At 60.2% G+C, this 56,772-nt stretch carries 50 protein-coding genes, 2 tRNA genes and 3 pseudogenes (1 of these 55 only partly in view); 34 read left to right on the top strand and 21 right to left on the bottom strand.

The features are described from left to right. The 9 genes in view from ACM6IO_RS16180 to ACM6IO_RS16140 are tightly spaced (at most 53 nt apart) and all read left to right on the top strand, a layout consistent with a single transcriptional unit that may run on beyond the window. On the top strand, positions 1-381 hold the 3' end of the coding sequence (locus tag ACM6IO_RS16180; RefSeq protein WP_414911836.1) for a MerR family transcriptional regulator. It extends 561 nt beyond the left edge of the window; only the last 381 of its 942 coding nucleotides appear in the window; its start codon lies off the left edge, out of view; the stop codon is at positions 379-381. 21 nt (positions 382-402) lie between these two features. Continuing rightward, positions 403-1,848, top strand: a complete 1,446-nt coding sequence (gene phrB, locus ACM6IO_RS16175) for a deoxyribodipyrimidine photo-lyase (protein WP_414911839.1) — start codon at positions 403-405, stop codon at positions 1,846-1,848. Further along, entirely contained in the window at positions 1,841-2,263 is a 423-nt protein-coding gene (locus ACM6IO_RS16170) for a nuclear transport factor 2 family protein (RefSeq protein ID WP_223436752.1), read from the top strand. Before phrB ends, ACM6IO_RS16170 begins: the two co-directional genes overlap by 8 nt. Next, positions 2,260-3,042, top strand: coding sequence for an SDR family NAD(P)-dependent oxidoreductase (locus ACM6IO_RS16165; RefSeq protein WP_008037218.1), 783 nt, complete (start codon positions 2,260-2,262; stop codon positions 3,040-3,042). The genes ACM6IO_RS16170 and ACM6IO_RS16165 overlap by 4 nt, the downstream gene beginning before the upstream one ends. Then, positions 3,039-4,286, top strand: a complete 1,248-nt coding sequence (locus ACM6IO_RS16160) for an NAD(P)/FAD-dependent oxidoreductase (protein WP_414911835.1) — start codon at positions 3,039-3,041, stop codon at positions 4,284-4,286. The genes ACM6IO_RS16165 and ACM6IO_RS16160 overlap by 4 nt, the downstream gene beginning before the upstream one ends. Beyond that, the gene (locus ACM6IO_RS16155) at positions 4,283-5,098 is read left to right on the top strand and encodes a DUF1365 domain-containing protein (protein ID WP_414911834.1); all 816 of its coding nucleotides are present in this window, start codon (positions 4,283-4,285) and stop codon (positions 5,096-5,098) included. The genes ACM6IO_RS16160 and ACM6IO_RS16155 overlap by 4 nt, the downstream gene beginning before the upstream one ends. Continuing rightward, complete coding sequence (locus tag ACM6IO_RS16150; protein ID WP_414911833.1) at positions 5,085-6,356, top strand: class I SAM-dependent methyltransferase; 1,272 nt, start codon at positions 5,085-5,087, stop codon at positions 6,354-6,356. The genes ACM6IO_RS16155 and ACM6IO_RS16150 overlap by 14 nt, the downstream gene beginning before the upstream one ends. Next, positions 6,349-6,855 (top strand): DUF2878 domain-containing protein, encoded by a 507-nt coding sequence (locus ACM6IO_RS16145; RefSeq protein WP_192228944.1) that lies wholly within the window; start codon positions 6,349-6,351, stop codon positions 6,853-6,855. Before ACM6IO_RS16150 ends, ACM6IO_RS16145 begins: the two co-directional genes overlap by 8 nt. A gap of 53 nt (positions 6,856-6,908) precedes the next feature. After that, the gene (locus ACM6IO_RS16140; protein WP_414911832.1) at positions 6,909-7,217 is read left to right on the top strand and encodes a YkgJ family cysteine cluster protein; all 309 of its coding nucleotides are present in this window, start codon (positions 6,909-6,911) and stop codon (positions 7,215-7,217) included. A gap of 140 nt (positions 7,218-7,357) precedes the next feature. Here the strand turns inward: ACM6IO_RS16140 and ACM6IO_RS16135 are convergent, their stop codons facing one another. The 6 genes from ACM6IO_RS16135 to hemA form a co-directional block, all read right to left on the bottom strand. Next, positions 7,358-7,876 carry an acyloxyacyl hydrolase gene (locus ACM6IO_RS16135; RefSeq protein ID WP_192228943.1) on the bottom strand — a complete coding sequence of 173 codons (519 nt, stop codon included), beginning with the start codon at positions 7,874-7,876 and terminating at the stop codon, positions 7,358-7,360. Between the two features lie 104 nt (positions 7,877-7,980). Beyond that, a complete protein-coding gene (gene murI, locus ACM6IO_RS16130; RefSeq protein WP_008037212.1) occupies positions 7,981-8,772 on the bottom strand; it encodes a glutamate racemase in 792 nt (263 codons plus the stop codon). Continuing rightward, complete coding sequence (locus ACM6IO_RS16125; protein ID WP_008025859.1) at positions 8,765-9,520, bottom strand: molybdopterin-synthase adenylyltransferase MoeB; 756 nt, start codon at positions 9,518-9,520, stop codon at positions 8,765-8,767. The genes murI and ACM6IO_RS16125 overlap by 8 nt, the downstream gene beginning before the upstream one ends. Beyond that, the gene (prmC, locus tag ACM6IO_RS16120; protein ID WP_008037210.1) at positions 9,514-10,344 is read right to left on the bottom strand and encodes a peptide chain release factor N(5)-glutamine methyltransferase; all 831 of its coding nucleotides are present in this window, start codon (positions 10,342-10,344) and stop codon (positions 9,514-9,516) included. The genes ACM6IO_RS16125 and prmC overlap by 7 nt, the downstream gene beginning before the upstream one ends. Next, positions 10,345-11,427 carry a peptide chain release factor 1 gene (gene prfA / locus ACM6IO_RS16115; protein WP_008025856.1) on the bottom strand — a complete coding sequence of 361 codons (1,083 nt, stop codon included), beginning with the start codon at positions 11,425-11,427 and terminating at the stop codon, positions 10,345-10,347. Continuing rightward, entirely contained in the window at positions 11,424-12,713 is a 1,290-nt protein-coding gene (gene hemA, locus ACM6IO_RS16110; RefSeq protein ID WP_008025854.1) for a glutamyl-tRNA reductase, read from the bottom strand. Before hemA ends, prfA begins: the two co-directional genes overlap by 4 nt. A gap of 342 nt (positions 12,714-13,055) precedes the next feature. Between hemA and ACM6IO_RS16105 the strand changes: the two genes are divergently transcribed. The 8 genes from ACM6IO_RS16105 to ychF all read left to right on the top strand — a co-directional run bounded on the left by ACM6IO_RS16105 (position 13,056) and on the right by ychF (position 19,974). Then, the gene (locus ACM6IO_RS16105) at positions 13,056-14,780 is read left to right on the top strand and encodes a tetratricopeptide repeat protein (protein ID WP_008025853.1); all 1,725 of its coding nucleotides are present in this window, start codon (positions 13,056-13,058) and stop codon (positions 14,778-14,780) included. A 4-nt stretch (positions 14,781-14,784) separates the two neighbouring features. Further along, positions 14,785-15,402 carry a lipoprotein insertase outer membrane protein LolB gene (lolB, locus tag ACM6IO_RS16100; protein WP_192228942.1) on the top strand — a complete coding sequence of 206 codons (618 nt, stop codon included), beginning with the start codon at positions 14,785-14,787 and terminating at the stop codon, positions 15,400-15,402. A 2-nt stretch (positions 15,403-15,404) separates the two neighbouring features. After that, complete coding sequence (ispE, locus tag ACM6IO_RS16095; RefSeq protein ID WP_032828609.1) at positions 15,405-16,256, top strand: 4-(cytidine 5'-diphospho)-2-C-methyl-D-erythritol kinase; 852 nt, start codon at positions 15,405-15,407, stop codon at positions 16,254-16,256. Positions 16,257-16,292: 36 nt separating this feature from the next. After that, positions 16,293-16,367: transfer RNA gene (locus ACM6IO_RS16090), tRNA-Gln, on the top strand. Between the two features lie 45 nt (positions 16,368-16,412). After that, positions 16,413-17,354, top strand: coding sequence for a ribose-phosphate pyrophosphokinase (locus ACM6IO_RS16085; protein WP_003208392.1), 942 nt, complete (start codon positions 16,413-16,415; stop codon positions 17,352-17,354). A 141-nt stretch (positions 17,355-17,495) separates the two neighbouring features. Beyond that, positions 17,496-18,095 carry a 50S ribosomal protein L25/general stress protein Ctc gene (locus ACM6IO_RS16080; RefSeq protein ID WP_008025849.1) on the top strand — a complete coding sequence of 200 codons (600 nt, stop codon included), beginning with the start codon at positions 17,496-17,498 and terminating at the stop codon, positions 18,093-18,095. Between the two features lie 170 nt (positions 18,096-18,265). Next, positions 18,266-18,850, top strand: a complete 585-nt coding sequence (gene pth, locus ACM6IO_RS16075; RefSeq protein WP_008037207.1) for an aminoacyl-tRNA hydrolase — start codon at positions 18,266-18,268, stop codon at positions 18,848-18,850. Between the two features lie 23 nt (positions 18,851-18,873). Beyond that, on the top strand, positions 18,874-19,974 hold the full coding sequence (gene ychF, locus ACM6IO_RS16070; protein ID WP_207286086.1) for a redox-regulated ATPase YchF: 1,101 nt from the start codon (positions 18,874-18,876) through the stop codon (positions 19,972-19,974). A 204-nt stretch (positions 19,975-20,178) separates the two neighbouring features. Here the strand turns inward: ychF and ACM6IO_RS16065 are convergent, their stop codons facing one another. After that, positions 20,179-21,396 (bottom strand): MFS transporter, encoded by a 1,218-nt coding sequence (locus ACM6IO_RS16065; protein ID WP_008037203.1) that lies wholly within the window; start codon positions 21,394-21,396, stop codon positions 20,179-20,181. Positions 21,397-21,581: 185 nt separating this feature from the next. Here ACM6IO_RS16065 and ACM6IO_RS16060 point away from each other — a divergent pair, with 185 nt between their 5' ends. Further along, positions 21,582-23,777 carry a methyl-accepting chemotaxis protein gene (locus ACM6IO_RS16060; protein WP_414911831.1) on the top strand — a complete coding sequence of 732 codons (2,196 nt, stop codon included), beginning with the start codon at positions 21,582-21,584 and terminating at the stop codon, positions 23,775-23,777. Between the two features lie 1,066 nt (positions 23,778-24,843). Here the strand turns inward: ACM6IO_RS16060 and ACM6IO_RS16055 are convergent. Further along, positions 24,844-25,752, bottom strand: coding sequence for a LysR substrate-binding domain-containing protein (locus ACM6IO_RS16055; RefSeq protein WP_414911830.1), 909 nt, complete (start codon positions 25,750-25,752; stop codon positions 24,844-24,846). A 226-nt stretch (positions 25,753-25,978) separates the two neighbouring features. On the opposite strand from ACM6IO_RS16055, the pseudogene ACM6IO_RS16050 reads away from it, so the two are divergent. The 6 genes and pseudogenes from ACM6IO_RS16050 (at position 25,979) to ACM6IO_RS16025 (ending at position 31,580) form a co-directional block, all read left to right on the top strand. Beyond that, positions 25,979-27,098 (top strand): annotated as a pseudogene (locus tag ACM6IO_RS16050) (ABC transporter ATP-binding protein). A gap of 15 nt (positions 27,099-27,113) precedes the next feature. Continuing rightward, positions 27,114-28,034, top strand: coding sequence for an ABC transporter permease (locus ACM6IO_RS16045; protein WP_414911829.1), 921 nt, complete (start codon positions 27,114-27,116; stop codon positions 28,032-28,034). Beyond that, positions 28,031-28,840 (top strand): ABC transporter permease, encoded by an 810-nt coding sequence (locus ACM6IO_RS16040; protein ID WP_414911828.1) that lies wholly within the window; start codon positions 28,031-28,033, stop codon positions 28,838-28,840. The genes ACM6IO_RS16045 and ACM6IO_RS16040 overlap by 4 nt, the downstream gene beginning before the upstream one ends. Before the next feature lie 27 nt (positions 28,841-28,867). Then, a complete protein-coding gene (locus tag ACM6IO_RS16035; RefSeq protein ID WP_414911827.1) occupies positions 28,868-29,902 on the top strand; it encodes an extracellular solute-binding protein in 1,035 nt (344 codons plus the stop codon). A gap of 60 nt (positions 29,903-29,962) precedes the next feature. Beyond that, positions 29,963-31,423 (top strand): amidase, encoded by a 1,461-nt coding sequence (locus ACM6IO_RS16030; RefSeq protein ID WP_414911826.1) that lies wholly within the window; start codon positions 29,963-29,965, stop codon positions 31,421-31,423. Between the two features lie 80 nt (positions 31,424-31,503). Beyond that, positions 31,504-31,580: transfer RNA gene (locus ACM6IO_RS16025), tRNA-Met, on the top strand. Between the two features lie 196 nt (positions 31,581-31,776). Here the strand turns inward: ACM6IO_RS16025 and ACM6IO_RS16020 are convergent. After that, the gene (locus ACM6IO_RS16020) at positions 31,777-32,886 is read right to left on the bottom strand and encodes a DUF2817 domain-containing protein (RefSeq protein ID WP_414911825.1); all 1,110 of its coding nucleotides are present in this window, start codon (positions 32,884-32,886) and stop codon (positions 31,777-31,779) included. 152 nt (positions 32,887-33,038) lie between these two features. On the opposite strand from ACM6IO_RS16020, the gene ggt reads away from it, so the two are divergent. Then, the gene (gene ggt / locus ACM6IO_RS16015) at positions 33,039-34,871 is read left to right on the top strand and encodes a gamma-glutamyltransferase (RefSeq protein ID WP_414911824.1); all 1,833 of its coding nucleotides are present in this window, start codon (positions 33,039-33,041) and stop codon (positions 34,869-34,871) included. A gap of 187 nt (positions 34,872-35,058) precedes the next feature. Here the strand turns inward: ggt and ddlA are convergent, their stop codons facing one another. Both ddlA and ACM6IO_RS16005 read right to left on the bottom strand, forming a co-directional pair. Then, positions 35,059-36,153, bottom strand: a complete 1,095-nt coding sequence (ddlA, locus tag ACM6IO_RS16010) for a D-alanine--D-alanine ligase (protein ID WP_192228939.1) — start codon at positions 36,151-36,153, stop codon at positions 35,059-35,061. Between the two features lie 10 nt (positions 36,154-36,163). Further along, on the bottom strand, positions 36,164-36,805 hold the full coding sequence (locus ACM6IO_RS16005) for a LysE family translocator (protein WP_414911823.1): 642 nt from the start codon (positions 36,803-36,805) through the stop codon (positions 36,164-36,166). Positions 36,806-36,959: 154 nt separating this feature from the next. Between ACM6IO_RS16005 and ACM6IO_RS16000 the strand changes: the two genes are divergently transcribed. Beyond that, on the top strand, positions 36,960-37,769 hold the full coding sequence (locus ACM6IO_RS16000; RefSeq protein ID WP_223555199.1) for an AraC family transcriptional regulator: 810 nt from the start codon (positions 36,960-36,962) through the stop codon (positions 37,767-37,769). Between the two features lie 76 nt (positions 37,770-37,845). Beyond that, a complete protein-coding gene (locus ACM6IO_RS15995) occupies positions 37,846-38,214 on the top strand; it encodes a cupin domain-containing protein (RefSeq protein WP_008025835.1) in 369 nt (122 codons plus the stop codon). 4 nt (positions 38,215-38,218) lie between these two features. Here ACM6IO_RS15995 and ACM6IO_RS15990 read toward each other — a convergent pair whose 3' ends face one another. The 4 genes and pseudogenes from ACM6IO_RS15990 to ACM6IO_RS15975 form a co-directional block, all read right to left on the bottom strand. After that, a complete protein-coding gene (locus tag ACM6IO_RS15990; RefSeq protein WP_008025833.1) occupies positions 38,219-38,818 on the bottom strand; it encodes a flavin reductase family protein in 600 nt (199 codons plus the stop codon). 57 nt (positions 38,819-38,875) lie between these two features. Continuing rightward, positions 38,876-39,310: pseudogene (locus tag ACM6IO_RS15985) on the bottom strand (methyl-accepting chemotaxis protein); the annotation flags it as partial. Between the two features lie 159 nt (positions 39,311-39,469). Then, a pseudogene (locus ACM6IO_RS15980) lies at positions 39,470-40,102 on the bottom strand (PAS domain-containing protein); the annotation flags it as partial. Between the two features lie 219 nt (positions 40,103-40,321). Next, positions 40,322-41,635, bottom strand: a complete 1,314-nt coding sequence (locus ACM6IO_RS15975; protein WP_192228936.1) for an MFS transporter — start codon at positions 41,633-41,635, stop codon at positions 40,322-40,324. Between the two features lie 344 nt (positions 41,636-41,979). On the opposite strand from ACM6IO_RS15975, the gene ACM6IO_RS15970 reads away from it, so the two are divergent. The 3 genes from ACM6IO_RS15970 to ACM6IO_RS15960 all read left to right on the top strand — a co-directional run bounded on the left by ACM6IO_RS15970 (position 41,980) and on the right by ACM6IO_RS15960 (position 45,375). Beyond that, positions 41,980-43,398, top strand: coding sequence for a short-chain fatty acid transporter (locus ACM6IO_RS15970; protein ID WP_008037184.1), 1,419 nt, complete (start codon positions 41,980-41,982; stop codon positions 43,396-43,398). A gap of 110 nt (positions 43,399-43,508) precedes the next feature. Further along, on the top strand, positions 43,509-44,681 hold the full coding sequence (locus ACM6IO_RS15965; RefSeq protein WP_223436723.1) for a hypothetical protein: 1,173 nt from the start codon (positions 43,509-43,511) through the stop codon (positions 44,679-44,681). A 181-nt stretch (positions 44,682-44,862) separates the two neighbouring features. Beyond that, complete coding sequence (locus ACM6IO_RS15960; protein WP_032832343.1) at positions 44,863-45,375, top strand: SET domain-containing protein-lysine N-methyltransferase; 513 nt, start codon at positions 44,863-44,865, stop codon at positions 45,373-45,375. A 12-nt stretch (positions 45,376-45,387) separates the two neighbouring features. On the opposite strand, the gene can is transcribed toward ACM6IO_RS15960, so the two are convergent. Then, positions 45,388-46,032 carry a carbonate dehydratase gene (gene can, locus ACM6IO_RS15955; RefSeq protein ID WP_008025819.1) on the bottom strand — a complete coding sequence of 215 codons (645 nt, stop codon included), beginning with the start codon at positions 46,030-46,032 and terminating at the stop codon, positions 45,388-45,390. 168 nt (positions 46,033-46,200) lie between these two features. Between can and ACM6IO_RS15950 the strand changes: the two genes are divergently transcribed. After that, positions 46,201-46,605 (top strand): serine kinase/phosphatase, encoded by a 405-nt coding sequence (locus ACM6IO_RS15950; RefSeq protein ID WP_192228933.1) that lies wholly within the window; start codon positions 46,201-46,203, stop codon positions 46,603-46,605. A 122-nt stretch (positions 46,606-46,727) separates the two neighbouring features. Here the strand turns inward: ACM6IO_RS15950 and rimI are convergent, their stop codons facing one another. Both rimI and ACM6IO_RS15940 read right to left on the bottom strand, forming a co-directional pair. Beyond that, positions 46,728-47,180, bottom strand: coding sequence for a ribosomal protein S18-alanine N-acetyltransferase (gene rimI, locus ACM6IO_RS15945; RefSeq protein ID WP_008025817.1), 453 nt, complete (start codon positions 47,178-47,180; stop codon positions 46,728-46,730). After that, the gene (locus ACM6IO_RS15940) at positions 47,173-47,913 is read right to left on the bottom strand and encodes an energy transducer TonB (protein WP_414911838.1); all 741 of its coding nucleotides are present in this window, start codon (positions 47,911-47,913) and stop codon (positions 47,173-47,175) included. Before ACM6IO_RS15940 ends, rimI begins: the two co-directional genes overlap by 8 nt. Before the next feature lie 219 nt (positions 47,914-48,132). Between ACM6IO_RS15940 and mksB the strand changes: the two genes are divergently transcribed. Genes mksB through mksF form a run of 3 tightly spaced genes read left to right on the top strand, consistent with a single transcriptional unit; the run spans position 48,133 to position 52,938 of the window. Beyond that, positions 48,133-49,410, top strand: a complete 1,278-nt coding sequence (gene mksB, locus ACM6IO_RS15935) for an Mks condensin complex protein MksB (RefSeq protein ID WP_192419130.1) — start codon at positions 48,133-48,135, stop codon at positions 49,408-49,410. After that, on the top strand, positions 49,400-50,101 hold the full coding sequence (mksE, locus tag ACM6IO_RS15930) for an Mks condensin complex protein MksE (protein WP_008025812.1): 702 nt from the start codon (positions 49,400-49,402) through the stop codon (positions 50,099-50,101). The genes mksB and mksE overlap by 11 nt, the downstream gene beginning before the upstream one ends. Further along, a complete protein-coding gene (gene mksF / locus ACM6IO_RS15925) occupies positions 50,098-52,938 on the top strand; it encodes an Mks condensin complex protein MksF (RefSeq protein ID WP_008037179.1) in 2,841 nt (946 codons plus the stop codon). The genes mksE and mksF overlap by 4 nt, the downstream gene beginning before the upstream one ends. A 176-nt stretch (positions 52,939-53,114) precedes the next feature. Here mksF and ACM6IO_RS15920 read toward each other — a convergent pair whose 3' ends face one another. Genes ACM6IO_RS15920 through ACM6IO_RS15910 form a run of 3 tightly spaced genes read right to left on the bottom strand, consistent with a single transcriptional unit; the run spans position 53,115 to position 56,680 of the window. Then, positions 53,115-55,418 (bottom strand): intermembrane transport protein PqiB, encoded by a 2,304-nt coding sequence (locus ACM6IO_RS15920; RefSeq protein WP_414911822.1) that lies wholly within the window; start codon positions 55,416-55,418, stop codon positions 53,115-53,117. Then, positions 55,411-56,034, bottom strand: coding sequence for a paraquat-inducible protein A (locus ACM6IO_RS15915; protein WP_192228931.1), 624 nt, complete (start codon positions 56,032-56,034; stop codon positions 55,411-55,413). The genes ACM6IO_RS15920 and ACM6IO_RS15915 overlap by 8 nt, the downstream gene beginning before the upstream one ends. Beyond that, positions 56,021-56,680: a paraquat-inducible protein A gene (locus ACM6IO_RS15910; protein ID WP_223480879.1), complete on the bottom strand. Its 660-nt coding sequence runs from the start codon at positions 56,678-56,680 to the stop codon at positions 56,021-56,023. The genes ACM6IO_RS15915 and ACM6IO_RS15910 overlap by 14 nt, the downstream gene beginning before the upstream one ends. Positions 56,681-56,772 lie beyond the last annotated feature (92 nt).

Genomic DNA, 56,772 nt, shown 5'->3' with positions numbered 1-56,772 from the left:
CAACTGCGCACCGCACCGCTGCTGTTGATCAATCACTCCGACCTGCCGCTGGAACCGCATCTGTGGCTCACCGCGTGGTTGATCAGCAGCGCCGATTGCCCGGTGGAAGTGTTCGACTGGCCGTTGCCGGCGGGTGAGCTCGCACTGGCGGTCGATCACCTGCAAGCCCGCGGCGTACTGCTGTATTCCAGCAAAGCCATGAACCTTGCGCAGCTGCCGAAACTTTTCAACGGTGTCAGTTGCCCAAAAATGATTGCCGGACCAACGGTATGCATCCACCACGCCGAGTTGTCCGTAAAAACCACAGAGATTGCTGAATTGTTCCTGGCCGAAGATCCGTTATCGGCGCATCAGGACCTGGTACAGCGCGGGCTTATTTAAATGAATCGTACGGACACCACCATGCAATTGATCTGGCTGCGCAGCGACTTGCGTCTACATGACAACACCGCCCTCTCGGCCGCCGCTTCCCGGGGGCCGAGCGTGGCGGTGTACCTGTTGAGCCCGGAACAATGGCGCGAGCATGACGACGCGCCGTGCAAAGTGGATTTCTGGCTGCGCAACCTCCGTGAACTGAGCCACGCACTCGGCGAGTTGAACATCCCGTTGCTGATTCGCACGGCCTCTCGCTGGGATGAAGCGCCGAAGGTTCTGCTCGACCTGTGCCAGCAGTTGAAGATCGACGCGGTGCACGTCAACGAGGAATACGGCATTCACGAAAGCCGTCGTGATGCGGCGGTGGCCGAAGCACTGAAAACCATAGGCGTCGACTTTTATAGCTACCTCGATCAGTTGCTGTTCAGCCCCGGCACCGTGCTGACCAAGACCGGCACCTATTTCCAGGTCTTCAGTCAGTTCCGCAAAGTCTGCTACGACCGTCTGCACCGTTCATTGCCGAGTCTCGTCAGGGCGCCAGCGGTGCAATCGAAGCTGAACATCGACAGCGATGAAATCCCTTCAAGCGTTGCAGGCTTCGACACGCCCAGCGACACCTTGCGCAATCTCTGGCCCGCCGGTGAAGCCGAAGCCCGACGCCGTCTGGACACCTTCGCCGATGCGCAGATCGACTACTACAAAAGTGAACGTGACTTCCCGGCCAAACCCGGCACCAGTCAGCTCTCGGCTTACCTGGCGGCCGGCGTCATTTCCCCGCGCCAGTGCTTGCATGCTGCCCTGCAAAGCAATCAGGGCGAGTTCGAAAGCGGCAAAGTCGGCGCCGTCACCTGGATCAACGAATTGCTGTGGCGCGAGTTCTACAAACACATTCTGGTGGGCTACCCGCGCGTCTCCCGTCACCGCGCCTTCCGCCCGGAAACCGAAGCCCTGGCCTGGCGCGATGCCCCCGACGAACTGGCAGCCTGGCAAGAAGCGCGCACCGGTCTGCCGATCATTGACGCAGCGATGCGCCAACTGCTTGAAACCGGCTGGATGCACAACCGCTTGCGCATGGTGGTGGCGATGTTCCTCACCAAAAACCTGCTGATCGACTGGCGTGAAGGCGAACGTTTTTTCATGCGGCACCTGATCGATGGCGATCTCGCGGCGAATAACGGCGGCTGGCAATGGAGCTCATCCACCGGCACCGATTCGGCGCCCTACTTCCGGATTTTCAACCCGCTCAGCCAATCGGAAAAATTCGACAGCGAAGGCCTGTTCATCAAGCACTGGTTGCCGGAGCTGGCCGGGCTGAACAAGAAAGACGTGCACAACCCGGCGAACCTCGGCGGGTTGTTTGGCGTGGCAGGTTATCCGTCGCCGATCGTCAATCTAAGTACATCCCGTACACGCGCACTGGCGGCGTTCAAAAACCTGCCGTCGCGACAGAACGCGGGAGGCGGTTATGAGTGATTTCCTGCGCCGCTTCGCCTGGCAGTTTGCCGAGCTGAACAAAGACAACCTGCAGCGCCTGAATGAGCTGTACGCCGACGACGTGCACTTCACCGATCCGCTGCACGAAGTACAGGGCCTCGCGCATTTGCGCAGCTATTTCAGCGAACTCTATGCCAACGTCAGCGAACTGCGCTTCGATTTTCACGGCTTCGACCAGATCGGCGAAGGCGAAGGTTATCTGCGCTGGGTCATGAGCTACCGCCATCCACACCTGGCCGGCGGGCGCTTGATTCGGGTGGACGGCTGCTCGCACCTGCTCTGGCGTGACAAGGTTTATCGCCACCGGGATTACTTCGATGCCGGGGCGCTGCTTTACGAACACGTACCCGTATTGGGCCGGGCTATCGCCTGGTTGAAAAGGAGAATGGGATGAGCCTTACACCTCCACGACGATATTGGCTGACTGGCGCCAGCAGTGGCATTGGCGCCGCGCTGGCCGAGGAGATTCTGAAAACCGGCGCCCATCTGGCGGTCAGTTCACGTTCGCTGGCGCCGATGAAAGTCTTGTCGCAACGCTATCCCGGGCAAGTGCTGGTGGTGGCGGGAGACCTGACCAACAGCCAGACCGTACGCGAAATCGGCGAGCAGATCGCGCATGACTGGGGCTCGCTGGATACGGTGATTCTCAATGCTGGCACCTGCGAATACGTCGACGTTCAGCAGTTCGATTCGTCGCTCGTCGAGCACGTGGTGCGCACCAATCTGCTGGCCAGCAGTTACTGCATCGAAGCCGCCCTGCCGCTGTTGCGCAAAGGCCTCGCGCCACATCTGGTGGGCGTCGCCAGTTCGGTGACTTACCTGCCGCTGCCACGGGCGGAGGCGTATGGCGCGTCGAAGGCCGGGCTGCGTTATCTGTTCGAATCGTTGCGCATTGACCTGGCGCCCGAAGGCATCGAAGTCACTGTAGTCAGCCCGGGGTTCGTCGAGACTCCGCTGACGGCGAAGAACGATTTCCCGATGCCGCTCAGTTGGCCGGTGGGCAAAGCGGCGCGGCACATCTTCGAAAAACTGAAGCATCGGCCACTGGAGATCGCGTTCCCGGCGCTGTTCATGGCGGCGCTCTGGCCGCTGTCGAAAATGCCCAACCGGGTGAAGCTCGCCATCGGCAAACGCATGGTCCGCAGCAGTCCGCCGATCAAGGACGTGCCGTGAACATCGCCATCATCGGCAGCGGCATCTCGGGGCTGACCAGTGCTTACCTGCTGAATCGCCGCCACGAGATCACCCTGTTCGAGGCCGATGACCGGGTCGGTGGCCATACCCACACCGTGGACGTGAAAGTCGATGGCGAGCTTCACGCCGTGGACACCGGTTTCATCGTGTTCAACGACTGGACCTACCCGAACTTCATTCGCTTGCTGGGTCAGATCGGCGTGGGTTTCAAAGCAACCGAGATGAGTTTTTCGGTCACCGATCCGGACAGCGGCCTGGAGTACAACGGCAACAACCTCAACAGCCTGTTCGCCCAGCGCCGCAACCTGCTGTCACCGGGGTTCTGGGGCATGCTGCGCGACATTGTGCGCTTCAACAAACGCGCCCGGCTCGACCTGTCCGAGGGCCGGATCGCGGCGCACACCACGCTCGACGAATACCTCAAGGCCGGCCGTTACGGCGAGCGGTTCATCCTGCATTACATCGTGCCGATGGGCGCGGCGATCTGGTCGATGCCGATGGCCGACATGCTGAATTTTCCGCTGCAATTCTTTGTGCGGTTTTTCAAGAATCACGGTTTGCTGTCGGTCAACAATCGCCCGCAATGGCGTGTGATCGAGGGCGGCTCGAGTGCTTACATCGCACCCTTGACCGCAACCTTTAACCGGAAAATCCGCCTCAACTGCCCCGTGATGCAGGTCGAGCGCGATGCCGATGGCGTCGTGATCCACAGCAGCGCCGGCAGCGAACGCTTCGACAAAGTGGTGTTCGCCTGCCACAGCGATCAGGCGCTGAAACTGCTGGCCAAACCGAGCGATGCCGAACAGTCGATCCTCGGTGCCCTGCCCTACGCCGACAACGAAGTGGTGCTGCACACCGACACGCGCCTGCTGCCTTCGCGCACCCTCGCCCGGGCCAGCTGGAATTACCGCCTCGGTGGCGCCGGCCATACGCTGGCGGCGGTCACCTACGACATGAACATCCTGCAAGGCATCCAGAGCGACACCACGTTTTGCGTCAGCCTCAACCAGAGCGCCGGCATCAGCCCGGCCATGGTGCTCGGCCGATTCACCTACGCCCATCCTCAATACAGCCTGGCGGCGGTGGCGGCGCAGGAGCGCTGGGAAGAATTGAACGGCGCGCAACACAGCTTTTATTGCGGCGCCTACTGGGCCAACGGTTTCCATGAAGATGGCGTGGTCAGCGCGTTGCGCGTGGCCCGCTCGTTCGGGGAAGTGCTGTGAACAGCGCGTTCTACAGCGGCTGGATCGCCCATCGGCGGTTTGCCCCAAGGCGCCATGAATTCCGTTACCGGATCGGCCTGCTGTACCTCGATCTCGATGAACAGGACGCCGTACTCGGGTTATCGCCGCTGTCGGGCAACCGCCGCTTCTCGCCGTTTTCGTTTCGCGAAAGCGACTACCTCAAAGCCTTCACCGGCAATGGCATGCGCCTGATCGATGCGGTGCGCGAACAGGTCCGCCAGGCCATTGGTCATGCGCCACAAGGTTCGGTCTGCCTGCTGACCCAGCCTCGCAGTTGGGGCCTGGCGTTCAACCCGGTGAGCTTTTTTTATTGTTACGAAGCCGACGGCCAACTGGCGGCAATCGTTGCCGAAGTCACCAATACCCCGTGGCGCGAGCGTTATCACTACGTGTTGCCGGCCAGGACGCCGGATGACCTGCGCGATTTCCATCAGCATTTCGCCGTGGCCAAGGCCTTTCATGTGTCGCCGTTTCTGCCACGCGATCTCGAACACCGTATGAGCTTCAGCCCTGTCGCGAAAAAACTCGGCGTGCACATGGCCGACTGGCAGGGCGAACTGAAGCTGTTCGACGCCACGCTCAACCTGAAACGCGAAGCCCTGAGTCGCGCCAGCCTGCACCGATACCTGCGGCGCTTTCCGTGGATGACCGCAAAAACCTGCCTGGCGATTTATTGGCAAGCCCTGCGCCTGCTGCTCAAACGCGCGCCGATATTTGCTCATCAAGCTGCCGACGGCAGCTTTCAAACCGCCACCGTTCCGCCCAAGGATCGCCGCCATGAAATCCTCTAGCGTCTCGGCCAAAGCCACTCTACTCAGCACTAACGGCTTGACCGGGACGTTGCTGCGTCGCGGTGTGCTGCGGCAACTGGCGCACCTCAAGCACGGGCAACTGCTGGTGATCGAGGATGGCGAGCGGCAGGTCTTCGGCACCGCTGGCAGTCATTTGCAGGGGGAAATCCACATCCTCGACGCAGCGGCTTGGGGGTTGGTGGCGAGTAACGGTTCGATCGGCGCGGGCGAGGCATTTATCCACGGTTACTGGAGCTCGCCGGACCTGACGGCGGTGGTTCGCGTGTTCGTCAGTAACCTTGAAGTACTTGATTCGCTGGAAGGTGGCCTGGCGAAACTCGGCCGGCCCTTCGTTCAAGGCCTGCATTGGCTCAACCGCAATACACGCAAGGGTTCGCAGAAAAACATCGCCGCTCACTACGATCTGGGCAACGACCTGTTCGAACAGTTTCTCGACCCGACCATGATGTATTCGGCCGCACAATTTCTAAGTCCCGAGGACAGTCTGGAACAGGCGCAGCTGAACAAACTGGAGCGGATCTGCCAGAAACTCGACCTCAAACCCAGCGATCATCTGCTGGAAATCGGCACCGGCTGGGGCAGCATGGCGCTGTACGCGGCGCAGAATTATGGCTGCAAAGTCACCACCACCACGCTGTCCAGGGAGCAGTACGCGTTTACCGCGCAACGGATCGAAACCCTCGGGTTGCAAGACCAGGTCACGTTGTTGCTCAAGGATTACCGCGACCTCACCGGGCAGTACGACAAACTGGTGTCGATCGAAATGATCGAAGCCGTGGGCCATCGCTTTCTGCCGACCTACTTCAAGCAGTGTGCGCACTTGCTCAAGAGCAATGGTTTGATGCTGTTGCAGGCGATCACCATCCGCGAACAGCGCTACGAGCAGGCCAAGGGCAGTGTCGACTTCATTCAGCGCTACATCTTCCCCGGCGGCGCCCTGCCCTGTGTGCAGAAAATGCTCGAGATCGTCAGCCGCGACACCGACATGAATTTGCTGCACATGGAGGATTTCGGCCTGCACTACGCGCGAACCTTGCGCCTGTGGCATGAGAATTTTCGCCGCGCCCAAGGCCGCTTGAGCGAATTGGGCTACGACGATTATTTCCTGCGGCTGTGGGAGTTTTACCTGTGCTACTGCGAAGGTGGTTTCCTGGAGCGCACCATCGGCACCGCACAGTTGCTGCTGGCCAAACCTTCGGCGATCACCGCGCCGCTGCTCGGCCGTTTCGATGCTTGAACGCCAGGCCAACGCCGTGCTGTTCCAGCTCGGCTGGCTTGCCTGCGTGATCGGCGGCAACAGTCTGTGGTTATTGGTGGCGCTGGGCGCTTTGGTGATTCATCTGCTGTGGATAAGTCGTTGGGCGGACGAAGGCCGGCTGATTCTCAGCGTTGTGCTGCTGGGCACGACCGTCGACAGCTCATTGCGCTGGCTGGGGGTGTTCGAGTTCAACGATGTCGCGCCGCTGATTCCGCTATGGCTGATGCTGTTGTGGGCGTTGCTGGCCACGACGTTGCGCCATTGCCTGCAATGGAGCGCAACGCCCTGGTGGCTGGGCTGCTTGCTGGGCGCCGTGGGTGGGCCGTTGTCGTATTACGCGGGAGGACAACTGGCCGGGGTGCAATTCCCTTACGGCCAATTACCGACGCTGATCGGCATCGGATTACTCTGGGCGCTGCTGTTTCCCACGCTGCATTTCATGGCCCGGCGCCTGGCGTCGTCCGACACCCACGACTGAGCGTCCGTCCGGCCTTTCACACAGCACCGACCGACTGACTTACACTGCGTGCCATGAAAACCATTCCCCACACGCAAATTGCCGAGCCTGCGGTCACGTGCTCGACCTGCGCGGCCTGCTGCTGCCAGCTCGAAGTGATGCTGATCACCGACACGGGCGTGCCCGAACGTTTTATCGATACCGATGATTGGGGCGGGGAAGTCATGCTGCGCCTGGACGACGGCTGGTGCGCCGCGCTGGATCGCAACACGATGATGTGCACGATCTACGAAAAACGCCCGCTGATCTGCCGGGAGTTCGAGATGGGCGCACCGGAGTGCGTCGAAGAACGCCAGGGGATTAGCACGGCGTATCGATGTTAGAAATGTGTTGCCTGATCTGACGCCTTCGCGGGCAAGCCTCGCTCCTACAGGTTTTGCGATATGTCGTAACGGTGAATACGACATGAAACCTGTAGGAGCGAGCGGTGCGGCGATCCGACTTGCCCGCGAAGCTTTTGACCTTACAACGGCATCGTGTAGTGCAGCGCGTAACTTTCTACACCATCGTTCGGGCTGCTGAGCCCCGCATTGGAATAGTGCGTCGCACGAATCCCGACTTCATGCCCGCCCGCAAAACGCAGACCGAAGCCGAAACGGTCTTCGAACTGAAAGGCACTGCCCAGTTCGTTGCCTTCAAGTTCGGTATTCGAGAACGCCGCCACGCCAACCCCGAGCTCTAGATAAGGTTTGACGTTCTGACCGGCAAACTCATAAACAAGCACCGGCGAGAAAGACAGGCTGTGGTTGCTGGAAGTCTTGTCGCCTTCCCAATAGGTGTAGGCACCACTCCAGTAACCGGTCAAACGACCGACGTCACTTTGCAACCAGCTCTTGTCCCAATCGAATTGCATGCCCAAACGATAGGTCATGGTCGAATCGCTGGTCTGGCCGACCCCGAACTCCACGCCTGCCGCCTGTGCGGTATAACTTTGCCCCATCAATGCGGCCGCAATCGCGGCCAAGCAGAATAGTCGCTTCATAGAAACATCCTTTTCCGTACGATTTCGTATGGTTTTTTTGTTGCTTACCGCAATAGAAGCCGACGCTTAATCAGAAGTTCACCCCAATTACCCGTTTCCCCAAACTACCTATTGAAGCTTTGCACAACGCCAGCGGTATTCCACAGTATCGGCAAGATATTTCTGAAATGTTCCGGATCGGCACTCGTCCAGAATTGCGCTGCACGAACTGGACCCTCAGCCAGCAATTCACGCTCGGCCAACAGCCGCTGAAGTTGTCGCGCGACGGCGGCGCCGGTATCGATCAGGCTGATGTCCTCGGGGATCATCTGCTTAAGCAACGGCTTTAGGAAGGGGTAATGCGTGCAGCCGAGAATTATCGTGTCGCAGCCCGCGGCGAGCAGCGGCCCGACATAGCGGGCCAGCAACTCACGCAGGGCGGGACTGTGCAGATCGCCGTTTTCAATCAGCTCCACCAGCCCCGGGCACGGTTGGGTGATCACCTGCACATCGGTGGCGAAACGGTCGAGCAACGCAGCGAACTTGGCGCTCTGCAAGGTGCCCGTGGTGGCGAGGACACCGACCACGCCGCTGCGGGTCGCGGCGGCGGCCGGTTTGACCGCAGGCTCCATGCCGACGATGGGCCACTCGGGGAAGTCGCGCCGCAAATCGGCAACACCGGCCACCGTCGCCGTGTTGCAGGCCAGCACCAGGGCCTTGGCGCCTTGCTGCTGAAAAAATTCGGCCATCACGCTGCAACGATGGCGAATGAATTCCGGGGTTTTCTCGCCGTAGGGAATATTGCCGCAATCGGCGACGTACAGCAGAGACTCGTTGGGCAGCAAACGCTGGACCTCGGCCAGCACCGACAGCCCACCGACCCCGGAGTCGAACACGCCAATGGGCGCTTCACGCATGTTTCGGCCCACAGACGCTGCAGCCCGGATCACGCTTGACGCGCAATTCACGGAAGCGCGAACCCAAGGCATCGATCAACAACAGGCGCCCTACCAGCGGTTCGCCGAAACCGGCCAACAGTTTCATGGCTTCCAGCGCCTGAAGGCTGCCGACCAGTCCCACCAAAGGACCGACGACGCCCGCTTCACTGCACGTCAATTCAGCTTCGCTGCCGTGCCCGTATAAACAGTGGTAGCACGGACTGTCCGGACGGCGCGGGTCGAACACCGACAATTGCCCTTCAAGACGAATCGCTGCGCCGCTGACCAACGGCTTGCCGGCCGCCACGCACGCAGCGTTGACCGCTTCGCGGGTGGAAAAATTGTCGGAACAGTCGAGGACCAGGTCCACAGTGGCCACCACAGCGGCCAGGGAATCTTCGTCCAGCGCGGCACGATGGGCGACCAGCTTGATCTCGGGGTTGATCGCGCTCAGGCGGCGGATCGCCGAATCGACCTTGGTCTGGCCGACGCTGTCGGTGTCGTGAATGATCTGGCGTTGCAGGTTGGTCAGGTCGACGGTGTCGAAGTCCGCCAGATGCAGCTCACCGACGCCCGCGGCGGCGAGATACAGCGCAACCGGCGAACCGAGGCCGCCGAGACCGATGATCAACACGCGGCTTTCTTTCAATCGCAACTGGCCGTCGATGTCGACGTGCTGCAACAGAATCTGCCGACTGTAACGCAACAATTCCTGATCATTCAGCACGGCAGGCGCCCCAGGCTGATCCGTTGGTGACCGCCCAGATCGGTGCGGCTGTGGACTTCTTCAAAGCCGCGTGTCTGCAACAAATCGCGCACGGCTTCGGCTTGATCATAACCGTGTTCGAGCATCAGCCAGCCGCCCGCTTCCAGATAATCCGGGGCCTGGGCGACGATCAAACGCAGATCGTCGAGCCCGTCGACTCCAGCCACCAAGGCACTGGCCGGTTCGAAGCGCACATCGCCTTCCACCAGATGCGGATCGGCGGATGCAATGTACGGCGGGTTGCTGATGATCAGTTGAAAACGCTGACCTTCCAGGGCGCTGAACCAATGACTGCTCAGCACGGTGGCGTTGTTCAGGTGCAAACGCTGACGATTGCGCTCGGCCAAAGCCACGGCTTCGAGTACACGATCCACAGCGGTGACGCTCCACGCCGGACGCTCGCTGGCCAGGGCCAACGCAATGGCGCCGCTGCCGGTGCCGAGATCGAGTACCTTCGCGGGCGTGGCGGGCAACAATTCCAGCGCGGCCTCCACCAGCAATTCGGTGTCCGGGCGCGGGATCAAGGTGTGTGGCGCAACTTCCAGATCCAGCTTCCAGAAACCTTGCTGGCCCAGAATGTAAGCCACCGGCTCACCGCCACGACGGCGTTGCAGGTACTCGGCAAACTTCAGCGCGGCGTCGCTTGGAACGATGCGCTCCGGCCAGGTGTGCAGAAAACTGCGGGACTTGCCCAACGCCGCCGCCAGCAGCAATTCGGCATCCAGACGCGCCGTCGGCGAGTCGGGTAAATCAGCGGCGCGCAACAAACTGGCAATGATCGTCATTTAGTCACCTATCGCTGCCAATTGGTCGGCCTGGTACTCGGCCAGCAACGGTTCGATCACCGCATCGACACCGCCCGCGAGAATTTCGTCGAGGGAATACAGCGTCAGGTTGACCCGGTGGTCGGTGACCCGGCCCTGGGCAAAGTTGTAGGTGCGGATGCGCTCGGAGCGATCACCCGAACCGACCAGCAACTTACGCTCGCTGGCGATGGCATTCGCCGCAGCGCTGGTCTGCTGGTCATTGAGCTTGGCCGACAGCCAGGACATCGCCCGGGCGCGGTTCTTGTGCTGGGAACGTTCTTCCTGGCACTCGACGACGATACCGGACGGCAAGTGCGTGATGCGGATCGCCGAGTCCGTCTTGTTGACGTGCTGGCCACCGGCACCGGAAGAACGGTAGGTATCGATCCGCAGGTCCGCCGGATTGATCTCGATCGCTTCCTGCTCATCCGGCTCGGGCAATACCGCCACGGTGCACGCCGAAGTGTGGATACGCCCTTGGGATTCAGTGGCCGGAACCCGTTGCACGCGGTGCGCGCCGGATTCGAATTTCAGCTTGCCGTAGACGTTGTCGCCTTCGACGCGGGCGATGACTTCTTTATAGCCGCCATGCTCGCCCTCGTTTTCCGAGAGGATTTCCACACGCCAGCCGCGACGCTCGGCGTAACGCGAATACATGCGGAACAGGTCGCCGGAGAAGATCGCCGCCTCGTCACCGCCAGTGCCGGCGCGGATTTCAAGGAACACGTTGCGCCCGTCGTTCGGGTCTTTGGGCAGCAGCATGCGTTGCAGGCTGGCTTCGATCTCGATCAATTGCTCTTTGGCTTCGCGGACTTCTTCCACGGCCATTTCACGCATGTCCGGGTCGTTGTCCTTGAGCAGTGCCTGGGCGCCTTCGAGGTCGCTCTGTACTTTGAGCAACTGTTTATAGGCGTCGACAATCGGCTCGACTTCCGCGTATTCCTTGGAATAGGCGCGGAATTTGGTCTGGTCGGAAATGACCTCGCCGTCGCCAAGCAAGGCGGTCAATTCCTCGAAACGGTCCTGGAGGATGTCCAGCTTATTGAGCAGTGACGCTTTCATTGCGGTTTTTTATCCGAAAAGCTATCCGATGAGCCCTCACCGAGGGCAAAGAGTTCCTGGGCCATGGCCAGTGCGTCGAGGCGACCTTCGGCTGAGAGCTTTTTCAACTGCACGCTCGGGGCGTGCAAGAGTTTGTTGGTCAAGCCACGCGCCAGTTGCACCAGCACGTCTTCGGCGCTGCTGCCGTTGGCCAGCATGCGTTGGGCCTTCTGCAATTCTTCGTCACGCAGGCGTTCGCTTTGTTGGCGATAGGCCTTGAGAACATCCACCGCTGCCAGTTCGCGCAGACGGATCATGAAATCTTCGGCGCCGACCGAAACCATCTCTTCCGCCGCTTGCGCAGCGCCTTGACGGCTCTTGAGGTTTTCGGCGACCACTTCGTGGAGATCGTCGACGCTATAAAGGTAAACGTCGTCCAACTCGCCGACTTCAGGCTCGATATCGCGCGGTACGGCGATGTCCACCATGAAGATCGGTTTGTGCTTGCGCAGTTTCAAGGCACTTTCCACCGCGCCTTTACCGAGGATCGGCAACTGGCTGGCGGTGGAACTGATGACGATGTCGCTGCGCACCAGTTCGGCCGGAATGTCCGAGAGCAACACGGCATGGGCGCCAAACTGCTCGGCCAGAATGCTTGCGCGTTCCAGGGTGCGGTTGGCGACGACGATGCGTTTTACCCCCAGCTCGTGCAGATGGCGGGCGACCAGGGTGATGGTCTCGCCGGCGCCGATCAGCAAGGCCTGGCTGCGTTGCAGGTCGCTGAAAATCTGTTTCGCCAGGCTGACTGCGGCAAACGCCACGGACACCGGGTTCTCGCCGATGGCGGTGTCGGTGCGCACTTGTTTGGCCGCATTGAACGTGGCCTGGAACAAACGCCCGAGCAGCGGACCGATGGTGCCGGCCTCGCGGGCCACGGCGTAGCAGGATTTCATCTGGCCGAGGATCTGCGGCTCGCCCAGCACCAGCGAATCGAGCCCGGAGGCGACCCGCATCATGTGACGAACTGCCGCATCATCTTCGTGCACATAAGCGCTCGCGCGCAGCTCGTCGAGGCTCAGATGGTGATAATCGGCCAGCCAGCGCAGCACGATGTCCGCCGAAAGGTGATCCTGTTCTATATAGAGTTCACTGCGATTGCAGGTGGAGAGGATCGCAGCTTCGCGGCTGTCGGTGAGTCGGCAGAGCTGCTGCAAGGCCTCCACCAGCTGCTCAGGGGTAAAGGCCACGCGCTCGCGGACGTCTACTGAAGCAGTCTTGTGGTTAATACCGAGTGCAAGGAAGGCCATTCAAGGTCGCTGATGGTGACGTGAAGCCGGCAATTGTCCTACTTCGACAGATTCAGAACAACTACTCGATCTCTATTGACCTGGTAGCCGATGCCCGAATTTGCGAGCGGTTCTCGTTTACCCGACTTCCACGCAACCTTTGTAGGAGCCGGCTTGCTGGCGATGGACTTGCAGGCGCCGCATTCTTTCCAGAATAAATGCGCCATCGTTCACGACCATCGCCAGCAAGCCGGCTCCTACAAGGGTTTGTCGCGTGCTTCAGGGAAAATGCCCGGCCGGTTATGTTTGGCCGAAGGCTTGTGTCATGATGATCTGACCGCAGGTTAGTCGTCCTCTTCCTATATGAATAGATCTTCCGCGTTGCTCCTCGCTTTTGTCTTCCTCAGCGGCTGCCAGGCCTTGGCACCCGTTTCGTCGGACGGTACGTCGCCGGTCGAAGACAGCACTCCGGCCCCTGAAAAGCCCAAGGTCTACAGCTCGTTCAGCGAAGAAACCATCTTCAGCCTGTTGAGCGCCGAACTGGCTGGCCAACGCAATCGTTTCGACATTGCGCTGGACAACTACGTGACCCAGGCCATCAACACCCAGGATCCGGGCATCTCCGAACGGGCGTTTCGCATCGCCGAGTACCTGGGCGCCGATCAGGCCGCCCTGGACACTGCACTGATCTGGGCGAAAAACGCCCCGGACGACCTCGAGGCGCAACGGGCCGCGGCCGTGCAACTGGCGCGCGCCGGGCGTTATGACGACTCCATGGCCTATATGGAGAAAGTCCTGCAAGGCAAGGGCGACACGCATTTCGATTTCCTAGCCCTGTCTGCGGCCGATACCGATCAGGAAACCCGCAACGGCCTGATGAAAAGTTTTGACCGTTTGTTGCAGCGTCATCCCAACAACAGCCAGCTGATTTTCGGCAAGGCCTTGTTGATGCAACAGGACGGCGACAGCAAAGGCGCACTGACGCTGCTGGAAGACAACCCGCCGGATGACGGCGAAATAGCCCCGATTCTGCTGCGCGCACGCCTGCTGCAAACGCTCAATCGTGGTGATGAAGCGTTGCCGCTGCTGCAAAAAAGCATCAAGAAATACCCGGACGACAAACGCCTGCGCCTGACGTATGCCCGCATGCTGGTCGAACAGGACCGGATGGACGACGCCAAAGTCGAGTTTTCGAGCCTGGTTCAACAGTACCCCGAAGACGACGAATTGCGTTACTCCCTGGCGCTGGTGTGCCTGGAAGCCAAGGCCTGGGACGAGGCCAAGGGCTACCTGGAAGACCTGATCGCCCGTGAAAGCCACGTTGACTCGGCACACCTGAACCTCGGCCGTATCGCTGAAGAGCGCAACGATCCCCAGGGCGCCCTGATCGAATACGCCAAGGTCGGCCCGGGCAACGACTACCTGCCGGCACAGTTGCGTCAGGCCGATATCCTGATGAACAACGGCAAGACCGCCGAAGCGCAAAGCCGCCTGGCGGCCGAGCGTGACGAACAACCCGATTACGCGATTCAGCTGTATCTGATCGAAGCCGAAACCCTGTCCGCCAATAAACAGGGGGACAAGGCCTGGAATGTTCTGCATAAAGCCTTGCAGCAATACCCGGACGATCTGAATCTGCTGTACACCCGCGCCATGCAGGCGGAAAAACGCAATGACCTGGCGCAGATGGAAAAAGACCTGCGGCTGATCATCAAGCGCGATCCGGACAACGCCATGGCGCTGAACGCCCTCGGCTACACCTTGTCCGACCGCACGACGCGTTATGCCGAAGCCAAGGCCCTGATCGAACAGGCACACCAGATCAATCCGGAAGACCCGGCGGTACTCGACAGCCTCGGCTGGGTGAATTTCCGCATGGGCAATCTCGACGAAGCGGAAAAACTGCTGCGCAAGGCACTGGATCGTTTTCCCGACCAGGAAGTGGCCGCTCACCTCGGTGAAGTCCTGTGGGCCAATGGCAAGCAGCGCGAAGCCAAACAAATCTGGGGCAAGTTCCTCAAGGAACAACCCGACAGCCCAATCCTGCGCGGCACCATCAAGCGCCTGACCGGATCAGAGACTCTTTAAGCTTATGTTTTTGCGCCACTTCATCGTTTTCAGTTTCATCGCCCTGCTCGCCGGTTGCGCGGGCTTCGGTGCCCGCGAATCGGTACAGGGCCAGGGCGACGCCGGCCTGTGGCGTGTTCACAAAGAACAACTGACCGGCCTCGACGGCTGGCAGATCAACGGCAAGATCGGCATTCGCGCACCAAAAGACTCGGGCAGCGGCACGCTGTTCTGGTTGCAGCGCCAGTCCTATTACGACATTCGCCTTTCGGGCCCCCTGGGTCGCGGCGCCGCACGCCTGACCGGACACCCCGGAAAGGTTTCGCTGGAAGTCGCCAATCAGGGGCGCTATGAAGCGCCGACGCCGGAAGTGCTGCTCGAAGAACAGCTCGGCTGGAAGTTGCCGGTGTCCCATCTGGCGTGGTGGGTCCGCGGGCTCCCGGCGCCGGACAGCAAGAGCCGCCTGACCCTGGACACCGATAGCCGCCTGGCCAATCTGGAACAGGATGGCTGGCAAGTCGAATACCTGAGTTACGCCGAGCAAAACGGCTTTTGGCTGCCCGAGCGGATCAAACTGCATGGCACCAACCTTGATGTCACGCTGGTGATCAAGGAATGGCAACCGCGCAAACTGGGGCAATGAACATGACGACCCCACGCTTGACGCTGCCCTCCCCGGCCAAACTCAATCTGATGCTGCACATCCTCGGTCGCCGTGAAGACGGTTACCACGAGTTGCAGACGATTTTTCAGTTTCTCGACTACGGCGATGAAATCACTTTCGCCGTGCGCGACGACGGCGTGATTCAACTGCACACCGAATTCGATGGCGTACCGCACGACAGCAATCTGATTGTTCGAGCGGCAAAAAAACTTCAGGAGCAATCCGGTTGTTCGCTCGGCATCGACATCTGGATCGAAAAAATTCTGCCCATGGGCGGCGGCATCGGTGGCGGCAGTTCAAATGCCGCGACGACTTTGCTTGGGCTCAATCACCTCTGGCAACTGGGTTGGGATGAGGATCGACTGGCCGCACTGGGCTTGACGCTGGGCGCCGACGTCCCGGTTTTCGTGCGTGGCCACGCGGCTTTCGCCGAGGGTGTGGGGGAGAAACTCACCCCTGTAGACCCCGAAGAACCGTGGTATCTCGTGCTTGTGCCGCAAGTATCTGTAAGTACAGCAGAAATTTTTTCAGATCCGTTGTTGACACGTAACTCTTCTCCCATTAAAGTGCGCCCCGTTCCCAAGGGAAACAGTCGAAATGACTGCTTACCGGTGGTAGCAAGGCGTTATCCAGATGTACGTAACGCATTGAATTTGTTAGGTAATTTTACCGAAGCAAAACTCACCGGAACTGGAAGTTGTGTGTTTGGGGGCTTCCCAAGCAAAGCTGAAGCTGATAAAGTCTCGGCCCTTCTTACAGAGACCCTTACAGGGTTTGTAGCAAAGGGAAGCAACGTTTCGATGTTGCATCGCAAGCTGCAAAGTCTGCTCTAAAGGAACCGATTACTGGGTAATCGTTGCAACAGATACAGGGGCGTCGCCAAGCGGTAAGGCAGCAGGTTTTGATCCTGCCATGCGTTGGTTCGAATCCAGCCGCCCCTGCCATTTTCTATACTCATCCAGGTTACCCTCAGCCTCTAGGTACTGCGCGTGTCCAAGATGATGGTCTTTACGGGGAATGCTAACCCCGATCTGGCTCGGCGTGTCGTACGTCAGCTGCATATCCCTCTCGGTGACATCTCTGTCGGTAAGTTTTCCGACGGCGAGATTACAGCCGAGATCAATGAAAACGTCCGCGGTAAAGATGTCTTCATTATTCAGCCGACTTGCGCTCCGACCAACGATAACCTGATGGAACTGGTAGTGATGGCTGATGCCTTCCGCCGCTCCTCGGCTACTCGTATTACTGCTGTTATTCCTTACTTTGGTTATGCCCGTCAGGATCGCCGTCCGCGTTCCGCACGTGTGGCTATCAGCGCGAAAGTCGTTGCTGACATGCTTACCGTAGTCGGCATCGACCGTGTTCTCACGGTTGATCTGCATGCTGACCAAATCCAGGGTTTCTTCGATATTCCGGTAGATAACATCTACGGCTCCCCCGTTCTGGTGGATGACATTGAAGATCAGCGCTTCGAAAACCTGATGATCGTGTCCCCGGACATTGGCGGCGTCGTGCGTGCACGTGCTGTTGCCAAATCCCTGGGCGTGGATCTCGGGATCATCGACAAACGCCGTGAGAAAGCCAATCACTCTGAAGTGATGCATATCATCGGTGATGTCGAAGGGCGTACCTGTATTCTGGTCGATGACATGGTCGATACCGCCGGCACTCTGTGCCACGCGGCAAAGGCTTTGAAAGAGCATGGCGCTGCCAAGGTTTTCGCCTACTGCACACACCCTGTGCTGTCCGGTCGGGCGATCGAAAACATTGAAAATTCCATGCTGGACGAACTGGTGGTGACTAACACCATCCCGTTGTCCGCAGCTGCTCAAGCCTGCTCGCGTATCCGTCAACTGGATATCGCGCCGGTTGTTGCTGAAGCGGTCCGCCGCATCAGCAATGAAGAATCGATCAGCGCGATGTTCCGTTAAGGGCCCTGCCCTTCTCGAACAGCTCGTTGACGAAAAGCGCCCCGCCCCGGCATTCCTGTCGGGGCGGGGCTTTTTTGCCCATATCGCCTTTAGCGCTGGTCGCAAACGCTGGGGCGAATGTGGTTATTTTGGAGATACAACATGAACGATTTTACTCTGAATGCTGAAGTGCGTTCCGACCTGGGGAAAGGTGCGAGCCGCCGCCTGCGTCGTCTCGCAAGCCTGGTACCAGCTGTAGTTTACGGTGGCGAAAAAGCCCCTGAATCCATCAGCATGCTGGCTAAAGAAGTTGCCAAACTGCTCGAAAACGAAGCGGCTTACAGCCACATCATCGAGCTGAACGTTGGTGGCACCAAGCAAAACGTAATCATCAAAGCTCTGCAGCGTCACCCGGCCAAAGGCCACGTGATGCACGCTGACTTCGTACGCGTAGTTGCCGGCCAAAAGCTGACCGCTATCGTTCCAGTGCACTTCATCAACGAAGAAGCACCAGCGAAGAAAGGCGGCGAGATTTCGCACGTTGTTGCTGAAATCGAAGTGACCTGCCTGCCAAAAGACCTGCCTGAATTCATCGAAGTCGACCTGGCTAACGCCGAAATCGGTTCGATCATTCACCTGTCCGACCTCAAAGCCCCTAAAGGCGTTGAGTTTGTTGCTCTGGCACACGGCGATGACAAGGCTGTTGCCAACGTCCACGCTCCACGTGTTGCTCCAGAAGCTGCTGAAGGCGCTGCAGAGTAATTCACTCTGTGATGCCGGAGTGACCCGGTAACATCGCGGACTGGAACGTAGCGAGAAAGCGGGCGAGAACGCGGAGTTTACATAATGGTAAATGAGCACTTGTCGTCCACTTTCGCCGCACACCCGGATTGCGGCGATGTTATCCACCACTCCAAAGAAGGGCCCCTATCGTGACTGCCATCAAACTGATCGTTGGCCTGGGAAATCCAGGCGCTGAATACGAACAGACCCGGCATAACGCAGGGGCCCTTTTTGTTGAGCGCATCGCGAACGCACAAGGCGTCAACCTTGTGGCGGACCGCAAATATTTCGGCCTGACCGGGCGTTATTCGCACCAGGGTCAGGATGTTCGTCTGCTGATTCCCACCACGTACATGAACCGCAGCGGCCAGGCCGTGGCGGCACTCGCAGGATTCTTCCGCATCAAGCCTGAAGAAATCCTCGTGGCGCATGACGAACTCGACCTGCCACCGGGCGTTGCCAAACTCAAACAGGGCGGCGGCCATGGCGGTCACAACGGGTTGCGCGACATCATCGCGCAGCTGGGCAATCAGAATACCTTCTACCGCTTGCGGCTTGGCATTGGCCATCCGGGCGTAGCCAGTATGGTTTCAAATTTCGTCCTGGGTCGTGCGCCACGCGCCGAACAGGAAAAACTCGATGCCAGCATCGACTTTGCCCTCGGCGTGCTGCCGGATATCCTCGCCGGGGAATGGAACCGCGCGATGAAAAACCTGCACAGCCAGAAGGCCTGACTCTACTCCTCGGGGAAAACACCATGGGATTCAATTGCGGCATCGTCGGCCTGCCTAACGTCGGTAAGTCCACCCTGTTCAACGCCCTGACCAAATCCGGGATCGCGGCCGAGAACTTCCCCTTCTGCACCATCGAGCCGAACAGCGGTATCGTGCCGATGCCGGATCCGCGTCTGGACGCCTTGGCGGCCATCGTCAAACCAAAGCGCATCCTGCCGACCACCATGGAATTCGTCGACATCGCGGGCCTCGTTGCCGGCGCCTCGAAAGGTGAAGGCCTGGGCAACAAGTTCCTGGCCAACATCCGTGAAACCGATGCCATCGCCCACGTGGTCCGCTGCTTCGAAGACGAGAACGTGATTCACGTCTCCAACAGCGTCGACCCGAAACGCGACATCGAAATCATCGACCTGGAACTGATCTTCGCCGACCTCGACAGCTGCGAGAAGCAACTGCAGAAAGTCGCACGCAACGCCAAGGGCGGTGACAAGGACGCAGTGGTCCAGAAGGGCCTGCTGGAGCAACTGATCGCTCACTTCACCGAAGGCAAGCCAGCGCGCAGCCTGATGAAGAGCATGGGCACCGACGAGAAAGCGGTGATCAAGGGCTTCCACCTGCTGACCACCAAACCGGTCATGTACATCGCTAACGTCGCTGAAGACGGTTTCGAAAACAACCCGCACCTGGACGTGGTCCGCGCCATCGCCGAAGAAGAAGGCGCCGTGGTTGTTCCGGTGTGCAACAAGATCGAAGCGGAAATTGCCGAGCTGGATGACGGCGAAGAGAAAGACATGTTCCTCGAAGCCCTGGGCCTCGAAGAGCCTGGCCTGAACCGCGTGATCCGCGCCGGCTACGAAATGCTGCACCTGCAGACCTACTTCACCGCCGGTGTCGAAGAAGTCCGCGCCTGGACCGTCCGCGTTGGTGCCACCGCACCGCAAGCCGCTGGCGTGATCCACACCGACTTCGAAAAAGGCTTCATCCGCGCCGAAGTCATCGCCTACGACGACTTCATCCAGTACAAGGGCGAAGCCGGCACCAAAGAAGCCGGTAAATGGCGTCTGGAAGGCAAGGACTACATCGTGAAAGACGGCGACGTGATGCACTTCCGTTTCAACGTGTAAAAACACCCGCCCAAGAAAAAGCCGCGTTTGATACGCGGCTTTTTTGTGCCTGAAATCCCGTTCACCGCAATCCTGTAGGAGCCGGCTTGCTGCGGGCGGCGTTCCGACGATCCAGACACCGCGGCTAACCAGCCAGTCCGCGTGATCGTTCATCGTCGGAACGCCGCCCGCAGCAAGCCGGCTCCTACAGAAGAAATGTATAGATCAGGCCTTTTTGGTTCTTGGCAGGAAGATCGCCAACACGCCCAACAACGGCAGGAACGAGCACAGGAAGTACACGTATTCGATGCCGTGCACGTCCGCCAGATGCCCCAGCAACGCCGCGCCAATCCCGCCGAAACCGAACATCAGCCCGAAGAACACCCCGGCAATCATCCCGACATTACCCGGCACCAATTCCTGTGCATAAACCACAATGGCCGAGAATGCCGAGGCCAGGATGAAGCCAATCACCACGCTCAGAATGCTGGTCCAGAACAAATCAACATGCGGCAGGATCAGGGTGAACGGCGCAACCCCAAGGATCGAAAACCAGATCACCGCCTTACGCCCAATCTTGTCGCCAATCGGTCCGCCGAAGAAAGTCCCCGCCGCCACCGCCCCCAGAAACAGGAACAGATGCAGCTGCGAACTGGCCACCGAGAGGTCGAATTTCTCGATCAGGTAAAAGGTGAAGTAACTGGTCAGACTGGCCATGTAGAAATACTTGGAGAACACCAGCAGCCCAAGCACCACCAGCGCACTGGTGACCCTGCCCTTCGACAAGCCATGAGTGGCCGCCTGACCTTGCTTGAGCTTGAACAGGTTCAAGTGATTGGCGTACCAACGGCTGATCCGGTAGAGCACGAACAGCGCAAACAACGCGAACAAGCCGAACCACGCCACATGGCCCTGGCCGAACGGAATGATGATCGCCGCCGCCAGCAATGGGCCAAAGGCCGAACCCGCGTTACCGCCCACCTGGAACGTCGATTGCGCCAGACCGAAGCGCCCGCCCGAAGCCAGTCGCGCCACACGGGAGGCTTCCGGGTGAAAGGTCGAGGAACCAATACCGATCAGCCCTGCCGCCAGCAGGATCATCGGAAAGCTGCCGACCACCGACATCATCAAAATACCAATCAACGTACACACCGTACCGGCCGGAAGCAGCCAGGGTTTGGGATGACGATCGGTGTGGTAACCGACCCACGGTTGTAACAGCGAGGCCGTCAGTTGAAAGGTCAGGGTGATCAGGCCGACCTGGGTGAAGGTCAGGCCGTAGTTGGCCTTGAGCATCGGGTAGATCGACGGCAGCACCGACTGAATCAGGTCGTTGATCAAATGCGCCAGCGCCACGGCACCGATGATGCGCATGACCAGAGGGCTGCTTTGTGACGTCGCGGATGCCGGCGTCGCGCCGGTCTGGGCATTGCTGATAGCCATGGGAGTTTCCGTACAACAGATGGGTGCACACGGGCAGGTGCGTCAATGTGCCATTTTTCAGTGCAGCAGCGCCATCCCCTTAGCCAGCTAACGAACTAATTTCCGCAAGTAATAGCGCAACGCCATGGTCTGAATCTTGCCTTGTTATCCGCTTCAACGCGGCGCCCTTACAAAGGGCGCCGAGAATGGGAAGTTTCGCTACAGAGTCGGCCTACAGAGCTGGCGAGGGTGAACTTTCGAGGCCTTTAAAAAGGACACGAGTCGCAGTCGCAACGACTTCGACGCACGCCATTGGTGCGTGGTGTCCAGAGGAGTCATGGGGCATGCAGGCTTTTTTATCTCCGGGGATCGGGTTGCTGGGGCGTTTCGGCTTCGCCCGTAAATTTCAGTTGTTGTTTCTGCTGTTTATCCTGCCACTGGCGGGTAGCCTGCTGATGATCGGCCAGGACTATCGCGCCAAACTGAACCTGATTTCCGGCGAACGTGCCGGGGTTAGGCAGCTGCTCGCGCTGGATGCGCTGGATAACCTGCTCGCCGCCCAGCGTGACCGCGCCGCGCGCTGGCGTGCCACCGAGACCAATCGCCAACCGACACCGGCCACCCTCGCCGCGATGGCGGCGTTCGATGCCGTTCAGCCGGCGGTCGCGCAAGCCACCACGGACCTTGGCAACGCGTTGCAAACCGAAGGCGCCGAGGGCGAAACCCTCACTCGCTACCAAGCGCTGCAAACCGCGCTCAACGGCCTCGATTCGAAAAGCCTGAGCAGCGTCGGCTGGTGGCCGGACGGTTACGACCGTTTCACCAACGCCTTGAGTGCCCTGCAGGCCCTGCGCGAGCAGATCGCCATGGACAATCGCCTGACCCTCGCACCGTGGCTGGAAACCTACCTGCTGACGCAGATCTCGACGCAACACGCGCCGGACCTGATTGAGCGCGTCGGCCGTCTGGCCAGCGTCGGCCAGGCGTCGGTGGTGTCCGGGCAATTCACCCTGCAAAGCCGCCTGCAATTGCGCGACCTGCGCAGCCGCATCGGCGACGCCCGTGAGCAGCTTGTCAAAACCGCCGGCCTGCTGGAAGCGCGCCTGCCCAGTGCCTTGCAGGCGTGGGCCGGGCAGTACCATGACAACCTCAAACACCTCGACGCCGAGCTGAAAGTCCTCGATGACGGCGTGTTTGGCGGCAGCATCAAACTCAAACCCGAGGAGTTCGAACGCAGCCTGGACAGCCTGCTCACCGACCTCGCCTCGCTGCGTCAGCAGTCGTTGGTCTCGCTGGATCAGCGTCTGGATTACTACCATGGCTCGGCGATCCGCCAGTTCATTCTGGTGGCCGTGATCTTTGGTTGCCTGCTGCTGGCCGCGTTGTACCTGTTCATCTGCTTGCAGGCTTCGATCCGCCGCAGCGCCAGCGGCATCACGCTGCTGGCCGAAGCCTTGCGCGACGGCAATCTGAGCCTGCAAGTGCCGGTTGAAGGCCGCGACGAACTGGCGGCGATCAGCACCGCGCTCAACGTTGCGGTGGTGCAACTGCGCAATAGTCTGTTGGGGGTCGATCACGAAACCTTGCAGCTGAGTAACGCGGTGCGCACGCTCAATCACCATTCCAGTGGCGCCTTGGGCGAGGTCGAGGCGCAGCAATTGCAGATCAGCCAGATTGCGGCAGCGGCAACGCAATTGGCCGCCACTTCCCAAGGGGTTGCCCAGAGTTGCGAACAGGCCTCCGGCAGCGCTCAGCATACCCAGCGCATTGCTGCCGACAGTAGCCGTGACAGCCAGCGCACAACGGCGAGCATCCAGCAGCTCAACCAGCGTTTGAACGACACGGCGGCCGCACTCGGACGGGTCAGCGAACAAGGGCAGCAGATTCAGTTGGTGGTCGACACCATTCGCGGTGTCGCCGAGCAGACCAACCTGTTGGCGCTCAACGCCGCTATCGAGGCCGCGCGTGCCGGTGAACAGGGCCGTGGCTTTGCGGTGGTGGCCGATGAAGTGCGCAGCCTCTCGCAGCGCACCCAATCGTCCACTGCGCAGATCGCCGGCACCGTCGACAGCCTGCGCAACACGGTGAACGAAGCCGTGAGCCTGATGGAAGCCGCCTGTGGCCAGGCGCAATCCGATGCGCAAGCAGTCACTGGCCTCGGTGAACGACTGGGGGAAATCGCCAGTGCCGTGCAGAGCGTCACCGACACGTTGGCGCAGATCGCTACGGCGGTCGACGAGCAAGCGACCACTGCCGACGAAGTCAGCGGCAACATCCAGCAGGTCGATCAGGCGGCGGTCCGTTTGCTTGAAGGGGCGCGGGCAGTGAATCAGGCTGCGGACACTTTGAGTCAGGGTAGCAAGGCGTTGAGCGATAACACGGGGCGGTTCCGCTTGAGCTGAGGTAAACCCTTTAGCCGCTTACCACCTGGAATCTTTAGCTGGGCGGCTTTTGGGCTTTGGGCTTTGGGGGGTGTACATATCCGTTGCTGCGGTAACGGCGGCTATTGGTTTCGCCCTTACGGCGAGTCACTTGGAGAAGCGCCAAGTAACCAAGCGCTTTTGCCCCTTTCGTTCGGTGCCTCGCCATGGCTCGGCATGCCCTCGCTCCGGTCCTGCTCCGTGGGCCCGCCGCCATCGGCCATCCATGGCCGGGGGCGGCTAACCCGGCATCCATGCCGGGTTGCCCACTGCGCAGAACCTGCGCTCGGCCTCTCGAGGGGGCGTGTACCTCAAGATCAAAAGCTGAAGGCGAGCTAACGCTCGGCCTGATGAGTGGTGAAAATCAAAAGCGTACGCAGATCCCCTGTAGAAGACGGCTTGCTGGCGAAAATCGTCTGGGCAACTCGTTCATTCAGATACCCCGCGTTATCGTTGACGGCCATCGCTGGCAAGCCAGCTCCTACAATTTCGAACCATGTAAACCCAATCCATTGTAGGAGCCGGCTTGCTGGCGATAGCGGTGGGTCAGTCACCTGTTTATTGATTGGACGGACGCTATCGTCGGAACGCCGCCCGCAGCAAGCCGGCTCCTACAGGGGATTGGTGTTCATGTCGGGAATGAGTGAACGCAGTAAAGAAGGACAACTGAAGAGCCAGGTCGGCTTTCAGGCCGCCTCGGCGGCTGTGGCGGTTGTCGCCCCCTCGAGAGGCTGAGCGCAGGTTCTGCGCAGTGGGCAACCCGGCATGGATGCCGGGTTAGCCGCCCCCGACCATGGATGGCCGATGGCGGCGGGCCCACGGAGCAGGACCGGAGCGAGGGCATGCCGAGCCACAGCGAGGCACCGAACGAAAGGGGCAAGAGCCCTTGGTTACTTGGGGCTCTTCCAAGTAACTCGCTGTAAAAGCGAAACCATTAGCCGCCGTTACCGCAGCAACGGATATGTACACCACCCCAAAACCCAAAACCCAAAGCTGAAAATCCCGGGCTGATGTGCAACATGAAATCTCCCATACCTTTCGCCAGCAGCTACACCGGCAAGATCACCGCTTCCGGAAAGTCCTGCTCCAGCTCGCTCTTCAGCCACTGGATAAACCACGACACATCCGCCGAAAGCTCTGCGGATGGCGTCAACACGCGATAGCTTTCCAGTTTGACCTCCGCGTCGAGCACCCGCACCAGCGCGCCGCTTTTGAGCTCTTCACGCACCAATACTTCATTGGCCAGCGCAATGCCCTGCCCGCTCTCGGCCACCGACAGCGCATGGTCATTGTTGACGTAGAGCATGTCCGAATTGAGGTGCACATCCAGATCGTGGGCCGCAAACCACAGGTTCCACCATTCGCCGTCATCGACGTGAATCAGATTGTGTCGCACCAGGTCGGCGGGACTCTCGATGGGATCGATGCTGGCGAGGTAATCGGGGGTACAGATCGGAAACACGCGCGGGCAGATCAGGCTCTCGCGGGAATGCGCATATTGCCCGTCCACGCCGTAGACAATCCCAAGATCAGCACTCTTGCCATCGACATCGGTGAAGGTGGAGTTGGGCTCGATGGCGAACTTCAGACCCGGCCGTAAATGGCGCATGACTTCAATGCGCGGCATCAGCCAGCGTTTGGCAAAACCCGGCACCACCATGATGCGCAGCCAACGCTCGGCGTCCTTGGGCCGCGCTTCCTTCCCCGCCTCGATCATCAGTTGCAAGGCAGCTGCAATCTTGCGGTGATATTTCTCCCCCGCCAACGTCAAGGTCACACCACGAGACGTGCGATCGAACAGTTGAATGCCCAGCCATTCCTCCAGCAGTTTTACATGCCGACCGATTGCAGGCTGGGTCACATGCAGCGCTTTCGAGGCCTCGACGTAGCTGCCGAGACGGGCCGCCGCATCGAAGGCACGCACCGCATTCAGCGGCGGTAAACGGTAGTCAGGCATGGTGCTGGCCGCCCTCTGCTATTAAATTATTTAACAGGTCGTATGTTAAAATTGAAGTTTCGCCCCCGCAACCCCTCACTGATAATCCAGGCACAGCAAAATAAAAAACAGCTGGCTCAAAACACCCGAACACATCTCGATCCTGCCCAGAAAAATAATATCCATGGCCCGACGGCGCAGCTGACATCAGCGCATCCGCAGGCGATGGGGGAATCGGAGGTAACGCATGAATGCCCTGCATTCGCTGCAAACACTGGCGGTGTCCATCCGCTCGGTGCGCAAAGTCTACGGTGATCCGAAGACCGGCCCGGTGGCGCTGAAAAGCATCGACCTGGACATTCGCGACAACGAATTCTTCACCCTCCTCGGCCCTTCCGGCTGCGGCAAAACCACGCTCTTGCGGATGATCGCCGGGTTCGAGTTTCCGACCGAGGGCGAGATTCTGCTCTACGGCGAAAACATCGCCGACCGCCCGCCTTTCGAACGCCCGGTCAACACGGTGTTTCAGCATTACGCGTTGTTCCCGCACATGACCATCGCCGAGAACCTGGCCTTCGGCCTCGAATCACACCCGATGGGCAAAGTGATGAGCAAGGCCCAGGTCGCCGAGCGTGTACGCGAAATGCTCGCGCTGGTGCAGATGGAACGCTTTGCTGCACGCAAGCCGCGCGCAATTGTCCGGCGGTCAGCAACAGCGCGTTGCCCTGGCGCGGGCACTGGCGCCGCATCCCAAAGTATTGCTGCTCGATGAGCCGCTTTCGGCCCTCGACCTCAAGTTGCGCCAGGCCATGCGCGAAGAGCTGAAAACCATCCAGGCCAAGACCGGCATCACCTTCATCTTCGTCACCCACGATCAGGAAGAAGCGCTGACCATGTCCGACCGCATCGCCGTGCTGTCCGAAGGCGAAGTACAACAGGTTGGTCGCCCGGAAGACATCTACGAACGCCCGCGCAATCGCTTCGTGGCGGACTTCATCGGCGAAACCAACTTCATCGAAGGTACGGTCACTCGCGTCGAAAACGGCCAGGCCTGGTTCGCCGGCCCCGCCGGGCATCCGCTGCCGGCACAGCCTTGCAGCGATGTTCAGGTCGGCGCCAACGTCGCGCTGTCCGTGCGCCCCGAGCGTCTGCACCTCGTGCCTGGCGACACCGATGGCGCACTGCCGTGCCGGATCGAGGCACAGATCTACCTCGGCACCGACCTGCAATATCAAGTCAGCCTCAACGACGGTTCGCGCCTCACCGTGCGCACGCCCAACAGCGTCGACCGTAGCCTGCGCTTCGCCGTCGGCACCCAGGCCGGCCTGTTGTTTGACAGCGGCAGCGCCAGCGTCCTGCACGATTGAGCCCGAGGAATTGCCATGCACGCTTTACCGATCGCCAACACCCTGGAGCGCCGTAAGGCCTTCCAGAGCTTTCTCGGGGTCAGCCCGGCGCTGATCGCCATCGGCCTGTTTCTGATCGTGCCGATCCTGATTGTCATCAGCTACTCGCTGATGGAAGCCAACCCCTACGGCGGGGTCAACAAAGTCTTCAGCAGCGACGCCTACACCTCGCTGCTGTTCGAAAGGCAACTGGACGACAGCCTGGCGTTCGCCGATTCCTACCTGCTGATCGCCTTGCGTTCCATCGGCATCGCCGGGCTGACGACGATCATCACGTTGCTGATCGGCTTTCCGGTGGCGGTGTGGCTGGCCATGCAACCGGCACATCGACGCGGCTTGCTGATCTTTCTGATCACCGTGCCGTTCTGGGCCAACCTGCTGATCCGCACCTATGCCTGGATTCTGTTGCTGCGTAACACCGGGGTGATCAACAACAGCCTGATGGGCCTCGGGGTCATCGACCAGCCGTTGCAACTGCTCTACACCGATGGCGCGGTGCTGCTGGGGCTGGTTTACACCTACGCGCCCTTCGTGGTGTTGCCGATCTACGCGACCCTGGAAAAGATGGACATCCGCTTGCTGGAGGCCGCTCAGGATCTCTACGCCGGGCGTGTGCGCACCTTGCGCAAAGTGGTGCTGCCGATTGCCAAACCGGGGATTCTCGCTGGGGCCATCCTCACGTTTGTGCCTTGCCTCGGCGCGATGATCGCCCCGGAATTGCTGGGCGGCGGGACGCGAATGATGCTTGGCAACCTGATCTTCCGGCAGTTCAGCGATGCGCGTAATTGGCCTTTCGGTGCGGCGCTGTCGCTGGTTTTGATGGCGGCAGTGATGCTGGTGCTGACCTTTTACGCTTTGCGCGCCGAGCGCCAGCGCATCGCGAAAGGAGGTGCATGATGCTGCGTCTATTCAAGCGAAACAGCCTGGGTGTGCAGGATTTTCCAGGCTTCGGCGGCTTCAGCTTCCTGTTCTACCTGTACCTCTACGCGCCTATCGTGGTGCTGGTGGTGTTCTCGTTCAACGCCAACCAGTCGGCAACGGTGTGGACTGGCTTCAGTCTCGACTGGTACCGCGCGGCGTTCGCCAATCAGGCCCTGCGCCAGGCGGCTGGCAACAGTCTGTTGATCGCGGTCTGCTCCAGCATGATAGCCACGGCGATTGCCACCCTCGCCGCTCTTGGCACCTCGCGAGGCGCCAAATTCAAAGGCCTGCAACTGTCGATGGGCGCGATCATGCTGCCGCTGGTGCTGCCGGAAATCGTGGTCGGTGTCGCCACGCTGGCGCTGTTTTCCACCCTCGGCCTGTCCCTGGGCTACGGCAACCTGATCATCGCCCACACGGTGTTTTGCATTCCTTTTGCCTACCTGCCGATCCGCGCGCGCCTCAACGACATGGACCTGTCTCTGGAGCAGGCTTCGGCCGACCTCTACGCCGGCCCGTGGCGGACCTTTCGCAAGGTCACCCTGCCGCTGCTGATGCCAGGGATTTTCTCCGGGCTGATGCTGGCCTTCATCGTCTCGCTGGATAACTTCGTGATCTCGATGATGGTCTCCCAGGCTGGCACCACCACCTTGCCGATCTTCATTTTCGGCCTGCTGCGCATGGGCGTGACACCCGACGTCAACGCCGTCTCGACCCTGATCCTGGGCGTCTCGGTGCTGTTCGTCAGCCTCTCCTACCTGCTGGGCAAAAAGAACACCTGAACCTTCTACTTACCGTGAGGACATAGCATGAGCAAGTTGATTGCAAGCATTGGGACTTCGCTGTTACTGACACTGGCCGGCAATGTTCAGGCCGCAGAAAAACTCAACGTGGTGAGCTGGAGTGGCTACTTTTCGCCGGAGATTCTCGCCAAGTTCCAGAAACAGACCGGCATCGAAGTCACCGTGGATTCCTACGATTCCAACGAAACCTTGCTGGCCAAACTGAAACAGGGCGGTGCGGGTTATGACGTGGCGATTCCGTCGCACCAGTTCGTGCCGATCCTGATCAAGGAACATCTGCTGGAGCGCTTCGACCCGGTCAAGGAGCCCTACTACGCCAGCGTTGTGGATAACCTGAAAAAACCCACCTGGGATCCGGAAGGTGCGTATTCCGTGCCGTTCATCTGGGGTACCACCAGCGTGGTGCTCAACACTGAACGCTACAAAGGCCCGGCCGACAGCTACAAGGTGCTTTACGAACCGCCAGCCGAGTTGCAGGGACGAATCAACATGTTCGACTCAGTCAGCGACGCGATCGACATGGCCAGCCTGTACCTGAACATCCCGCTGTGCAGCGAAGACCCCAAGCAGATGCAGCAAGTGCTGAGCTTGCTCAAGGCGCAGAAACCTTTCGTCAAGACCTACAGCTCCAAGGCCGGCTCGATTCGCGAGAACCTGGCGGCGGGCGAAATCGACATGTCGATGTTCTGGGGCGGCTCGTCGATGCGCGCCCGAGAAATGAAACCCGGCCTGAAATACCTCTACCCGAAAGAAGGCGTGCTGGCGTGGGTCGACAACATGGTGATCCCGACCGGCAGCAAGAACCCGGCGAACGCCAAGGCGTTTATCGCGTTCCTCAGCCAGCCTGAAAATGCCGCGATGACCCAGAACTTCCTCAAGCACCAAAGCCCGATCAAGGGTGTGGAACCGTTCCTCGACGCCAGCCTCAAGGACGCCCCGGAGCTGCACATTCCCGAAGGTACCCAGGTGGTGTTCAGCAAGACCTGCGGCGAAAGCGCGATCCGCCTGGCCGACCGTCTCTGGACCAGCCTGATGCGTTGATTCCCAGCGCCCCGTCCCGTGACGGGGTGTTCCTCCAGCCGTCCGAAAGGCAGCGTTGCAATGACTTCTAATAACATCAGCGAACTGGTCCTGCTGCAGGCCCATGAACTCGCCGAACGCATTCGCCTGCGCCAGGTTTCCTGCCGGGAAGTGATGCAGACTTACCTGGCCCATATCGATCGCTTCAACCCGCGGGTCAATGCGCTGATCAGCCTGCAAACGCCGGAGGATCTGCTGGCCCAGGCCGATCTGCGCGACGCCGAGCTGGCACGGGGCGAGTACCGTGGCTGGATGCACGGCTTGCCGCATGCGGTCAAAGACCTGTCGCTGACCCGTGGTATCCGCACGACGCTGGGTTCGCCGCTGTATAAGGACTTTATTCCCGATCGCGACGGGATCATGGTGGAACGGCTAAAGGCGGCCGGCGTGATCATCATCGGCAAAAGCAACACCCCGGAATTCGGTCTCGGCTCGCAAAGCTATAACCCGCTATTCGGCGCCACCGGCTGCGCTTATGACCCAAACAAAACGGCCGGCGGCAGCAGCGGTGGTGCGGCGGCGGCGCTGGCGATGCATCTGGTGCCGGTGGCCGACGGCAGCGACATGATGGGCTCGCTGCGCAACCCGGCCGCCTTCAACAATATCTTCGGTTTCCGCCCTTCCCAAGGGCGTGTCCCCTTCGATGACAGCGCCGACCTGTTCATCGATCAGCTCGGCTATGAAGGCCCCATGGGCCGCAGCGTGCGCGATGCCGCGTTGTTGCTGTCGGTACAGGCCGGCGCCGATGCCCGGGCGCCGCTGTCCATCACCGAGTCCGGCAGCGCCTTCGCGGCGCCACTGGAGCGGGACTTCAAAGGCACGCGCCTGGGCTGGCTGGGAGATTTCAACGGCTATCTGCCGATGGAAAAAGGCATTCTCGAGCTCTGCGAAAAAACCTTCGCCGACTTCGAAAGTCTCGGTTGTCACGTCGAAGCGGTGCAGCCTGAATTCGCCCCGCAACAGTTGTGGAGCAGTTGGCGAACCTTGCGTCACTGGATGGTCGCCGGCTCTCTGGGCGCAATTTATGCCGATCCGCAAAAACGTGCACAACTGAAACCGGAAGCCTGCTGGGAAATCGAACACGGTTTGAAACTGTCCGCCAGCGAGGTATTTACGGCCTCCGTGGAGCGTAGTAACTGGTACAGGGCGATCTCCCGGCTGTTTGAAGAGTTCGATTACTTGCTGCTGCCCAGCGCCCAGGTGTTCCCGTTCGACAAAACCCAGCCGTGGCCGACGTCTATTGAAGGCGTGACCATGGACACCTATCACCGATGGATGGAAGTGGTGATCCCTGGCACTTTGTCCGGCTGTCCGGTGGCGAATGTGCAAGCAGGGTTCAATTCGAACGGTTTACCGATGGGCCTGCAAATCATCGGCAGGCACCAGGCCGACTTCGCCGTTCTGCAACTGGCCCACGCTTACGAACAGGCGAGTCGCTGGTTCCAGCGCTGCCCTTCACCGCTGTTGAACGAGGGATTTTGATAAACGGTTGATAGCGTAGATAAATTTTTTAAAAAAGCGCTTGACGCATATTCGTTTCCCGCGAATAATGCGCGCCACTTGGCTACATAGCTCAGTTGGTTAGAGCATAGCATTCATAATGCTGGGGTCCGGGGTTCAAGTCCCTGTGTAGCCACCAAGTACTAAAAACGGCTTACCGAAAGGTAGGCCGTTTTTTTATGCCCGGAGAAAAGTGCACGGATTCTTTGGCCAACACATACACGGGCATGTGTCGTGCGCGAACTCTTTGCCCGACACAAAACCTGTAGGAGCCGGCTTGCTGGCGATGGCGGCCTGACAGGCTCCACAAAACCTGAACCGGACCACAACACCTGTCAGGAACGCATCGCCGCCAGCGCCGACAACCCCCGCTCCCATATCTGCCACGTACGCAACCAGACCATCGCCTGCCAGTCGCTGTCGGCAGGATAGAACTGCTCCAGCAGATTCAGTTTGATCTCACGCCCTACCGCATCACTCGGATTGCCGTGCAGATGCAGCCAATGATCGTCACGCAGATGACGATGAACCTCGGCCCCCGGATACGTCCCGCACTCAATCACGAAAGGCATCAGGCGCACCTGCGGCAACGCGTCGATCAGCGCCTGCGAGGTGTAGCCGGTTGCCGTCGCGGCCACGCCGGTTTCGCTCAGCGTATCGGCACCGGTCAGCAACGTGTAGAGCCATGGCCCGTAAATGGCCTGCGCCTCTGGCAGCGCCGGGTAGGCCGACTCGGTGATGGTCAGCAACATCGGATGGCCGTACTCCCCGGCGCCGGTGTGCAGGTCAAAGCACATCGCGACCTCCGCGTGGGCGACATGCTTTTGCAGGATCTGGTGCAACGTACGGTTCGACCAGGCCGGTGCCCGCCCGCCATAAAACAGACCATCGGGATGACTGTGCTGGCCGCCCTCGACAATCGACATCACCGCCGGCCAGCCGTGATCGTGGATCTGCTGGTTGAGCAACGCATCGGCGCGATCACGCTCGGGGCCTGCCAACTCAGTGCAGGCATAGATTTCATGTAGCGCGGCGTAGGCCCGGTTGTCCGGCAGTGGATGTTCAAAGTTCAGGTGATTGCGGTTCAGGTCGATGTTGTCTTCGTTGACCCGGCGCAGCCACGCCGTGCCCCAGGGATTGATCAGATGAACGAACACCACGGCGACATCGGCCGGCAGTGAACGCTTGCCCAACTCCTGCATCCATTTGATCTGACAGCCCGAGCCATAGAAACCTTCGACCCCGTGAGTGCCGCTCAACGCGACCAGCAAGCGCTTGGCGCCCGGATCACCGAGTACCGCCACATCGGTGCTCAACGGCTCACCGAACGGCCCTTTGAGCGGGTGCGGGTACTCAGTCAGCGTCGCGCCGGCCGTGGTCGCTGCGGCCAGAAACTGTTCACGCTGGGTGCGATAGCCGGGCTGGGTGGGAAAGTCGGTCTGCATGTCTGCCTCTTGTTTGTTTTCTGGCCTGCCTGTTGCCCTCGACCCTACAGAAAATCCGCCAATGGATGAAGGACAAAACGTCCTGTGGTTTGCGTCGCTTCCTGTCGGCCGATAAAGTCCCCTGAACTTTTCCCACGGACGGAGTGCCCCGCGTGTTCTCAACCCTTCATTTGAGCCGCTATCGCCTGTCAGCCCTTTCGCTGATTGCCAGTGCATTAATCCTCGCGGCGTGCAGTGCCCCGCCCTCCTCGACCTTACCGGTCGCACCGGAAACCGCCTCGGGCTATCGCACCGACCTGCAAACCCGCCACGCCTCGAAACACATGGCAGCAGCAGCCAACCCACTCGCCGCCGAAGCCGGACGGGCGATGCTGCGTCAGGGCGGTTCGGCGATTGATGCCGCCATCGCCATGCAAGCAGTGCTGACGCTGGTCGAGCCGCAATCGTCGGGTATCGGTGGTGGCGCGTTGATTGTGTTGTGGGATGGCAAAGCCGTGCGCACGTACGACGGTCGCGAAACCGCACCGGCAGGTGCCACCGAGAAGCTGTTCCTGCAGGCCGATGGCAAACCAATGCCGTTCACTCAGGCGCAGATTGGCGGTCGTTCGGTCGGCACACCGGGCGTGTTGCGGGCGCTGGAACTGGCCCATCAAAAACACGGTCGCCTGCCCTGGGCGCAGCTGTTCGAGCCGGCGATCAAACTCGCGGAACAAGGCTTCGCCATCTCGCCGCGCCTGCATCAGTTGATTGCTTCGGATTCGTCCATGCAACGCTCGCCGGACATGATGGCGTACTTCCTGAATGCGGATGGCAGCCCGAAAGCCGTCGGCACCTCACTGAAAAATCCGGCACTGGCCGCCGTATTCAAACGCATCGCCAAGGAAGGTCCCGATGCGCTGTACAAAGGCCCCATCGCGCAGGAAATCGTCGCCAAGGTTCAGGGCCACGCCAACCCCGGCACGCTGTCGCTGAACGACCTCAACGGTTACACCGCCAAGGAACGCGCGCCGCTGTGCACCGATTACAAACGCTGGCAGGTCTGCGGCATGCCGCCACCGTCGTCGGGCGGAATCGCCGTGGCGCAGATTCTCGGCACCTTGCAGGCGCTGGAAGCCCGCGACCCGCGTTATGCCCTGGCTCCACTGAAGCCAGTCAAAAGCACCCAACCCGCCGGCATCGAACCGGCCCCTGAAGCCGTGCACCTGATCTCCGAAGCCGAGCGCCTCGCCTACGCCGACCGTGCACAGTACGTCGCCGACAGCGACTTCGTGCCCGTCCCGGTCAAAGGCCTGGTGGACCCGACTTATCTGGCCAGCCGCGCCGCTCTGATCGGTGATCGCAGCATGGGCACTGCCAAGCCCGGCACGCCGCCGGGCATTCAGGTCGCCTACGCGCCGGACCGCTCGCCACTGCGCATTTCCACCTCTCAGGTGGTGGCGGTCGATGACCTGGGCGGTGCGGTGTCGATGACCACCACGGTCGAATCCGCGTTCGGTTCGCACCTGATGGTTCAGGGCTTTCTGCTCAACAACCAGATGACCGACTTCTCGTTCATCCCCGAAGAAAACGGGCAAAAAGTCGCCAACCGCGTCGAACCCGGCAAACGCCCGCGCTCGTCCATGGCGCCGAGCCTGATCTTCGACCGCCAGAGCGGCGAATTCCTCGCCACCATCGGCTCTCCAGGCGGCTCGCAAATCATCGAGTACGTGGCCAAATCCACCCTCGGCCTGCTCGACTGGAATCTCGACCCGCAAACCGCCATCAACCTGCCCAACTTTGGCAGCCGCAACGGCCCGACCGAACTGGAACGCGGGCAGTTCAGCGCCGAGCTGATTCAGGCGCTGAAGGACAAGGGGCACAACGTGAGCGAGATCGACATGACCAGCGGGACGCAGGCGATTGTTCGGGTCAGGGATGCGCAGGGGAAAGCGTCGCTGGCGGGTGGCGCGGATCCGCGTCGGGAGGGGGAAGCGTTGGGGGATTGAGTCCTGCGCAGTGCTGAAAGCCGGATGCTCCTGAATCCGTTGCAGGAGCGAGCTTGCTCGCGAAAAACGTCTGGAGAACGCGGTCATTCAGATAGCACGCGTTATCGTTGACGATCTTCGCTGACAAGCCAGCTCCTACAGGGAAATACGTCGCTTGAGAGGCTGAGCCTGAACAATCGCACGCAAACTAACGAGAAATCTTCAACACCTGCCGTGCCCTGTGCTTCTCCAGCGCCAGCTCGATCAGACGACTGACCAGCTCGCTGTACGTCATGCCCGTGGCCTGCCACAACTTGGGGTACATGCTGATGCGGGTGAAACCGGGCAGCGAGTTGATCTCGTTGATCAGCACTTCACCGCTCTCCGTCAGGAACACATCGACCCGCGCCAGCCCGGAGCAGCCGAGCACCTGAAACGCCTCGACGGCCAGGGCACGAATGCGTTCGCTGGCTTCGGTGCTGATGTCAGCCGGAACCACCACTTGCGCGGCCTGTGCGTCGATGTACTTGCTGTCGTAGGAATAAAACCCGCTGCGCACGACGATTTCGCCACAACCACTGGCAATAGCGTCTTCGTTGCCGAGCACCGCGCATTCGATCTCGCGACCGCTGACGGCGGATTCGACCAGCACTTTCTCATCGAAACCGAGGGCCAGTTCGACCGCTGCCGTGTACTCGGCCTCATCGTTGACCTTACTCACACCCACCGAAGAGCCCTGATTCGCCGGTTTGACGAACAGCGGCAGCCCGAGTTTGCCCCGGACCTCGGCGAACCCGGTGCGCTTGGCGGTTGCGCGGGTCAGGGTCACGAACGGCGTCACCGCCAACCCGGCATCGCGCAGCAGGCGTTTGCTGATGTCCTTGTCCATGCACACCGCCGAGCCCAGCACATCGGAGCCGACAAACGGCAGATCGGCCATGCGCAGCAACCCTTGCAGGCAACCGTCTTCACCCAGCGTGCCGTGGACGATCGGGAAGATCACATCAACGTGGCCCAACAGCTCCTGACTGGAAGTCTCCACCAATTGCTGACGGGTTTTGCCCGGCACCACGGCGAGTTCGCGGTTGGATTGGTTGAGGGCGATCAGCGCCGGGTTTTCCTGGTTGAGCAGGAAATTCGACGGGTCGTTCAAGTGCCAATGACCCTGTTTGTCGATACCGATCAACACCGGATCGAAGCGCGAACGATCCAGCGCGTCGACGATGTTTTTCGCCGATTGCAGCGACACTTCGTGCTCCGCCGAACGGCCGCCAAAAATAATGCCTACCCGCAGTTTGCTCATTCAGAACTCCTCAGCGACTGGCCACCAGATGCGCACCGAACAACAGGTAGCAACTGCCGGCAAAGCGATCCAGCCATTGGCGCGAACGGTCGTAAACCCGCGCCATCCGACGGCTGGAGAAAACCAGCGCCACGCTGCAATACCAACTGAACGACAACGTCGCCATGGTCATTACGGCCAGCGCCAGCAATGTCGGGGGCACCGTCGCGGGCATGGCGGTCGCGAAGATCGTCGCCACGAACAGTGCGGATTTTGGGTTGGTCATGTTGCCCAGAAAACCCTGGCCATACACCGACCACAATGTGCGCCCCGCGCCGTCAATCAAGCGGCTGTCGCCCGCAGTAACCGGCGGTTTGCGCTTGAACTGCTTCAAGCCGAGGTAGATCAGGTAACAACCACCGGCAATCTTGAAACTCAGGTAAAGCGTCGGCGCCGCGCTGAACAGCGACTTGATACCCAACCCGCCCGCCAGCCCCCAGAGCACCGTGCCGGTGGCCACGCCCAGCGCAGCCACCACGCCGTGACGTTTGGATTGACTGGCTGCCAATTGCGCGATGTTGAAGAAGTTCGGCCCCGGCGTCACCACCGCAACCGTCCACAACAACGCCAGCGACAACAACGGAGCGGCGTAGCTCAGGTGGGATATTTCCATAATGGGGGTCGCCTTCTTGGCTGCAGAGGATGCGCAACACATTGCAACATTTGCCCTCGGTTTTCTACTCACGCGAGACCTTCCATCCGCCAGCAGACAGACGACCGGTCACTGAGCTAACGTGTTCTGCATCAAGCTCAAGATAACGATCACCATGGCCCGACACCCGCCTCGCAATGACTGGTTCCACCGCGCACCCGACGTTTCCGGCCTGCAGCGTTTCGAAGCGTTTTTTGCCGGTCATGGCTACGACTTGCACCGCCACGACACCTACGCCATCGGTCACACCCTGGCCGGCGTGCAGAGTTATCAGTATCGCGGCGCCTGGCGCCACAGCCTGCCCGGCGGGACGATGGTGCTGCACCCGGACGAAGTCCACGATGGCGAGGCTGGGACCGAGAGCGGGTTCCACTACCGGATGATGTACATCGAACCGGCGCTGATCCAGCAGATGCTTGGCGGTCAGCCGCTGCCGTTCATCAAGAACGGGCTGTCGACCGACCCACGCCTGTTCGCTGCCACCCAAGTGCTGCTGCGCAGTCTCGATTGCCCGCTCGATCCGCTGGAAGAACAGGACGCGCTGTTCGATCTGGCGCAAGCCTTGAACACTGTCGGCGGAGTGACCACCACGCGCCCAAGCTTCGACTATGTGGCAGCGGAACGCGCGCGAGAGTACATGCACAGCGCCCTGGATCGCACCGTGACCCTGGAAGAACTGGCGCACCACAGCGGTCGGGATCGTTGGAGCCTGTCACGGGACTTTCGCCTGTTGTTCGGCACCAGCCCTTATCGATACCTGACCATGCGTCGCCTGGACCTGGTCCGTTCGCTGCTGATTCAGGGCCAGTCGCTGGTCAGTGCCGCGCTGATCGCCGGCTTCACCGATCAGAGCCACATGACCCGCCAGTTCAGCAAAACCTACGGCTTGTCACCGGCGCGCTGGATGAAAATGCACCGGCGCTGAGCCACGCACAATCGTACAAGAAGCGCGCCGTTGCGCTGGTTACCGTGGTTCTACGATCAACCACGAGAGCTGCTTCATGAAAGCTTACGAAAGCCTGAACTTCGCCGAAAAAATCTCACGAATCGACTCGCACTGGACACCGCGCGTCATTGCCGAAATGAACGACTACCAGTTCAAGGTGGTGAAGCTGCTGGGGGATTTCATCTGGCACGACCACCTCGATACCGACGAAGCCTTCATCGTGCTCGAAGGCCAGTTGCGCATCGATTTTCGTGATGGTCACGTGCTGGTGAACGCCGGCGAAATGTACGTGGTGTCCAAGGGCGTCGAGCACAAGCCGTTCGCCGAGCAAGAGGTGAAACTCCTGCTGATCGAACCCCGGGGCGTGTTGAACACCGGCAATAAGGGTGGCGAGCGCACGGCGGAGAATGACCTCTGGGTCTGAAGTCTTACGGCTGCAAGGCTTTGCCGTCCACCGGATCACCGATGGTCAGGAAATGCCCGCCCGCCACGTGGTGCAAGGTGCGTAACGCATCGTGCCCCTCGAAGTGCCAGCGACCGTCGCTGAACACGCGCTCGTCCGCCTGGGCCGCAATCACTTCGGCCAGGAACAGATCGTATTGTTGGTGGTTGTTCGGTTCCGGCAGCAACCGGCATTCCAGCCAGGCCACGCAACCTTCGAGCATCGGCGCATCGATCAACTCGCCGCTGAAGGTCTGCAAGCCATAGGTCTGGAACTTGTCCCGACCCTGGCCTTGAGTCAGCTCCAGGCCCGAGGTCGAGCCGACGGTTTGCGCGATATCGGCCTGGGCAGCACAGGGTACGTTCAACACGAATGTGCCCGACGCTTCCAGCAGGTGCCGGGTCCAGGTGGACTTGTCCAGCACCACGGCAATTTTCGGCGGTTCGAAATCCAGTGGCATGGCCCAGGCCGCCGCCATGATGTTGCGCTGCCCGTCATGGGCCGCACTGACCAGCACGGTCGGCCCATGGTTGAGCAGGCGATAAGCCTTGGACAAGGGAACCGGACGGCGATGGGAAGCGCTCATGGGATCTGCTCCTGGGAAAAGAGCCGATTGTAGCGATATCCGCCCGGTTCGCAGGCATCAAGTCGTTAGCTGGTTGGCAAACTGCCCGACCGCGTTCACCACTTTCTGCGCACCGTCCTGAATCTCGACAATCACCGTGCCCGCCTCTGCCGCCAGCGCCAGCCCCTGCTCTGCCTGAGTTTTGCCGTCGGTCATCAGCGACACCGCATTACGCGCCATGTCCTGGTTCTGACGCACCACCAGGACAATTTCATCGGTGGCCTGACTGGTGCGCGAAGCCAATTGCCGGACCTCGTCCGCGACCACGGCAAAACCACGACCCTGCTCACCGGCACGGGCCGCTTCGATCGCCGCGTTGAGTGCCAGCAGGTTGGTCTGTTCGGCGATGCCGCTGATGGTTTTGACGATGGTGCCAATCACCAGCGACTGCTCGTTCAAGGCCTCGATGCCCTCGCCGGCCGTTTGCATGTGCTTGGCCAGGTCGCGCATCACGTTCACCGCTTGCGTCACTACGGCCGTGCCGCGCTGGGCGCTTTGATCGGTTTGCTGCGAGGTGCCGTAGGCAATGTTCGCCGCTTCAGCGACGGCCAGCTCCTGATTGACCTGATCGGTAATCACCGTGGCGAACTTCACCACTTTGTAGAGTTTGTTATTGGCGTCGACCACCGGGTTGTAGGACGCCTCCAGCCAGACCGTACGCCCGTGGCTGTCGATGCGTTTGAAGCGGCCGGCCACGAATTCCCCGGAATTCAGGCGACGCCAGAAGTCCTGATACTCGGCACTGGTGTGCTCCTGCGCTTCACAGAAGAGACGGTGATGTTTGCCTTTGATCTGCGCGAGGCTGTAACCCATGCCGTTGAGGAAGCGGTCGTTGGCCGACAACACGTTGCCAGCGAGGTCGAACTCGATCACCGCCGTCGAGCGCACCAGCGCGCCGATCAGGTTCTCGTGTTCACGGGATGCCTCGATGGTGCGGGTCAGGTCACTGGAGTAAATCGAGAAATGCTTGATCCGCCCGTCCCCGGAGCGCACCGGCTGCACAATCGAACGCAACCAGGCCTCTTGGCCATCGCCACGCAACAAGCGCACCGCACCGGCAAAGTGCTCGCCTCGGGTCAGCGCAGCCTTGAAGCGGTGATGGAATTCGTCGGACTTCACGTGAACAGGAACGATGTCTTCGATAGGACGATCGATCAGGTCGTGGCTCTTGTAGAGCATCTCGCTGAGAAAATTCTGATTGACCGATTGAATCCGCCCGTCGGGATCCAGGGTCAGGACCAGCATCTCGCTTTCCAGACTTTCCTTCACTTGCTGAAGGCTGGAGAGTTCTTCGCGAAGAGCCGACAACTCTTGCTTCAAGCGTTTGTTGAACATGGGAAAGCACCGATGGACAGAGATAGAAAGCGGCATGCAGCCTAGCCATCGGCCTTGGGGATGTTTTCTGAAGAGTGTTTCAGGGTTGTCCTACAAAAATAGTTGTCTTGGACGCAGCGCCACCTTCAATCAGATGGCGCCAGCCGCCGGGCAATTGCCTGTGCTCGGCGTACGCGCGCCGAAATACAGCGCGCTGCTCACGCCCACTGCGCCCATCACCGCGCAGAAAATCACGCAGATCCAAGGGCTCCACGGCATCAGACCGATCAGCAACAGCGGCGTGATACTTGCCCACGCGGCGTAGGCAATGTTGTACGTGAAGGAAATCCCCGAGACGCGAATCCGCGCCGGGAAGAGGCTGACCATCACCGACGGCACCGCGCCGACCACGCCACAACTCAGGCCGGCAATCGCATACGCCAGACCGATCCAGTTGCCGCCGATGATCAGGCAGGTATAAAGCACGCCGATGCCCAGCGGCAGCAGCAGGCTGTACAGCATCACGGTGCGCCAGGCGCCGATACGGTCGACGAGCAAACCGGCGAGCACGCAGCCGATGTTCAGGAACACGATGCCCAATGCGCTCAGGCCAAAGGTGTGGCTGGCGGTCATGGCGAAGGTTTTCTGCATCATGGTCGGGGTAATGACCACAAACACCACCACGGCTGAAGTCAGCACGCAGGTGAGGATCATCGCCGGCAAAATGGCCAGGCGATGCTCACGCAGGACCGTGCGCAGTGGCAGTTCGACGGCGGCATCACGCTTCGCCTGCATCGCCATGAACACCGGGGTTTCATTGAGCCAGCGGCGCAGCCAGACGCCTATCACGCCAAATACGCCGCCCAGCAGGAACGGGTAACGCCATGCGAAATCGAGGATCTCCGCCGGGGTGAACGCCTGTGCCAGAAAGGTCGCTGTCAGCGCGCCGATCAAGTAGCCAAAGGTCAACCCGGCCTGAAGGAAACCCAGTGCATAACCGCGATGCCCGGCCGGCGCGTGCTCGGCGACGAACACCCAGGCGCTCGGCACTTCACCGCCGACCGCCGCGCCTTGCAGTACCCGCAGGACCAACAGCAGCAAGGGTGCGAAATAACCGATCTGGGCGTAGGTCGGCATGATGCCGATCAGCAGGCACGGCAGCGCCATCATCAGAATGCTCAGGCTGAAGACTTTCTTGCGCCCCAGCCGGTCGGCGAAATGCGCCATCAGAATCCCGCCCAACGGCCGCGCCAGGTAACCGGTGACAAAAATCCCGAAACTTTGCAGCAGGCGCAGCCACTCAGGCATTTCCGGCGGGAAGAACAGCTGACTGAGGGTCAGGGCGAAAAACACGAAGATGATGAAATCGTAGATTTCCAGCGCGCCGCCGAGGGCCGCAAGGCCGAGGGTCTTGTAGTCCGAACGGCTGAACGGTGCCGGGCGCGAATCGTTAAGGGCAGTCATCAAAAGAACTCTGGCATGGGCAAAAAACCAAGGCGCCCATGGTCTACGCAAACGCGCCAGCGGACAACCCGTTAGACCATAGTCCCGTATCGGTAAAACTTCGTCACAAATCCTGACCGATTGATTTACTGTTGGCGCCTGTCCAGACGGGCGTTGCAGCCAGTGCCGATCAAAAACTGTAGGAGCGAGCCTGCTCGCGATGGACTCGAGAACGCCGCGTTTAATCAGTAAACACGCGTCATCGTTTACGACCATCGCGAGCAGGCTCGCTCCTACAATAAAAACGGCGTTAGGCCTTTGCAGCCCTGAAGACCACAACAATCATAAAAATTCGAGGTACTCCCGTGGCCGCTGATATCGAAGATACCCGCTCCGCCCGCTTTGCCCTGCGCTGTTCAAGTTTTGCCGAACGCTGGTTTCCTGATTCCTGGGTGTTTGCTGCGCTGGCGGTGATCATCGTCGCCGTGGCCACTCTGTTCATGGGCGCCAAACCCACCGATGCCGCGATGGCCTTCGGTGACGGGTTCTGGAGCCTGATCCCGTTCACCATGCAGATGGCGTTCGTGGTAATCGGTGGTTATGTAGTCGCCAGCTCGCCGCCCGCCGTCAAGCTGATCGACCGTCTGGCGCGCATCCCCAAGAACGGCCGTTCCGCCGTGGCGTGGGTGGCGCTGATTTCCATGGTCGCGTCGCTGCTGAACTGGGGCTTGTCGCTGGTGTTCGGCGGCTTGTTGGTGCGCGCCCTAGCCCGCCGCGTCGACCTGAAAATGGATTATCGCGCCGCCGGTGCTGCCGCCTACCTGGGCCTTGGCGCGGTGTGGGCCCTGGGCCTGTCGTCGTCCGCCGCGCAGTTGCAGGCCAACCCGGCCAGTTTGCCGCCGTCGATTCTGTCGATCACCGGGGTGATTCCGTTCACGCAAACCATCTTTCTCTGGCAGTCCGGCGTCATGTTGCTGGCGCTGATCGTGATCTCGCTGATCATTGCCTACGCCACCGCCCCTGGCCCGAACTCGGCCCGCGATGCCAAAGCCTGCGGCATCGACCCGAGCTTCAACCTGCCACCACTGCAACCGCGCACTCGCCCCGGCGAATGGCTGGAGCACAGCCCGCTGCTGACGATTCTGCTGGTGCTGCTGGCGGCCGGGTGGCTGTTCCACGAGTTCTCGACCAAACCGGCGATCAGTGCGATTTCCGGGCTGAACACCTACAACTTCCTGTTCATCATGCTCGGTGCCTTGCTGCACTGGCGCCCGCGCAGTTTCCTCGATGCGGTGTCCCGCGCGGTGCCGACCACCACCGGCGTGCTGATCCAGTTCCCGTTGTACGGCTCGATCGCCGCGCTGATGACCACGGTCAAAGGCACTGACGCGCAGACTCTGGCGCACCACATCTCGACCTTTTTCGTACAAATCGCGTCCCACGACACCTATGCGCTGCTGATGGGCGTGTACTCGGCGATCCTCGGGTTCTTCATCCCGTCGGGCGGCGGCAAGTGGATCATCGAAGCGCCGTACGTGATGCAAGTGGCCACCGACCTGAACTACCACCTGGGGTGGGCCGTGCAGATCTACAACGCCGCCGAAGCCCTGCCGAACCTGATCAACCCGTTCTACATGCTGCCGCTGCTGGGCGTGCTGGGTTTGAAGGCGCGGGACTTGATCGGGTTTTCGTTCGTGCAACTGCTGGTGCACACGCCGCTGGTGCTGTTTCTGCTGTGGGCGCTGGGGACGACGCTGACGTATACGGCGCCGGTGATGCCGTAATGCAAAAAGGGGCCGATATTTCTATCGGCCCCTACTTCTCGTTCGGCCTCTTCTGTTTCAGTATGTCTTCGCCCGTTCTCGAGGGCCCACACGCTGAAAAGGATCTGAGCATGTTCAAACTCGCAGCACTCACCCTTGCCGCCCTGACCCTGAGCACCGCCGCCCAGGCGGATGCCGATCTGAAGCTGGGCAGCACCGAGCGCGTCACCCGGCTGTTCGCTTACCCCAACAATTGCAACGTGATCTGCTTTCGCAACTGGACGCTGGAGCAAACCGTCGAGCATTACCTGACGCAGAGCGTGCAGCGTGATGGTTACAGCGATGCGAAGGTGCAGGTCAAAACCGATAACAATCAGCTCTATGCCGCAATCACCGGTGTGCCCAGGGGCTATGAAAAGCCGTTGGCAGCGCTGCTCGACGCCGGCGATCTGGCTTATACCGGCGCCAGCAAGCTGAATGCCGACGGCAAGTGGGCTTATAGCTGGTACTTGTTCCTGCCGCTGGGCATGGCCCTGGAGAACCGCAGAAGTGTCGAGCTGCTGCACTTCCCGCCGGATTACTCGCTGACTCAGGCCCAGGACTATCTGGAGTCCAAGACCACCGATCGCTGGGCCACGCTGCTGACGATCAACGGCATCCCTGCCGATCAGACACCGGCTTTCCAGACCATCATCGACATCGCCCCGATCGCCGCGCCGTCCAACGCCGGCAAGGATCTGGAAGGCGTCTACGACTACTTCAAGGACTACCAGACCACCATGGTCAAGGAAGTCAGCCAGAACGCCAGCGGTGCCGCGTTGCCGATGGTCGCCTTCGGTGCGCCGGTGCGTAACTGGATCAAGCAGCAATACGGGCCGACCGTAAACGTGCTGGGCCTGGCAACCATCAGTCCGAAAGAAGGGGTGAAAGTACCGGTGCTGGGCTCCAACCACCCGAGCTACATCTGGTACGCCGCCGACCCGGACAGCTACACCGGTAAAGATGCCCAGGCCCAGGCCGACGCAGCGGGCCTGAAAGTCATGGGCCAGGACTTGAGTGCCGCATGCTGGCAGGCCGCCATGGGCCGCGACCTCGACAGCAATCCAGACATTGAGCTGAGAAGTTGCACCCAGACCTGGCAAGTGGCCCAGGCAGTTAAAACCTGCGAACTGTTCTACACCTCGATCCGTAACCTGACGCCTGGGCAAGCCACGGCCAAATGCGCGACGACGCCGATCAAGGCTCAACTCAAACAGCTCAAGGTCCCCACGCCTGCGACCGCAGTGCCCGCTACGCATCTGTAAAAAACTGAACGGCGTTCCTGCGTGAGCCTTGGCTGACGTGGGAACGCGCGCTTTTCCTCTGTCAGTTATGACAGTAGACCGGTGGTTTTTTTTGCGAGAGTCTTGAGGCGTACCCATGTGCTGCAGGGCTGACAGGATGTCAGCTGACGGAGGTCGCAGCGCCCCGCCGACAAGGATTGTGATGAAACCCCATGCTGAGCAAGGAATCACCTCACCGCCATTCAATGGCATCTATCCGTTTATGGAATTGCCCCCTCGACTGGGATTCCCTACCACGGAAGACTTTCAAATCATCAACAATGCTCAGGGAGAGCCGATCGCTGTCGCCGCTTTGCGCGAATTCCCTCGGCTCAGCCGAATCTGCCGTATTTCCGGGCATTTGCTGCCCTATCGCTGCCGACGCACTCGGCAAATGGCGCCGGGCATTCATGTCTATGATCCGCGCTTCTGCGGATTGCTTAACCACGCCTGCGACCCCAACGCCTTTCTCGACATGAGTGAACTGTGGTTATGGGCGCTGAAGGACATCAGAAAAGGTGATCGGCTGACGATGGATTTCGCCACGACGGAAGACAGGCTGCAGCGGCAGTTTGCCTGCCGCTGTGGTTGTACTTGCTGCCGTGGCTGGATCACCGGCTACGACGAATCGCCGAATGCCGATGGCCAGTTGTTCTTCCAGAACTGGCGCCGATGACGCCGGGGGCTTTTACAGCGGCTCGAATGGACGCAGGCGGTACTGCGGCGGCAACTGCTCGAAACCACTGATGGTGGCATTCAGGCTCTTCCACCGACCGTCCTTGATGCCATAGATGCAGCCGTGAATCGACAGTTTCTGCCCGCGGTGCCAGGCGTTTTGCACAATGCTGGTGTGCCCGACGTTGGCCACTTGCTGGATCACGTTGAGCTCGCAGAGGCGGTCGACCCGCTCTTCTTCGGTCGGCAGTTTGGAGAGTTCTTCGCGCTTTTCGTAGTAAAGGTCACGAATCGACCGCAGCCAGCCATCGATCAAGCCGAACTGGCGATCCTGCATCGAAGCACGCACACCGCCGCAGCCATAGTGGCCGGTAACGAGGATGTGTTTGACCTTGAGCACGTCCACCGCGTACTGAATCACCGACAGGCAGTTGAGGTCTGTGTGCAGCACCACGTTGGCCACGTTGCGGTGGACGAACAGGTCACCGGGCAGCATGCCGACAATCTCGTTCGCCGGTACGCGGGCGTCGGAACAGCCGATCCAGAGGAATTCCGGCGTTTGCTGACGCGCCAGTTTGGCGAAGAAATCAGGATCTTCTTTGGTGATCGCGTCAGCCCAGCGCTCGTTGTTATCAATCAGATCTTGTAAGTCGTTCATGCAATGAAGCCTCGAGAATGATGCGCTGCTTTGACAGACAACCGCCCGTCGGGGTCACGCGCAAGATGCAGATTGCCGATGAGGCATATTACCGGTGTTCCCTGCCGGCGGAATTCCGGGCAGCCCAGTGGGTCTACCGTAGTAAGGCTCACAGTATGAGGAATTACCATGAATGATTCACGACGTCCGTACGATGCGGCGCAACCCGAGCCCATCGACGACAACGAAGACCGCATGGGTTCGCTGCAGGAGCTGGATTTCGAGGAGGAAGAACCCAGCGCGAAAATCGGCGACGAACTGACGCAAACGGAACGCGAGCGACTGATACCGCGCGCGCGCGTGCGTGAAGCCGGCATGACCGGCGCCTCGACCGCTGATCATGAATCCACCGATGATGACTTGAGCCCGGAAACGTTGATCCGTGAAGACGGTGCGCGGGATGCGCATGAGGCCGGTGACGATTACCGGGCCGATTGGGATTTGAGCATCGTCGATGAAGATGACATCGGCGGGGGTAATGGGTTGGATGAGGAAGAACTGGCGCGGCTGGATCCGCTGGATGGGAATCGGTGATCTTCAGCGTCAGTAAGGACGCCTTCGCGGGCAAGCCTCGCTCCTACAGGGTTTCGGCATTCATGCATTTGTGAACGCCGAAACCCTGTAGGAGCGAGGCTTGCCCGCGAAGCTTTTAAGGCTCAATCCACCAGGGTGCACGCCATGACCACCGCATCTTCGCGCCCACCCACCGCCGGATAATAATCCCGACGCCGGCCAATCTCGTTGAACCCGTACCGCTCATACAACCGGAACGCCGAGCGATTGCTGTCGCGCACTTCCAGAAAACATTCCCGCGCCTCAGCCTTGTAGGCAATCGACATCAGGTGTTCCAGCAGCGTCAAACCCAGGCCACGGCCCTGGTTTTCCGGTTTGACGGTGATGTTCAGCAGGTGCGCTTCATCCAGAATGATCTGCACCACGCCGTGCCCGACCTGCTGCGAACCTTCGAACATCAGCCAGATCTGGTACTTGCCCAGCCCATCGAGAAAAATCCCGCGGGTCCAGGGATGGCTGTACGCCGCGAATTCAATTTTCAGGACAGCGTCCAGGTCCGCCTCGGTCATCGGGCGAAACGATACAGCGTCACTCATTCGATTCTTTCCAGCGCGCCATCAGCCGACGCATGGCTTGCCAGACATCAGCCTTACGCTGTGGCTCTTCCATTAATAATTCCAGGCCCGGCAGGGCCCAGACCGCGCCCAGGCCTTCGACCTGAAGTTCACGATTGAAGGATTCGGCGTTGGCCTCGCCGGCAAAACGCACCGCCGGCAGGCCGATCAGCCACACGCAGACGCACGGTGCGTCTTCCAGCCGGGCCGAGAGAAAACCTTGTACGAAATCACGAGCCGCTTCCGGGCCTTGATCCATGGTGCCGCGAACCAACAATGGCCAGCGCACCGGTTCGCCGACAATTTGCGGGCTGTCCGGCAGACCGGCGGCGCGCAACATGTCCTTGAGCAGCAGATAGGCGGGATCGCGGGTCTGGAAGGTTTCGCCTGTGGGTAACTCCACCAACAGCAGGCAACGACCGGCGCGCAGCAATTGCAGGGCAAATCGCGGTGGCGGCACGACCGGCGCCTTTACCGCGACCGGTGCCTCTTCTTCTTCGACCTTGGCGTTGGTGCGCGTGCTTGCCAACGATGGCCGCGGCACCTCGATTTTTACCCGTTCGGCCGGTTTGACCACAGGTTCCGCAGGTGCATCGGCCACGGGCAACGGCGCCACCGGGGCGACGACCAACGGCTCGGGCATTTCCAGCAGCTCGGGCCGCGAGGGCGCGGCGAAGGGCAATTCGGTGCGCGGCAGCCAGTTGACCACCTGCATGGCGGTCAAATAAGCGCGGCGACGGGACTCGATTAGCAAAGGTCGGCCACTTGTGGATAACTAAAGTGCGCTGATTCTACCGCCCTTCGCTCAAGATCGCCCGCGCTTGATCGATACTCTTTCCCTTAGAAACAGCTACAGCCCGTCCCGAGAGTGAATCGCATCGGTCCCGATGCAGTACAATCGCGGCTTTTAATCGCCAACCAGCCGGCCATTCCGATGATCGAACCCAAGCGCGTCTTGCGCGCCCTCGCTGAACACTGGGCACTTCTGGAGCCACTGTGCGAGCACTTCGACCAAGGCACACTGAGCCTCAACGAACTGCGCACGCAACTGGCCGCCCAGCAACTCGACAGTACGCCGCAGGACATCACCAGCCTGCTGGACGTGTGGATCCGCCTCGACATTCTGGTTCCCGTGGCGAAAAGCCCGAACCGTTTCGAGCTCAACGCACAGATCCACGACTTCCTCGCTTACCTGCGCCGTGAGCACCGTCTGGGCCTGTGCCTGGAAATCGAAGCCTATTTGCGCCACCTCGAACGCCTGGCCGGTTACATACAGGACGCCTTCGACATCCGCGACGGCCACGACCTGGCGCGCCAATTGCGCCTGCTCGACATGCGTGTGCGCGATGTACTGAAGAAGCTCGCCAACGACGAACAGGCCCTGGTGGCCGTCGCCGAACGCGCCAAGACCAGCGATCGGCAGATCCCGCTGCGTCAGCGTTACGCCGAAGTACTGGCGACCTGGGACGAATACGTCGAGCCGATGATTCAGTTGGTGAACGCCGACGGCGCCTTCGAACAAGGCGTGCGCAAGGTCGAAAACGTCCTGTTGAAGATGCTCACCGAGCAGCAACGCCTCGGCCACCTGGTCGATGACGACATGCTGTTGCGCACCCACGCGCGCATCCTTGAAATGCAGACCAGCGCTCAATTGACGCTGCGTCATGCCCGCGAACTGCTGCTGCCGCTGCGTGAAGAAGCCCGTCGGCACAACGCCGTAACCCGTGGCGCAGCGCTGGCCTTGTCGGCCATCCGTCGCAAAGGCATCGATGCGGTGCCACAAGCGGCGATGCCGATGTTCACCCGGCCGCAAAGCACCTTCCTCGGCAGCGCCAGTCAGGTCGAAGCCTACGTCTACGCGCTGGCCCGTTTCGAGCCGAAACCGGCGCGGTTCCCCAAGGCCCACAAGACCCAGAAAGGCGAAGCGCCACGCGCACCACGTACCGTTCGCGAAATGCTTGAACGTTGTGAAGACGCGCTGCCGATGCCAGACCTGATGACCTGGCTGCTGGAACAGGAACCGAACGGCGCCACTGACGAATTGCTGTACTGGTTCTCGCGCCTGTCGCGGGAAAAACGCTTCAAACGCGAGCGTCTGGAACGCCGCGATTACCACACTCACGAGCACCAGGTCAGCCTGCGCTCCTTCGCCCTGCTCTCGGCCGGCCCAGATGCCATCGAGAATTCTGCGAGCACTCCACATGCATCTTGATCTATCCGAACTGTCCCAGCTGGCGCCGATCTTTCGCGAGCTGTTCAAGGGCTACCACGTCAGCCGCCGCGATCCGGAGCTGTACGCGCAACTGTCGAACTTCCAGGACCAGTACCGCACGCTGTTCAAGGCGCTGGGCTTTGAACTGGTCTGCGACACCCGCGGTTTCTACTACTTTGTGCCGGACCTCGCCGCTGCTGCCGTGAACAAGACCGCGCAGCGTCTGGCGCTGTTCACCTTCATCCTCGTCGAGCATCTGGCCGATCAGGGCCGTGACCCGATTGCCGTGCTCGACGGCGGCAGCCTCGGTCGCGATGAACTGCCGTCGCTGCTGGAAAAATACCGCGACCTGTTCATCCAGGCCGAAGTGCAGACCGTCGAAGAACTCGAAGAAAAAATCATGCGCCGCATGACGCAGCTCGGGTTCGCCGGCGAAGAAAACGGCGTCTACCGTTTCCTGCCGCCGATGCACCGTTTCCTCGACGTCTGCCTGTCGGTTCAACAGGACCGCGACCTGGCCGCCAGCCTGCACAGCGTGCTGCCGCTGCCGGTTCCGGTACTGATCGACGACGACAGCGACGAAAAACTGCTGCAAACCGATGACCCGCTGGACCTCAGTGACTTCGCTGAAGAAAGCGAAGAAGACGCTCTGGCCCGCGCCATTGCCGAAGAACAGGAGACCGACGCATGAGCAAGGAACGCTACGGCATTCGCCGCTTTGCCCTTTTGAACACCGCCGGTTACAGCCTCGGCCTGTTTCCGCTGGAAGAACCGTTGTCGGTCTACGGCGCGAACAACCTCGGTAAATCCGCGTCGATCAACGCGTTGCAGTTCCCGATTCTGGCGCGCATGTCGGACATGAGTTTCGGCAAGTACAGCCTGGAACAATCCCGGCGTTTCTACTTCGCCTCGGACACCAGTTACATCCTGGTGGAAGTCTCGCTGCCCCACGGTCCGCACGTGATCGGCGTGGTCGGTCGCGGCCCGGGCGGTGGTTTCGGTCACCAGTTCTTTGCCTACGCCGGCAAACTTGACCTGGCCCACTACCAGAAAAACGACACCTGCCTGCGTCAGAAAGAACTGTTCACCAACCTTGAGCGCGAAGGCCTGAAAGCCTACGAACTCAAGCCGGATGAACTGCGTCGTTTGCTGGTCGGTGGTCACACCTCGATCCCGCTGGACCTGACCCTGATTCCGCTGCGCTCCACCAGCGAGCAGAGCCTGAAGACCTTCCGCGCGCTGTTCATCAACCTGCTGCACATGCGCGAAATCACCGCGGCCAAGCTCAAGCAGCTGTTCCTCGATGCTTTCGAGCACAGCCTGCGTTCCGGCAGCGTCGATTACATCGCTGCGTGCGAAGAAGCCTTCCGCGATGTACGACGCATGGAGCAGGACTACAACTCGCTGGTCACAGCGGGTCCGCTGGTTGAAGCGCTGGCCGCAGGCGTTGCCCAGCGCAATATTCTGCGCGGCAAGCTGCACCGGATCTCGCCGCTGCTCGACTCGTTGCTCGGCACCTGGTCGGACTATGCCAGTGCGCGCAAGGAAGAACTGACGATTCAGGCCGAGCACTACCGCAACGAACAGGACGCGCTGCAAAACGATCAGCGCGGCGGCACGCAGGAGCTGATGCGTCTGGAGCGGGAAATCACCGGTATCCAGCGCTGGCTCGGCGAGTTGTCGGTGCTCAAGCATCGCTTCGCGTTGGTGACTGACGTCAAGGTCCTGGAGCAGCAATTGCTCGCGGCCAAGGACGCGCACGATGAATTGGCCGGTGCGCTGGCGCAGTCGCGGCAGTTCTCTGCCGAAGACCTGGAAGAGCGTCTGCGCGATCTGGAAAAACGCCTGAAGTCGGTGAAACAGCAACTCGATCACGCCGACAACAACAGCTACGCTCGTTTGCGCGAAGAGTTTTCGCAACAGGATGTCGAGCGTCTGATGCGCCTGTTCAACAGCGCGCTGTTCAGCCTGCCGTTGGGCGAGCATGGCATCACGCTGGACGAGGACGGTCAGTGGGTCAAATCCATGGAGCTGATCCTCGACGGCTTCAAAGGCGAGCGCTTCGAAGTGCCGGGCCTGTCCATCGATATCTCGCACATTGAGCCTCCGGCGTTACAGGCCCTGGCGGACCGCGCCGCGTTACGCGATCAGAAAGACCGCCTGGAAAAAGAACTCAAGCAACTGAAAACCCAGGCTGCCGTGGTCGCCGACCGCGCAGCGAGCAAGACCCAGACCGAAGCGCTGTACCAGCAAGTGCTGGACGCGCAGAAAGCCCTGGAAGATTTCCGCCGCGCGCAAACCCTGAGCGCCGAGGAAGACGACAAGCTTGAGCAACTGGCGCAGATGGAAGCGGCGCAGGAAGAACTGAAGCGCTCCAGCGACGCGTTCACCGAACGCGTCCAGCAACTGTCGGCCAAGCTGCAACTGGTCGGCCGGCAGATCGGCGACATGGAAGCCAAGCAACGCACCCTCGACGACGCCCTGCGCCGCCGTCAGTTGTTGCCGGCAGACCTGCCGTTCGGCACGCCGTTCATGGACCCGATCGACGATTCCATGGACAACCTGTTGCCGCTGCTCAACGACTATCAGGATAGCTGGCAGGGCTTGCTGCGCAGCGATGGCCAGATCGACGCGTTGTACGCTCAGGTACGCCTCAAAGGCGTGGCCAAGTTCGACAGCGAAGACGATATGGAGCGTCGCCTGCAACTGCTGATCAACGCGTATGCGCACCGCACCGACGAAGCCCTGACCCTCGGCAAGGCACGCCGCGCCGCGGTTACCGACATCGCCCGGACCCTGCGCAATATCCGCAGCGACTACGACAGCCTCGAGCATCAACTGGCGCTGTTCAACCGCGAGATCAACAAGCGTCAGGTCTCCAACTTGCAGAGCTTCCGCATCGTGCTTGCGCCGAACAAGGAAGCGCTCAAGCACATCGACCAGATCATCCACAGCGCCGGTCAGTACGAAGAAGGCGAAACCCTCTCCGTGTTCGACCTGAGCCAAAGCGCCGATCAAGACAACAAGAACGAAGAAGCCAAGGAATACCTGGCGCGCCTGGTAGCGGCGAACCACAACCAGCTTGGTCTCAAGGACTTGTTCGAACTGGCGTTCGAGATCACCAAGGTCAACGGTCAACCGGTGATCCACACCGACATCGACGGCGCTGCGTCCAACGGCACGACGATGACCATCAAGGCGCTGACCAACATGTACTTGTTACTGCACTTGATGGACCGCGACCAGGCCGGTCGCGTGCGCCTGCCGTACTACCTCGACGAAGCGGCGGACATCGACGAGAAAAACCAGGCAGCGTTGCTGGAAACCAGTCTGCAACTGGGCTTCGTGCCGATTCTGGCGAGTGTGAAGCCGCAGGTCTGCGCCAGTGTGGCGATTGACCTGGAAGGCGGTAGTGGGCCGAACGGGATCTACATCGATGAGGCGGACTGGAAGTACATCCGTCGTCACGATGAGGTGAAGGCTGTGGTTAATGTTGAAGCGGATGAACCGGAGCTGGATGCGGTCTGATTTGCATTAATCGAAGGCAATAAAAAAGGCCGCGATCCAATCGCGGCCTTTTTTGTCTGGTGGTTATGTGTTGGTTATCCGGACCTCTTCGCGGGCAAGCCTCGCTCCTACAGGTTCGGTGCTGATCTGTAGGAGCGAGGCTTGCCCGCGAATGCGTTGTCCCAGACACCAACAGATTATTTACCGAGCGAAATCTTCGGCGCCCACGTCAGCCATTCATCTTCAAACTTGTCGAACAACGGGAAGGTTTGCTCCGCTCGCGCCGGGTTACCCATGCGATCCCCATCCGGCGTGGCGAATGCGATGCCGCCCTGAATCAGCGTCTCCAGCGATTCGGTACGAACCGTCGCGCCTTTGAACAAACCGTAATCGAAACCGAAACCGCTGGTGTTCCAGAATCGTGTGCCGCTGCGCACCAATGGCGCGTACTTCGGTTCGATCAGGATGTGTATCAACACACGGTCAGCCGTCTGGCCCAGTTCATAGCCCGTCACCTTGCCCACGGTGACTTCGCGATACGTCACTGGCACGCCGGTTTTCAACGAACCGCGGCGAGCGGCGCTGAGAACCAGACTTAACCCGGCTTCCTGTTTGGCGGTTTCAGGAGGATTGGCCAGCGCTACGAAGTTATTCTGCGACCCGAGGTTTTTCGCGGCCGGCTGCACTTCGATGTATTGACCGGTCACCAGGGTTTCCAGGTTCGACGTTTTGAGCAGACCCAGCTCGGGCTTGACCACCCAGAACTGACTGCCGGCCCGAGCGATACGCTCCGGCACTTCGGTGATCCGCGCGGTGAGCATCACCGATTGCAGGTCATCCGTGAGGTCGACGTCTTCAATCTTGCCGACGTCCAGACCTTTGAATCTCACCGGTGTGCCGCTGCGCAAGCCATCGGCGCGATCGACCTTGATCGTGATCACGGCGCCTTTCTGGTTGGCTTCGTCATGGCTGGCGAACAGACGGAAACGCGGGATTTTCTTTTGCAGCGGGGCTTTGGCCAGCGGGGTTTCGAAGGCGATACCGCCGGCCATCAGGCTTTGCAACGATTCACTTTTGACCTGGATTCCGCCAGTCAATCCGCCCGTGAGCGTAATGCCACTGGCATTCCAGAATCGGGTCGAGGCGTTAACCAGCCCTTCGTATTCCTTCTCGATGTGTACGCCAATCACCAGTTGTTTTTTGGTGCGCGAGAACTGATAGCTCTGTACCGAACCGACCTTGACCTGCTTGTAGAGAATCGGACTGCCGACTTCCAGCGAACCAAGATTTTCGGTGAACAACACCAGGTGCAGGCCAGGCGAACGCAAATCCAGCGGCGGCGCCTTGGCCCGTGCCACGAACTCACGTTGTGGTGCTGCGCCTTTATCGCCGGGACGCACAGCGATGTAGTTACCTTTGACCAGCGCTTCAAGCCCGGTGATACCGGCCAGGGAGATCGACGGTTTGACCACCCAGAATTGAGTGCCTTCGACCAGGTAATCTTCGGCCAGTGGATCAAGGGTCAGTTCAGCGGTAGCACCGGACAGATCAGGATCGATCTTCAGCGCTTTCAGATTGCCGACCTGAATGCCTTTGTACATTACCGGCGTACGACCGGCCTGCAGGCCTTCGAAATCGCTGAGTTTGACCTTGACCCGTATACCGGCCGCCGCCGCATCGAAGTCTTCATAGAGACGGAACGGCAGGCTCGGATCGGTGGGCGGGCTGTCCCTGCGGTTTTCCGGCGTGGCGAATGCGATACCGCCGGCGACGATGCTGGCCAGGGACTCACTGCGCACTTTCACACCGGACAGGTTAGCGTCGATGCTGATGCCGCTGGCATTCCAGAAACGTGTGTGTTTGCGTACAAGCTTGGCGTAGGTGGGCTCGATGAACACTTTAAGCTCAACCGTGCTTTGGTCTTCGGACAGCAAGTAACTTTTGATCTGCCCTACTTTGATCTGCTTGTAGAACACCGGGCTGCCACGGTTCAGCGAACCGAGGCGGTCAGCCTTGATGGTCAGGTGCAACCCGGGCTGGGCATCCGACAGCGGCGGTTCTTCAGCCAGGGCCTTGAACCGGCGTGTGGGCTCGCCTTCCCCCGGACTGATCGCGACGTAGTTACCGGAGACCAGGGTTTCCAGGCCCGTGATACCCGCCAGGGTCACGCTCGGCTTGACGAGCCAGAAGCGTGTGCTGGTCCGCAGGTATTGCTCCACGTCCTTGTTCATTTCAACGGTGGCGATCACCCCTTTGGAGGCGCCTTCATCATCGAGCGTGAGGGTTTTCACCTTGCCGACCGACATGCCTTTGTAGACCACTTCGGTCTTGTTGGCCTGAATGCCTTCACCGCTTTCAAAACGTACCTGAATCTCGATGCCGGTCTCGTTGTAGGCACGCCAGCCGAGCCAGCCGCCGATGATCAAGGCGATCAGGGGCAACACCCAAATGGCTGACCAGTTCGAGGCCGGTCGGGTTTTCGCTGTGGGCAAATCAGTCATGGTCGTCGTCCGACTCCGTGTTATCCCAAATCAGTCGGGGATCGAAAGTTACTGCGGCAAGCATCGTCAGAATCACCACACTGGCGAAAGCGATGGCGCCAAGATTGGCTTCGACACTGGCAAGCCGTCCAAAATTCACAACCGCCACCAGGATGGCAATCACAAAGATATCGAGCATTGACCAGCGACCGATGAACTCGATAAAGCGGTACATCCAGATCCGTTGACGAGCCGAAAGCGGCTGGTGGCGCTGCACCGAAAACAGCAGCAAGGCGATGCCCACCAATTTGAACGTGGGCACCACGATACTGGCGATAAAAACCACGGCGGCGATGGGAAGCATGCCGTGTTGAACCAGTTGGATCACACCGGACATGATGGTGCTGGGATCGCCCTGACCGAGGGAACTGACCGTCATGATAGGCAGTACGTTGGCCGGAATGTAGAGAATCGCTGCCGTGATCAGCAACGCCCAGGTACGAGCGAGGCTGTTGGGGCGGCGGGCGTGAACCAGCGCACCGCAGCGGGTGCAGACCTGCTCGTCGGTGTCAGCTTCCTGCTTGTTCAATTCATGGCATTCGGCGCAAATCAGAATGCCTGCATCAATCGCCCGCATGGGCATCCTCTCCTGATAAAGCCTGCCAGATCTGATGGGGCGACATCACAACCTCCAGCCAGACCTGGACCAACAACAAACTGATAAAGCACGCCAGGCCGAGACCGATGGTGATTGCTGCCATATCTGCCAGTTTGACGATCGCCACCAGCACGCCCATGAGGTAGACCTCGAGCATCCCCCAATCGCGTAGATGGTGATAAATCCGATAGAGCAACAAACCGTAACTACGGCCGATATCAAAACGAATGCTCAGCAGCACGGCCAGTTGGCAAAGCAGTTTGAGCAACGGGATCCCCATGCTGCACAGGAACACAATCACTGACACGCCTTGCATTCCGGTATCGAACAGGCCGACAACGCCACTCCAGACAGTATCTTGCGACGACTGCCCGAGTAGATTGAGCTGCATGATGGGTAAAAAGTTCGCCGGGATGTACAACAACAGCGCGGAGATGACCAAGGCGAGACTGCGTTGCACAACATTGTGCCGGTGGGCATAGAGTTCGTAACCGCATCGCGGGCACAGGGCTTTCTCGCCATGGGCGAGCTTGGGCTTGCGCATCAGCAAGTCGCACTCATGGCACGCCACCAAGTCGTCCAGCGGTAATTCTGACAGCCCGGGGGCGTCAACCGGTTCTGGCATAAAGGCACTGACTCCGAAAAAGTTGGACCTATTCTAGTGTCCTGAGTCGAAAATAACTGTGCAAATTTGTGCTCGTCCCGGGCGTGCTTTTT

The organism is Pseudomonas sp. IT-P44 (genome assembly GCF_949768225.1).
Taxonomy (GTDB): Bacteria; Pseudomonadota; Gammaproteobacteria; order Pseudomonadales; family Pseudomonadaceae; genus Aquipseudomonas; species Aquipseudomonas migulae.
The sequence above is the reverse complement of the archived record's forward strand: the minus strand, read 5'-3'. Positions and strand labels throughout refer to the sequence as shown.

What these genes read in the sequence shown, in the direction of transcription:
- phrB (WP_414911839.1), top strand. Translation starts at nt 403, where the DNA reads ATGCAATTGATCTGGCTGCGCAGCGACTTGCGTCTACATGACAACACC.
- ACM6IO_RS16170 (WP_223436752.1), top strand. Translation starts at nt 1,841, where the DNA reads ATGAGTGATTTCCTGCGCCGCTTCGCCTGGCAGTTTGCCGAGCTGAAC.
- ACM6IO_RS16165 (WP_008037218.1), top strand. Translation starts at nt 2,260, where the DNA reads ATGAGCCTTACACCTCCACGACGATATTGGCTGACTGGCGCCAGCAGT.
- ACM6IO_RS16150 (WP_414911833.1), top strand. Translation starts at nt 5,085, where the DNA reads ATGAAATCCTCTAGCGTCTCGGCCAAAGCCACTCTACTCAGCACTAAC.
- ACM6IO_RS16145 (WP_192228944.1), top strand. Translation starts at nt 6,349, where the DNA reads ATGCTTGAACGCCAGGCCAACGCCGTGCTGTTCCAGCTCGGCTGGCTT.
- ACM6IO_RS16140 (WP_414911832.1), top strand. Translation starts at nt 6,909, where the DNA reads ATGAAAACCATTCCCCACACGCAAATTGCCGAGCCTGCGGTCACGTGC.
- ACM6IO_RS16135 (WP_192228943.1), bottom strand. Translation starts at nt 7,876, where the DNA reads ATGAAGCGACTATTCTGCTTGGCCGCGATTGCGGCCGCATTGATGGGG.
- murI (WP_008037212.1), bottom strand. Translation starts at nt 8,772, where the DNA reads ATGCGTGAAGCGCCCATTGGCGTGTTCGACTCCGGGGTCGGTGGGCTG.
- prmC (WP_008037210.1), bottom strand. Translation starts at nt 10,344, where the DNA reads ATGACGATCATTGCCAGTTTGTTGCGCGCCGCTGATTTACCCGACTCG.
- prfA (WP_008025856.1), bottom strand. Translation starts at nt 11,427, where the DNA reads ATGAAAGCGTCACTGCTCAATAAGCTGGACATCCTCCAGGACCGTTTC.
- hemA (WP_008025854.1), bottom strand. Translation starts at nt 12,713, where the DNA reads ATGGCCTTCCTTGCACTCGGTATTAACCACAAGACTGCTTCAGTAGAC.
- ACM6IO_RS16105 (WP_008025853.1), top strand. Translation starts at nt 13,056, where the DNA reads ATGAATAGATCTTCCGCGTTGCTCCTCGCTTTTGTCTTCCTCAGCGGC.
- lolB (WP_192228942.1), top strand. Translation starts at nt 14,785, where the DNA reads ATGTTTTTGCGCCACTTCATCGTTTTCAGTTTCATCGCCCTGCTCGCC.
- ispE (WP_032828609.1), top strand. Translation starts at nt 15,405, where the DNA reads ATGACGACCCCACGCTTGACGCTGCCCTCCCCGGCCAAACTCAATCTG.
- ACM6IO_RS16080 (WP_008025849.1), top strand. Translation starts at nt 17,496, where the DNA reads ATGAACGATTTTACTCTGAATGCTGAAGTGCGTTCCGACCTGGGGAAA.
- ychF (WP_207286086.1), top strand. Translation starts at nt 18,874, where the DNA reads ATGGGATTCAATTGCGGCATCGTCGGCCTGCCTAACGTCGGTAAGTCC.
- ACM6IO_RS16065 (WP_008037203.1), bottom strand. Translation starts at nt 21,396, where the DNA reads ATGGCTATCAGCAATGCCCAGACCGGCGCGACGCCGGCATCCGCGACG.
- ACM6IO_RS16060 (WP_414911831.1), top strand. Translation starts at nt 21,582, where the DNA reads ATGGGAAGTTTCGCTACAGAGTCGGCCTACAGAGCTGGCGAGGGTGAA.
- ACM6IO_RS16055 (WP_414911830.1), bottom strand. Translation starts at nt 25,752, where the DNA reads ATGCCTGACTACCGTTTACCGCCGCTGAATGCGGTGCGTGCCTTCGAT.
- ACM6IO_RS16045 (WP_414911829.1), top strand. Translation starts at nt 27,114, where the DNA reads ATGCACGCTTTACCGATCGCCAACACCCTGGAGCGCCGTAAGGCCTTC.
- ACM6IO_RS16040 (WP_414911828.1), top strand. Translation starts at nt 28,031, where the DNA reads ATGATGCTGCGTCTATTCAAGCGAAACAGCCTGGGTGTGCAGGATTTT.
- ACM6IO_RS16035 (WP_414911827.1), top strand. Translation starts at nt 28,868, where the DNA reads ATGAGCAAGTTGATTGCAAGCATTGGGACTTCGCTGTTACTGACACTG.
- ACM6IO_RS16030 (WP_414911826.1), top strand. Translation starts at nt 29,963, where the DNA reads ATGACTTCTAATAACATCAGCGAACTGGTCCTGCTGCAGGCCCATGAA.
- ACM6IO_RS16020 (WP_414911825.1), bottom strand. Translation starts at nt 32,886, where the DNA reads ATGCAGACCGACTTTCCCACCCAGCCCGGCTATCGCACCCAGCGTGAA.
- ddlA (WP_192228939.1), bottom strand. Translation starts at nt 36,153, where the DNA reads ATGAGCAAACTGCGGGTAGGCATTATTTTTGGCGGCCGTTCGGCGGAG.
- ACM6IO_RS16005 (WP_414911823.1), bottom strand. Translation starts at nt 36,805, where the DNA reads ATGGAAATATCCCACCTGAGCTACGCCGCTCCGTTGTTGTCGCTGGCG.
- ACM6IO_RS16000 (WP_223555199.1), top strand. Translation starts at nt 36,960, where the DNA reads ATGGCCCGACACCCGCCTCGCAATGACTGGTTCCACCGCGCACCCGAC.
- ACM6IO_RS15995 (WP_008025835.1), top strand. Translation starts at nt 37,846, where the DNA reads ATGAAAGCTTACGAAAGCCTGAACTTCGCCGAAAAAATCTCACGAATC.
- ACM6IO_RS15990 (WP_008025833.1), bottom strand. Translation starts at nt 38,818, where the DNA reads ATGAGCGCTTCCCATCGCCGTCCGGTTCCCTTGTCCAAGGCTTATCGC.
- ACM6IO_RS15975 (WP_192228936.1), bottom strand. Translation starts at nt 41,635, where the DNA reads ATGACTGCCCTTAACGATTCGCGCCCGGCACCGTTCAGCCGTTCGGAC.
- ACM6IO_RS15965 (WP_223436723.1), top strand. Translation starts at nt 43,509, where the DNA reads ATGTTCAAACTCGCAGCACTCACCCTTGCCGCCCTGACCCTGAGCACC.
- ACM6IO_RS15960 (WP_032832343.1), top strand. Translation starts at nt 44,863, where the DNA reads ATGAAACCCCATGCTGAGCAAGGAATCACCTCACCGCCATTCAATGGC.
- can (WP_008025819.1), bottom strand. Translation starts at nt 46,032, where the DNA reads ATGAACGACTTACAAGATCTGATTGATAACAACGAGCGCTGGGCTGAC.
- ACM6IO_RS15950 (WP_192228933.1), top strand. Translation starts at nt 46,201, where the DNA reads ATGAATGATTCACGACGTCCGTACGATGCGGCGCAACCCGAGCCCATC.
- rimI (WP_008025817.1), bottom strand. Translation starts at nt 47,180, where the DNA reads ATGAGTGACGCTGTATCGTTTCGCCCGATGACCGAGGCGGACCTGGAC.
- ACM6IO_RS15940 (WP_414911838.1), bottom strand. Translation starts at nt 47,913, where the DNA reads ATGCAGGTGGTCAACTGGCTGCCGCGCACCGAATTGCCCTTCGCCGCG.
- mksB (WP_192419130.1), top strand. Translation starts at nt 48,133, where the DNA reads ATGATCGAACCCAAGCGCGTCTTGCGCGCCCTCGCTGAACACTGGGCA.
- mksE (WP_008025812.1), top strand. Translation starts at nt 49,400, where the DNA reads ATGCATCTTGATCTATCCGAACTGTCCCAGCTGGCGCCGATCTTTCGC.
- mksF (WP_008037179.1), top strand. Translation starts at nt 50,098, where the DNA reads ATGAGCAAGGAACGCTACGGCATTCGCCGCTTTGCCCTTTTGAACACC.
- ACM6IO_RS15920 (WP_414911822.1), bottom strand. Translation starts at nt 55,418, where the DNA reads ATGACTGATTTGCCCACAGCGAAAACCCGACCGGCCTCGAACTGGTCA.
- ACM6IO_RS15915 (WP_192228931.1), bottom strand. Translation starts at nt 56,034, where the DNA reads ATGCGGGCGATTGATGCAGGCATTCTGATTTGCGCCGAATGCCATGAA.
- ACM6IO_RS15910 (WP_223480879.1), bottom strand. Translation starts at nt 56,680, where the DNA reads ATGCCAGAACCGGTTGACGCCCCCGGGCTGTCAGAATTACCGCTGGAC.